The organism is Ruegeria sp. (genome assembly GCF_040830605.1).
Lineage (GTDB): Bacteria > Pseudomonadota > Alphaproteobacteria > Rhodobacterales > Rhodobacteraceae > Ruegeria.
Genome location: NZ_JBFOMD010000009.1, coordinates 338,999 through 394,049, shown reverse-complemented (window position 1 = coordinate 394,049; position 55,051 = coordinate 338,999). Strand labels below are relative to the sequence as shown.

The following is a 55,051-nucleotide window of genomic DNA, read 5'->3' as shown; positions in this document are numbered from 1 at the left end:
GTTTTGCGCGGGGATCGCTCTGTTGGCGACGGTCTTCTACCGCGCCAACCCGGTAACCGAGGCCGCTCGCAACTATGCTGGGGATGTCGCCACCGCCAGCGCCGGCATCTACGTCTCGCTCAGGACATTGAACGCGGTTCTGTCCGCCGCGCAGGAGGTCGAGGTCGGAGGCTCGCTGGTCGCCTCCGCTTCGGCTCAGCCATTCCGGTTTCTCGAACCGATTGACGACACCGTGGAGCGGATTGCGTCCGTCGTGTTCAACGTCATGATCGTGACCGGGGTGCTGTCGGTGGCGATGGGGCCTGTCAGCGCGGTCGGTGCCGGGATGGTGGCCGTAGCGTTATGCATATGGATGATGGATCGGGGGATCGGGCGGCACGATGTGGTCGTGGCGCTGTCCCGGCGTCTGGTGTGGTATGGCCTGTTTCTGGCCCTGGCGCTGCCGGCTGCGTTTCTGCTGTCCGGCGTTCTCGCTGACGGTCTGACCCGCGATGTCTGGGACGAAAACGCAGCGGTCATTGCCGAAATCAGCGCCGAGGCCGAAGGGGCGATGCCAGAAGGTGCCACTCCGGACGGTTGGTGGCAGAACCTGAGCGGTGCGATGGAAGAGGCGGAGCGGTATCAGGAAATCGTCAGGAACGTGTCGGACCGCGCGGATGACCTGCTGCGCAGCTATGTGGCCATCCTCGCGGTCTTCATCTTCAAGATTCTGGTGTTGCCCGCACTGCTGGTGGGCGCGTTCTTTGTCATCGCCCGATTCCTGTCGCGCGGGGGCAGGGCGCTTTAGCCGCCTTCTTTCATTCTCTGAAAGTCCCGGAGCGTGACCGCGCCGTCGCCGTCATGGTCCAGCTTGACGAACCAGGCCTCGGTTCCTTCGTGGAACTCGGCCTTGCTGACCAGACCATCTCTGTCCGCATCGTTGAACTCGCGCTTCAAGGCATTGGCCGGACCCTTGAACGATTTTGGCATGTCATTGGCTGCGATGTCGGCGGCGCGGGTCTCATCAAACAGGTCGTATTCCGCGACATCAAGGTGGTCGTTTTCGTCCGCGTCGAACATGTAGAACACGTCCATGCGCTTTTCGCGCGCCTCGTCCAGTGTCACGGTGCCATCCCCGTCTGCATCCCAGTTTTCGATGAAATGAGCACCGCCCTGTGCCATGGCCATCCCGGCCAACAGACAGAATGCGGGGAGCGCGATTGTTAGGCCCTTCATCTCGAAATCCTTCCTTTTCGGTTGGTGTCTGGTCTCAACGGCCGGCATCGCCCGGCCCGTCGGCGCCAAATCGCCGCAGGTCATGCGCTCGACAATTCGTCGAAGCATTCCAGTGCCTTGGCGGCGTACATCATCGACGGGCCGCCACCCATCTGGATGCACATGCCCAGCACATCCGCGACCTCATCCCGGTTAGCGCCTGCCTTGACCAGCGCCTCGGTGTGCAACGAGATGCAGGGCTCGCAGCGGATTCCGACCGAGATGCCGAGCGCGATGAATTCCTTGGTTTTGAAGTCCAGCACGCCGCCCTCTTTGACCGCCTTGCCCAGCGACCCAAAGGCCCGGGCCGTGTCCGGCATGGCCGTGTTTAGGTTGCGCAGACCCGCACGTGTGGCGGACAGTTTATCGTTCCAGGTCACGGATGAGGCCTCCTTACAAACATCTCGTTATTTGCATGTGTAAGGGGGTACCTATCCTGTGACTTTGATCTTGATCAGGTCGGGGGTTTTGCAGCGATCAGCGCGAGATTGTTCGCGGGCATCTCGATGACTTCGGCCATTTCCAGCCCGGCGGCCTGCATAAGCTCGATCATGTCGAAATCGTCCTTATAGCCGATCTCCGGATCCTGCATGGTGAGTGCGGCGTGAAAACGCTTGTCGCCCTCGCTGGTCAGTTCGCCGCTGCGCATGAAGGGGCCGTAAAGGACGAACCGTCCGCCGGGCGCCAGCGCTCGTGCAGTCTCGGTGATCAAGGTTTCGGTCTCGGGCAGGCTGATGAGGTGCAGCAAGTTGATCAGCACGATCAGGTCATAACCCGTGTGTTCGGTGCTCCAGCCGGGGTGGAGTGCGTCCAGAGTGTGGGTGGGAAGGATATTGGGGATACCTTGCGCATAAGCGTCGATACTGGTGATGCGCTCCGCCACCACTTCGGTCGGTTGCCAGAGCAGGCCGGGCAGACGGGCGGCAAAGGCGGCGACGTGCTGGCCGGTGCCGCTGGCCAGTTCCAGCGCCCGACCGTCCTGCGGGGCGACCTGAGCCAGCAGATCACAGAGAACGTCCGCATTTCGGCTGGCGGCGGGGGCGATCAGTTTGGTGCCGTCCCCCTGTTCGGCGACGCTGGCATTGGGGGGCAGGGCGCGCTTGCTCATCGGCGCAGCCTTTCGGGACGCAGGGCGGCGACCATGTCCGGCGCCAATTCCGGCGCGGTGCCGGTCACAAGATCCGCCACCAGTTGTCCGGCGGCAGGGGCGGTCTGAAACCCGTATCCACCCTGGCCTGCGACCCAGACAAAGGACGGCTGATCAGGGTCAGGACCCAGCACAAGCGTTTTGTCGGGGGCGAAACTGCGCAGCCCGGCCCAGTTGGTTTCGACACGTGTCACTGGCTCGGTCACATATTCCTCGTAGCGCGCCAGCCCCTCGGCCAGCACAATGTCGTCGGCATAGGCGTCATGCGGCTCGACCGGGTCGGCATCGGCGGGCGAGACCAGCAGCTTGCCCGCATCCGGTTTCGCATACCAGCTTTCGCCGACACCCAGCATCATCGGCCAGCCCGACACGTCGTGACTGCCCGGCGCGGGCAGGCGGGCCATCGACCGGCGGCACGGGGTGATGCCGATGGGTGCAATCCCGGCCATCTGCGCCACCTGATCCGCCCAGGCGCCTGCGGCGTTGACAAGGTTGCGGGCCTCGAACATCTCGCCCGCCTCGACCTGCCAGTGTTGCTCCTTGGTGATTCCTGTCACCCTCCGTTTTGTCAGAACCTGCCCGCCATTGGAGCGGATCGCGCGCGCGAAATCCTGCAGCATCCGGTCGGTGTCGATATCCTGTGCCTCCCCGTGATGCGCGGCAAAAGCCACGGTGTCGGGGTTCAGAATGGGCACGTGGGCGCAGGCCTTGTCCATGGTGATCTCGTGCATCCCCAGATCGCGAACGTCCGCTTCGAACGCAGCGCGCTGATCCAGGCCGCCGATCAGCAACAGGCCCCGGGGGCTGAGATAACCGCCATTGGCCGACCGGTGATACTCGGCACTAGCCTGGCTCAGCGCCACGGTGGGCGGCAGGCCGTAATTCTGTTCGAACAGCGCCGCCGAGCGGCCCGAGGCGTGATATCCTAGCGCATCCTCGGCCTCGAGCACGGTGACGGAGCCATGCGCCGACAGGCGCGCGCCAGCGCTCAATCCGGCGATGCCGCCGCCGATGATCAGAAAGTCGATCATGCGCGTTCTTCCAGCCGGTCGGTTGCAGGAGGCGGTGTGGGGCTGAGCGCTGCGATCCGGTTGTAGAGCTCTGGCGTCAGGTCATAATCCAGCGCCGCCAGTGACGGCGCGATCTGTTCGGCGCTGCGGCCTGAGATGATCGGCATGGGCTGGCAGGGATGGGCCGCAACCCAGGCCACCGCCAGCGTGGCGGGGGAGGTACCCAGCTCATCAGCCAGTTCCGCCAACGCCGCAGCGGTTCCGGCCATCCACTCCTGCCCATAGCGCGCGGCATACCGGCTGTCCTCGCTCAGCCGCCCGGCGCCGCCTTGAGCGTATTTGCCGGTCAGCAACCCGCCGCCCAGCGGAGAATAGGGCGCCACCGCGATGCCCTGATCGGCACACATCGGCAGGATCTCGACCTCGGCCTGACGCTTCACCAAGCTGTACATCGGCTGCAAAATGTCGATGCGCAGATCGAACCGGGCGGCAACCGCCCCCGCCTTCATCACCTGCCAGGCGGCAAAATTCGACAGGCCCATATAACGGATCTGCCCGGCCCGTTTCAGCTCGGCAAAACAGGCCATGGTCTCGGCCAGATCGGTCTCCGGATCGAACCGGTGGAGATAGAGGATATCAACCATCTCCAGCCCCAGCCGCCGCCGCGAGGCATCGAACTGCACCCGCATGTTCGCCGCCCCCGCACCGCCCTGATAGCCGACCTTGGTGGCGACCAGCACGCCGTCGCGCTCGGCACCGATCATCCCGCCCAGCAGCGTTTCGGACTTGCCGTCGGTATAGACATGCGCGGTATCGAAATGGGTAATGCTTGCCGCCCGGCAGGCATCGTACATGGCCCGGCTCTGCGCCGCATCGGCGCGGTCGCCGAACTGCATGGTGCCAAAGGCGAACGAACTGGCTGGCGTGCCGTCGGGGCTGGTCAATCTGCAAATCATGGGCGGAGAATTGCACGCCCCCGGCGCGGCGAAAAGAGCGAACAGAGGCCCACAGGAAACTTGCCCGCTCTGGCTTCGGCACGCATAGTGGCCCAAAGCCCGCAAAAGGGCCGAAGATGGAGCGAGAGATGGACACAGCCGCCTTACACCCGATGGCGACGGGGCACATACCCACATACGTGACAGCGGCGGACGGGTCCGATTATCTGTTCAACTTCATGGTGATATTCACCGTCGTCCTGATCGTGCTCCTGGGGGTCGGCTATTTCACATTGCACGCGTTGCCTGAGCGTATGGCGCACAAGTTGAACCATTCGCAGTTCCAATTCGTAGGCATTCTGGCCCTGCTGGCGCTGTTCACCCACAACAATATTTTCTGGGTCATAGCGATACTCGTGGCGGGGTTCCGCATTCCCGATTACCTCAGCCCGATCAGGTCCATGGCGACCTCGCTTTCTGCGCTTGCCGCGCAGGGAAATCAGGCCACGACAGAGCGGGAGGCAGTTGAACCGGAAGCCGTTCCACTCGAAGTGGAGGCTGAGGCAGAGACCGATGCAGACGCCGAAGCGAAGGGGCACTGAGCAATGCTGGAGACACTGATCTGCGCCCTCTTCACCATTCTGCCCGACTTCCTGTTCCGCCGTTATGTGCAGGGCAAGCGGATCGGGCATGAGATCACCTTTTTCACGATGTGGTATGAACTGCGCTGGGGGCTGACCACCTGTGCGATGGCCGCAATAACGGTGATTACGACCCTGTTCTATTTTCATCCCGCAACGGCTTCGGTGACATCCTATTTCCGCACGGTGACCATCCTGCCACAGGTTGGGGGACGGGTGGCAGAGGTCTATGTCGAGAATAACCAGCAGGTTCAGGCGGGCGATCCGATCTTCCGTCTGGACGGCTTCTCGCAGAAAGCCGCCGTCGAGACCGCCAAGGCCAACCTGGCCGAGGTTGATGCCTCGATGAAGGTTGCCGAAACCGATCTGGCGGCGGCCCGGGCCGGTGTCGTGCAGGCCGAGGCGTCGCTGACCCAGTCCAACGAGGATCTGGCCCGCAATCAGGAGCTGCGCGAGAAAGGCTCGAGCGCTGTGCGCCTGACCGAGATCGAACGTTTGGAAAATCTGGTGAAAGAACGGACCGGGCGTCTGGATGCCGCGCGCGCGAATGAGGCGGCGGTACAGCAGCAGATTGACGTCCTGATCCCGGCGCAGCATGCCAGCGCCGAGGCGCAGCTGGAGCAGGCCGAGGCGGAACTGGACAAGACACTGATCGTTGCGGGTGTCGAAGGGCGGATCGAACAGTTCTCGTTGCAGGTGGGCGATTATGTCAGCCCCTTGCTGCGCCCGGCTGGCATTCTGGTGCCCAGCTTCTCGGGACGGCAGCGGTTTCAGGCGGGTTTCAATCAGCTTTCGGCACAGGTCATCCGCCCCGGCATGGTTGCCGAGATCGGCTGCATGACCAAGCCGTTCACCGTGGTTCCCATGGTCGTCGTTGCGGTGCAGGATGTAATCCCGTCGGGGCAGATCCGCCCCTCGGATCAACTGCTTGAGCCGCAGAACAGCCCCCCGCCGGGTTCGATCCTGGTCTATCTCGAACCGCTCTACGACGGCATGGCCGATGCGCTGCCGCCGGGCAGCAACTGTCTGGCCAATGTCTACACCTCCAACCACCACCGGCTTGAGCATGAAGAGCTGGGCACGGGCCAGCGGATCTTTCTGCACGTGGTGGACACGATCGGCGTGGTTCATGCGGCGGGGCTGCGTCTGCGGCTGCTGCTGATGCCGGTCCAGACACTGGTGTTTACCGGGCACTGACCGGCGTGGCTGATCAATTCGTGATTGGCGGCCGACCCCCGGCTCGGGTTAGGTAGCGCCATGTTCGACGCCATGCTCCGCCCCATCATCGACCCGCCCCTGCAGGCGCAGGGCCGCCTGCTGGCCGGTTGGGGCATCAGCGCCAATCAGGTGACGCTGGCCGGGCTGGCCGCGGGTTTGACCTCTGCGTTGCTTATCGCGCTGGGGCTGACCGGCTGGGCGCTACTGCCACTGCTGTTCTCGCGTCTGGCCGACGGGCTGGATGGGGCAGTGGCACGGGTGACGCAGCCCAGCTCGTTCGGCGGATATCTGGACATCACTTGCGACTTTGCCTTTTACGGGGCGGTGCCGATGGCCTTTGTCTGGCTCGATCCGGCGGCGAACGGCGCAGCGGGGGCTTTCCTGCTGACTGCGTTTTATGTGAACGGCGCGAGCTTTTTGGGCTATGCCGTTCTCGCCGAGCGTCACGGGATGAAGTCGCGGCGCCATGGGGTCAAGACGCTCTATTTCACCGGCGGTCTGCTGGAAGGGGCCGAGACCATCGCGTTCTTCGTGGCGCTTTGCCTATGGCCCGCGTGGTTCTCGGTCCTGGCCTGGGTGTTCGGCGCGCTCTGCCTCGTGACCGCCGTTTCCCGCATTCTGCTGGCGATGCAGGTGTTCGGGCCGGAATAGGCGTTGTCGAGCCATCGTTGGTGCGACGCGCACAGGGTTTTCAACCACCCATAGTTTGTGCTGCGTGATCTGCCGACCAGATCGGGCATCTACAAAGAAAAAGACCCCGCCAGGGCGGGGTCTTTCAAAGTGAGCTTTTGGCAAGCTTACTGCGGGATGTCGCCTTCCAGCCCTTCGACGTAGAAGTTCATGCCCGCCAGCGTGCCGTCATCGGCGGTCTCACCCTCGCCGAGCCAATCGCTGCCGTCCTGCTTTTTCAGCGGGCCGGTGAAAGGGTGATAGCTGCCATCGGAGATCGACGCTTTCAGCGCCAGCGCCTCTTCTTTGACATCCGCCGGAACCGCGTCCGAAATCTCGCCGATTTCAACCATGCCCTGGGCGATACCGTCCCAGGTGTTCACGGTCTCCCAGTTGCCATCCATGACCGCCTGCGTACGGGCGACATAGTAGGGTGCCCAGTTGTCGATGATCGAGCTGACGCGCGGTTTGGGGGCATATTCGCTCATGTCCGAGGCCTGACCGAAGGTGATCACGTTGCCCGCTGCCTGCGCCGCGGCCTGAGGCGCGGTCGAGTCGGTGTGCTGCAGGATCACGTCGGCGCCCTGTTCGATCAGCACCTTGGCTGCATCAGCCTCTTTCGCCGGGTCGAACCAGGTGTAGGCCCAGACGATCTTGAACTGGACGTCCGGGTTGACCTTCTTGGCGTGGATATAGGCCGAGTTGATGCCCCGGATCACTTCGGGGATCGGGTACGAGCCGATATAGCCGATGACGTTCGACTCGGTCATCTTGCCCGCAATATGACCCTGCACCGCACGGCCTTCGTAGAAGCGGGCCGAATAGACCGAGACGTTGGGTGCGGTCTTGTAACCGGTGGCATGCTCGAACTTCACGTTCGGGAACTTCTTGGCCACGTTGATGGTCGGGTCCATGTAGCCGAACGAGGTGGTAAAGATCAGGTCCGCGCCCTCCAGCGCCATCTGGGTCATCACGCGCTCGGCATCCGGGCCTTCGGGCACGGATTCGACAAAGACGGTCTCGACCTTGTCGCCGAAATGCTCCTCGACGGCCTGACGGCCCTTGTCGTGTTCATAGGTCCAGCCGCCGTCGCCGACGGGGCCGACATAGACAAAACCGACCTTGGTCTTGTCCTGTGCCACGGCGCCGGTCGCCAGACCGATCGCCATTGCGGCCGTTGCCAGAAGTGAAGTGAATTTCATCAGGTTACTCCCCAGGTTGGTACAATTTTCCTCGTCTAGTGCGAGGCATGGAAGGTCCGGCCAAGCGAGGCAGGCGCGCTGCTCTTGTCAGCCGAAAGGATCACAAGCACAAGGATCGTGATGATGTAGGGCGACATTGCCAGATACTCGACGGGAATGGCAACGCCTGCCGCCTGCAGATTGAGCTGGACCACGGTCACTCCGCCGAAAAGATAGGCACCCAGCAGGGCACGCCACGGTTTCCAGCTGGCGAACACCACCAGCGCCAGGGCGATCCAGCCGACACCGGCGGTCATGCCCTCGGTCCACTGCGGCACGCGGATCAGGCTGATATAGGCCCCGCCCAGACCGGCACAGGCGCCGCCGAACAGGATCGCCATGATCCGGATGCGGATCACCTTGTAACCCAGCGCGTGGGCGGCATCGTGGTTTTCGCCGACCGCGCGCAAGACTAGACCCACGCGGGTGTATTTCAGCAGGGCCCACACGGCGGCGGTCAGCGCGATGCCGAGATAGAGGATCGGGTCATGGGAAAACAGAACCGGCCCGACCACCGGCAGATCGCTGATCACCGGAATATCCAGCTTGCCCATCTGCGGCGGCTTGATGCCCACATAGCTCTGCCCCATCAGGGCGCTGAGGCCCAGACCAAACAGCGTCAGCGCCAGACCGCTCGCCACCTGATTGGCCAGCGCCACTTGCGTCAGCAGCACGAAAAGCAGCGACAGCACAGCGCCACCGATGGCCGAGGCGATGAACCCCAGCCAGGGTGAGCCGGTCTCAACCGATATGGCAAAACCGCTGATGGCGCCCACGATCATCATGCCCTCGACGCCGAGGTTCAGGACCCCGGCCTTTTCCACCACCAACTCGCCAATGGCGGCCAGCAGGAGAGGGGTGGCAGCCACCATCAGCGAGGCTACCAGCAGAACTGGATTGATTGCGGATAGGTCCATTACACTGCCCCCAAAAATTTGACACCAACCAGCGAGCCGGCAATCGCGCCGACCCAAACACCGGAAAGAGCGGCTATCTCATTCGTCCGCTCGTTGTGTCGACTGAACAACAGAACGAACAGGAACCCGCCGAACGGCGCCGCCATGACTATCAGGACGGCAGCAACCCCCTCCCAACCAATTGTCACGAGGTTCAACAGCGCCGGGATGAACGCTAGCGGCGTGAACGAAAGCCCTGCCAGCACCAGAAAGGCGATGGCCGTGGATACTGTGAATCTGCGTATAAGCCGTTGCATCACGCCACCTCTCTACGGGCCACGCGAACGCGGTAGTTGGTCAGAAGGTCCAGCGCCAGCAGGAAGAACAGTAGCATCCCCTGAAACACCTGGATGGCGGCAGCAGGCAGGCCCAGGCTGCCCTGCGCGATCTCGCCGCCGATATAGGTCAGCGCCATCAGCCCTCCGGCCAGCAGGATGCCGACAGGATGCAGGCGGCCCAGAAAGGCCACGATGATTGCGGTAAAGCCATAGCCCACGTTGAAGTCGATCGAGATCTGGCCCGAGGGACCCGAGACCTCGAACAGCCCCGCCAGCCCGGCCAGAGCCCCTGACATACCAAGGCAGAACAGGATCAGCCGCGAGGGGTTGACGCCCGCGAACCGGGCCGCGCGCGGTGCCTCTCCGGTCAGCCGGATGTGAAAGCCCAGCATGTGGCGGTTGAGCAGCACATAGGCAAAGATCACGGCGACAAAGGCCGCGACCACACCCCAATGCATGCCCGAGCCGGTGAAAATCTCGGCGTTATGCGCGCTGGCATAGGATTGCAGGTTGCGCGAGCCCGGAAAGCCGAAGCCTTCGGGGTTCTTGAGCAGCCCCAGCGAGACCGAGGCCAGCATCTGCTCGGCCACATAGACCAGCATCAACGAGACCAGAATCTCGTTGGTGCCGAACCGCACCTTCAGAAAGGCCGGGATCATCGCCCAGATCCAGCCGCCAAGCGCCCCGGCGATGACCATCAGCGGAAAGATGTACCACGCCTCAAGCGGATAAAAGGCAAGGCCCGCCGCGGCGCCAAAGATGGCCCCCATGATGTACTGGCCCTCGGCCCCGATATTCCAGATCCCGGCGCGAAAACCCAGCGACAGCCCGATGGCGATCAGTACCAGCGGCGCGCCCTTCACCAAAAGCTGAGGGCGGTAGAAAAAGGCGAACTCGCCAAACAGAGGCTCCCAGAAAATCGTCCGGATCGCCTCGACCGGGTTCTTGCCGAGCGCCGCGAACAGCAGCCCTCCGAACAGCATCGTCGCCAGCACCGCCACCAGCGGCGTCGCCATCGACCACGCCTGTGACGGCTGTGGCCGTTTCTCCAACACAATCATCCGCTCACCCCCTCATCGCTTCTTCTTGCTTCAAATACGCATGGTGTGCCGGATCAAACATGCGCCACCTCCATGCCATGGGCGCCACCCATCATCAGACCGATCTCCTCAACGGTCAGACCCGCTGCAGGGCGGGGCGCGCTCAGGCGGCCCTCGTTCAGGGCCGCGAAACTGTCCGAAATCTCCATCAGCTCATCCAGATCCTGACTGATGCAGACCACGGCAGCGCCTTTGGCGGCCAGATCCAGAATGGCCTGCCGGATCGCCGCCGCTGCTGCCGCATCCACGCCCCAGGTCGGCTGGTTCACCACCAGCACATCGGGGTTCTGCAACACCTCGCGGCCAATCACGAATTTCTGCAGGTTGCCGCCCGAGAGCGACCGTGCCGCGTTATCCGGCCCCGGCGTGCGCACGTCGAAGGCTTCGATGATCTTCTCCGCAAAGCTCTGGGTTTCGGACCATTTCAGAAACCCACGGCTTTCAAGCCCTTCGCGCACCGAACCGGTTAGCAACGCATTCTCGGTCAAGCTCATATCCGGCGCCGCCGCATGGCCAAGCCGCTCTTCCGGCGCCGTCAGCAGCCCCAGCTTGCGCCGTGCCGTGGGACCCATCCGACCCACATGCTGCCCGCCCATCTTGACGGCATCCGCATCGGTTACGATCTCGCCCGAGAGCACGCCCAGCAATTCATCCTGCCCGTTGCCCGCAACCCCGCCGATGCCCAGCACCTCGCCCTTGCGGACGGTCAGGTGCAGGTTCTTCAGCGCGGTGCCGAATTCCGAGGGCGACGGCACCGACAGCCCGGTAATATCCAGCGCCACCTCACCGAATTCGCGGCCCGCGCGTTCTGGCGTTTGTAGCGTCGAACCGACCATCAGCTCGGCCATCTCCCGGGCCGAGGTCTCAGAGGGCACGCATTCGCCCACATTCTTGCCCAGACGCAGAATGGTGGCGTGGTCGCAAAGCGTGCGGATTTCCTCAAGCTTATGAGAAATATAGAGAATCGAGGTTCCCTCCGACCGCAGCTTTTGCAGGGTCTCGAAAAGGATCTCCACCTCCTGCGGCGTCAAAACACTGGTCGGCTCGTCCATGATCAGCAGCTTGGGATCCTGCAGCAGGCAGCGGATGATCTCGACCCGCTGCCGCTCGCCCGCCGACAGATCCCCCACCGTGCGGTAGGGATCGAGCGGCAGTCCGTAGGTCTCGGACACTTCGCGGATCCGCGCGGCCAGATCGGACATCGCCGGCGGGTTCTCCATCCCCAACGCGATATTCTCGGCCACGTTCAGCGCGTCGAACAGCGAGAAATGCTGAAACACCATCGCGATCCCGTCGGCGCGCGCGGCGCGTGGTTCGGGCGGCGCATAGGGCTGGCCGTTCAGCAGCATGGCGCCGCTGTCGGGCTTCACCAGCCCGTAGATCATCTTGACCAAGGTGGATTTTCCGGCGCCGTTCTCACCCAGCAGGGCATGCACCTCGCCCTCGCCGATATCGAAGGACACGGTGTCATTGGCCACGACGCCGGGATAGGCCTTGGTCAGGCCTTGCAAGCTCAACAATGGGGTGGTCACGCGCTCAGGTCCTTCTTTCGTGTCTCGGTCAGGGCAGGGCGCAAGAGCTGCGCGGCGACGCCCACGGCGATCATTTGCGGATGTTTGCCCAAGGACGGATCGCCGATCGGGCAGGTGATGCGGCCGATGCGCTCAGGCGTGTGCCCCAGCGCTTTCAGCCGCGACCGGAACCGCGCCCATTTGGTAGCCGAGCCAATCAGCCCCGCAAAGCGAAAATCGTGTCCCAGCAAGCGGTTGCACAATTCCAGGTCCAGAGTGTGCGAATAGGTCAACACCAGATGCTCGGCATCGCGGGGCGCATAAGGCATCAGTTCTACCGGTTTCGCCGCCGGAACGGCGGCGACGCCTGCCGGAATATCCGCCGGAAACCGCTCAGGGCTAGTATCGACCCAGGTGATGGCCAGATCGGGCAGGGGCGACAGCACATCGACCAGCGCCCGGCCCACATGGCCCGCACCCCAGATCCACAGGTTGCGCGCCGGTTTGTGCACCGGCTCGATCATCCAGCCGTCGATCAGCTGCGGCTCGGGCGGCACCCCTTGCCCGCGCGCCTGTGCCAGCAAACGCTTGACCGACAGGGGCATCTCTCCGCCCGCCGTGGGCCGGGCAATGATGTCACCCTCCAGCGCAGCCAGCGCCTCGGCATCGTAAACCTCGCTCAGCAGTGTCACCGCGCCGCCGCAGCACTGTCCCAAATCAGGGCCAAGCGCATGATGGCTGAGCTGACGTGGGGCGGTCTGTCCCCGTGCCGCCTCGGCCGCCTGATATTCCAGCGTGCCGCCGCCGACGGTGCCCGACTGCCCATCCCGCCACACCAGCATCGCGGCGCCGACCTCGCGCGGGGATGACCCCCGCAACGCGGCGATGACCACACGGGTGACTTGCCCATGGGTTTCGACCGCCTCCCTCAAAGCCTCCAGGTCAAATCCCATGGGTCACCCTCCCTTTACCCTGCGAATGCCGCGCCAGACCTCTTCCGCCGTGGCAGGCGCATTCAGCGCCGGATAGGCTGCGCCACAGGCCGCCACCGCATTCGATAGCGCCAGCCAGGCCGAGATTCCCAGCATGAAAGGCGGCTCGCCCACCGCTTTCGAGCGATAGATCGTGTTCTCGCGGTTCTCACCGTCCCAGAGCGTCACGTTGAACACATCCGGACGGTCCGAACAGGCCGGGATCTTGTAGGTCGAGGGCGCGTGCGTATGCAGACGTCCCTTGTCGTCCCAGACCAGCTCCTCGGTCGTCAGCCAGCCCGCGCCTTGCACATAGCCGCCCTCGACCTGGCCCACATCCAGCGCCGGGTTCAGCGAGGCGCCTGCGTCGTGCAAAATGTCGGTGCGCAAGATGCGGTTCTCGCCGGTCAGCGTGTCCACCGCCACCTCGGTCACCGAGGCGCCATAGGCGAAGTAATAGAACGGACGGCCATGACCCTTGATCCGGTCCCACTCGATCTTGGGGGTCTTGTAGAACCCGGTGGCCGACAGGCTGACCCGGCCCTGATAGACCAGCGCCGCCGCCTCGGCGAAGCTGTACCGCGCCTCGCCCACCTCGACATGGCCCTCCGCAAAGCGCACGGAACCCGCATCCGCCTGATGCCGCTCCGCCAGAAACGCCGCCATGCGGTCGCGGATCGTGTCGCAGGCCGCCTTGACTGCCATACCGTTCAGATCTGAGCCGGACGAGGCCGCCGTGGCCGAGGTATTGGGCACCTTGGCTGTATCGGTCGCCGTGATCTTGACCAAGTCCAGCGGAATGCCGAACCGGCTGGCCGCCACCTGCGCCACCTTCTGGAACAGGCCCTGACCCATCTCGGTGCCGCCATGGTTCAGATGCACCGAGCCGTCCTGATACACATGCACCAGCGCGCCCGCCTGATTGAGATGCGTCAGGGTAAACGAAATCCCGAACTTCACCGGCGAAAAGGCGATGCCCTTCTTGATCACCCGGTTCTCGGCGTTCCACCGCGCCACCGCCTCTTTCCGCGCCGCATAATCGCTCGTCGCCAACAGCGCCTCTGTCATCTCATGCAGTTCGAAATCCTCGACCTCCATGCCATAAGGCGTGGTGTTCTTCACTTTTTCCGAAATACTCCGGGGGGCTGGGGGGGCAGCGCCCCCCTGCGACGGTGCCGCATAGTAGTTCCGCTGCCGCAGCTCGGCCGGGTCCAACCCTAACTCATGTGCCGCATGATCCATCACCCGCTCGATCCCGACCATCCCCTGCGGCCCGCCGAACCCGCGATAGGCGGTGGCGGACTGGGTGTTGGTCTTCAGCCGATGGCTCTCGATCCGCGCATTGGGCAGCAGATAGGCATTGTCCGAATGCAGCATGGCGCGGTCAGCCACCGGCAGCGACAGGTCCTGTGCCCAACCGCAGATCGCGTGATGCAGGAAGGAAACGCCCTGAATGCGACCCTCCTCATCGAACCCGGCGCGATAGGCGATGCGGAAGGCGTGGCGCTTGCCGGTGATGACCATGTCATCGTCCCGGTCATAGCGCATCTTGCAGGCCTTGCCGGTCGCGCGCGCTGCAATGGCGCAAGAGACGGCCAGCGCGTTGCCCTGGCTCTCCTTGCCGCCAAAACCACCGCCCATCCGGCGGGTCTCGACGCGGACGGCATGCATGGGCACACCCAACGCCTCGGCCACCTTGTGCTGGATCTCGGTTGGATGCTGGGTCGAGCTGTGCACCAGCATGTCGCCCTCGTTTGGCACCGCCAGCGCGGCCTGACCTTCGAGGTAGAAATGCTCCTGCCCGCCCAGTTCGAACGATCCTTCGATCACGCGAGGTGCCGCTGAAATCGCCGCCTCGGCATCGCCTTTTTCATAGATGCGCGGCCCTTCCTCAAAGCGGGAATCTGCGGCCAGCGCCTCTTCGATGGTCAGAATCGGGGTCTCTTCCGCATACTCCACCTTGCCCAGCCGCGCCGCCTTGCGTGCTGCCAGATGGCTGGTGGCCACGACCAGAAAAACCGGCTGACCGATGTAGTTCACCGTGCCATCCGACAAAAGCGGCTCGTCATGGATCGAGGGCGAGACATCGTTGGTGAAAGGAAGATCCTCGGCGGTCATCACCATGACCACGCCCGGGGCTGCCTTTACGTCCGACAGGTCCATCGCCGTGATGCGGCCCTTGGCAATCGGGCTCAGACCAAAGGCCAGATGCAGCGCGCTCTTGGGTGTCGGGATATCGTCCACATAGCGCGCCGATCCGGTCACGTGCAGAGGGGCCGCGTCATGAGGCAGCGGTTTGGTCACGCTCATGCCGACACCTCCAGCACATTCACCGCCTCACCCTGATCTTCGGCGAAATAGCGTTCCAGCATCGCCTTGGCGGTCTCCAGCCGGTATTCCGCCGAGGCGCGCATGTCGGTGAGCGGAGTGAAATCCGCATCGAACGCGGGCAGGGCGGCCTGCACGGTCTCTGCGGTCCACGGCTTGCCCGCCAACGCCGCCTCGACCGCAGAGGCGCGTTTCGGGATACCGGCCATGCCGCCAAAGGCGATGCGGGCCTCGGACACCACGCCATCGCTGATCGTGATGTTGAAACAGCCGCAGACGGCCGAGATATCCTGATCGAACCGCTTGGAGAGCTTGTAGCATTTCAGCCGATCCACCTGGCGCGGAAAGCTGACCGCCTCGACGAACTCGCCGGGGTGGCGGTCCTGTTTGCCGTAGTCGACGAAGAAGTCTTCGAGGGGCAGGTCGCGGCGGGTGTCACCCTTGCGCAGATGCAGCGTTGCCCCCAACGCAATCAGGGCCGGAGGGTTGTCGCCGATGGGCGACCCGTTGGCGATATTGCCACCCACGGTGGCCGCGTGGCGGACCTGCACCGAGGCGTAACGGCGGATCATTTCGGCGTAGGACGGGTGGTGATCGCTGAGCGCCTCGCCCATCCGGTTCATGTCCACCATGGCGCCGAACCGCATCGTGTCTTCGGTGATGGCTATCTCTTTCAAGTCCCCGCAGCCGCTGAGGAAGATCACCGGGTCCAGATCACGCAATTGCTTGGTCACCCAAAGGCCGACATCGGTGGCGCCGGCCACCAGCGTGGCATCCGGGTGGGCGGCGTAGACCTCGGCCAGTTCGTCACTGTTGCGCGGGAGGAAGCGGCGGGAGGGGCGCTCTGCCCCCCGGTCTTCGACCGCCCCCCGGGATATTTCCGGCAAGAGGAAGGACTTGTCGGTTTCGATCCAGTCGGGGACCGGTGTGCCCTCAACTGCCTGTGCGGCGCGGATGATCGGGGCGTAGCCGGTGCAGCGGCAGAGATTGCCCGCCAGCTGGGTGTCGTGATCGGTGGCGCCGTTGGTGTGGCTTGCGACCATAGACATCACGAAACCGGGGGTGCAGAAGCCGCATTGCGAGCCGTGATGCTCTACCATCGCCTGTTGGACGGGATGCATTTGACCACCGGGACCACTGGCGCCTTCGACAGTGCGGACCGCTTTGCCATGGAGTTGCGGCAGGAACAGGATGCAGGCGTTCAGCGCCTTGGCGCCGTCCTCATCCGTCACCATGACCGTGCAGGCGCCGCAATCGCCCTCGTTGCAGCCTTCCTTGGTGCCGGTCAGCCCACGCTCTTCGCGCAGCCAGTCCAGCAGCGTGGCGGTGGGATCGACCCCCGCCAGGTCCACAGTCTCTCCGTTCAGAAGAAACGTGATGTCCATAGTGTGAAACCCGTCGCCTTACCCTGTTATGCCCCTGAACGTTCTCCCTCGATGCGACGTAGAAGAAGAAGCGGGCGTGTCTTCGTTCACAACGTTAGAAAGAGCGCGGGCGATCTGGCAAGAAAAACTGCCCTTGGGATGTGGGTTTTGGGCGGTTTTGGGTGCTTCTGGTCCTTGACTGATGTCAATTACAGTTATGTTTTCTCAGGATATTTTGTCACATCGCGTGTGGTGGGGTCAGAAGCTCCTTCAAGAATTCCAGAATAATCCGGTCCGATCTTTCGGGAAAATAAGCGCCCGGTTCCCGCTTTCTCAGCGCGGATCGCTGGGGTAGCTTCGGCGTCATGAGCAGTACTCCGCGATTCATCCATCTCCGCGTTCACACCGAATATTCCCTTCTCGAAGGCGCCGTGCGGTTGAAGAAGCTGCCGGATCTGTGCCGGAAGATGGAGATGCCCGCCGTTGCCGTCACCGACACCAACAACATGTTCTCGGCGCTTGAGTTCTCGGTCGGTGCGAGCGGGGCCGGTGTCCAGCCGATCATCGGGTGTCAGGTCGATCTGGCCTACGTGCAGGCGCAGCCCGGCGAGAAGCCGAAACCACCCGCGCCGCTGGTGCTGCTGGCACAAAATGAGGCCGGGTATGAAAACCTGATGCAGCTGAGCTCATGCCTCTATGTGGACAAGGGCGGGCAGCTGCCGCAGGTGTCGCTGGAGGAACTGGCGCAGCATTCGGCGGGGCTGATCTGTTTGACCGGAGGCCCCGACGGGCCGGTGGGTATGCTGTTGCAAGCGGGTCAGCGCCCGGCGGCCGAGGCGCTAGTGGACCGGCTGGCGGCGATGTTCTCGGACCGGCTTTATATCGAGCTGCAGCGCCATCCGGGCGAGGGTGGGCAGCCCGAAGCTGAGCGGCTGACCGAGCGCGGCCATGTCGAGATGGCCTATGCCAAGAACCTGCCACTGGTGGCAACAAATGACGTCTATTTCCCAACCTCGGACATGTATGAGGCGCATGATGCGCTGATCTGTATCTCCGAAGGCGCCTATGTGGACCAGCAGGAGGGGCGGCGGCGTCTGACCGCGCAGCACTACCTCAAATCGCCACAGGAGATGGCGACGCTGTTCGCCGATCTGCCCGAGGCCATCGAGAACACGGTCGAGATCGCCAAACGCTGCGCCTTCATGGCCTATCGCCGCGACCCGATCCTGCCGAAATTCGCCGATGACGAGGTCGAGGAATTGCGGCGGCAGGCCAATGAGGGCCTGCAGAAACGCTTGGCCGTGATCCCGCATGCGGTGACGCCCGAGGAATATCAGGAGCGGCTGGATTTCGAACTTGGCATCATCGAGGGCATGGGCTTTCCCGGCTACTTCCTGATCGTGGCCGATTTCATCAAATGGGCCAAGGATCACGACATTCCGGTGGGGCCGGGACGGGGGTCCGGTGCGGGCTCGCTGGTGGCTTATGCGCTGACGGTCACCGACCTCGATCCGCTGCGCTATTCGCTGCTGTTCGAACGCTTCCTGAACCCCGAACGGGTATCGATGCCCGACTTCGACATCGACTTCTGCATGGACCGCCGCGAAGAGGTGATCCGTTATGTGCAGGAGAAATATGGGCGCGACAAGGTCGGGCAGATCATCACCTTTGGAGCACTTCTGTCGAAGGCCGCCGTGCGCGATATCGGGCGCGTGCTGCAGATGCCCTACGGGCAGGTGGACCGGCTGTCCAAGATGATCCCGGTCGAGGGGGTCAAACCCGTTTCCATTGAAAAGGCGCTGAAGGACGAGCCGCGTCTACGTGAGGAAGCGCGCAGTGAAGAAGTGGTGGATCGTCTGCTCACGTACGGCCAACAGGTCGAAGGGCTGCTTCGGAACGCCTCGACCCACGCCGCCGGTGTCGTGATCGGTGACCGGCCTCTGGACGCGTTGGTGCCGCTTTATCAGGACCCGCGTTCGGACATGCCCGCGACCCAGTTCAACATGAAATGGGTCGAGCAGGCGGGGCTGGTGAAGTTCGACTTTCTGGGCCTCAAGACCCTGACCGTCATTCAGAATGCCGTCGACCTGATCCTCAAATCGGGCCGCGACCTGCATGTGGCCGCCGATGGCACGCAGCTATATGATCCGCCCGAGGGTGCGGTGAACGAGATCAACGCCATCCCGCTGGATGACGAGGCGACGTATAAGCTCTACTCGGCGGCGAAGACCGTCGCGGTCTTCCAGGTTGAATCCTCGGGCATGATGGATGCGCTCAAGCGCATGAAACCCACTTGTATCGAGGATATCGTGGCCCTTGTGGCGCTCTACCGTCCCGGCCCGATGGAGAACATCCCCACCTATTGCGAGGTCAAGAACGGCCAGCGCGAGATCACCTCGGTCCACCCCCTGATCGACCATATCCTGTCGGAAACCCAAGGCATCATCGTCTATCAGGAACAGGTGATGCAGATCGCGCAGGTGATGGCGGGCTACAGCCTTGGCGGCGCCGACCTGCTGCGCCGCGCGATGGGCAAGAAGATCAAGGAGGCGATGGACGCCGAACGTCCGAAATTCGAAAAGGGCGCGGCAGAGAACGGTGTGGACGCCAAGAAAGCCTCCGAAGTCTTTGACCTCCTGGAGAAATTCGCCAATTACGGATTCAACAAATCCCACGCGGCGGCCTATGCGGTGGTGTCCTACCAGACCGGCTGGCTCAAAGCGAACCACCCAGTCGAGTTCATGGCGGGTGTCATGAACTGCGATGTCCATCTGACCGACAAGCTGGCCGTTTACTTCGAAGAGGTGAAGAAGGGGCTGGACCTGCCCTACGTGCCACCCTGCGTGAACCGCTCGCAGGCAACCTTTGACGTGGTGGATGGCGAGTTGGTCTATGCACTGGGCGCGCTCAAGAATGTGGGCGTCGAGGCCATGAACCTCGTGGTCGAGGGGCGCGATGGCAAACCCTTCGTGAACCTCTTCGACCTTGCCCGCCGGGTGGATCTGAAGAAGGTCGGCAAACGGCCTCTGGAGATGATGGCCCGCGCGGGTGCCTTCGACCAGCTCGACGGCAACCGGCGACGGGTGTTCGAAAGCCTTGATGCGCTGGTGAACTATTCGGCGGCGATCCATGAACAGAAGAACTCGAACCAGGTGTCGCTGTTCGGTGAGGCGGGCGACGACCTGCCCGAACCGCGCCTGTCGCCGACACCCGACTGGCTGCCCGCCGAACGGCTGAGCGAGGAATTCAAGGCGATCGGGTTCTACCTGTCCGGCCATCCGCTGGACGACTACATGCCCGCGCTCAAGCGCAAGCAGGTGCTGACGCTGGACGAGGTGACGGACAAGGCGCGCCCGGGGCCTTTGATTGCCAAGATGGCCGGTGTCGTGGCCGGTCGGCAGGAGCGGAAATCGGCCCGTGGCAACCGCTTTGCCTTTGCGCAGCTCTCGGACCCGAGCGGAGCCTATGAGGTCACGCTGTTCTCGGAGACACTGGAGAAAAGCCGCGAGTTTCTGGAAACCGGTGCCCATGTAGTGCTGACCGCCGAAGCAACCATGGAGGCGGATCAGCTCAAGCTGCTGGGTCGCTCGGTCGGCCCCATCGACGCCGCCGTGGCCGAGGCCGGGGTGACAGGCCTGCGGATTTTCGTGGACGAGGCGCAGGCTTTGCCGACGGTGGCCAAGGTTCTCGAAGAAGCCGCCTCAGCCGCGCGCGGGGCCTCCAAGGGGCCGATCCAGCTCTGCCTGTTGGACCCGGGACTACCGGGGGATGTTGAGATGGAGCTGGGCCAGGATTTTCCTATCACGCCGCAGATCAAGGGGGCGATCAAATCCTTGGAAGGCGTGCTGTCGGTCGAGGAAATGTAGCTGAACGCACGTTTGGCCTGATGACGGTTTTCAGCCATTGTGAAACTTGCCGAACAGTACAACCATCTACTGGCTTCAGCCGGTCGGTAAAAGCGACCGCGTTCAGGCCATCCGATTCCAGAGCTCTTCACACATCCGACCCACGCGCGCTTCGATGGCTGCTGCTGCATCCACCGCGATATCCTCACGCCAGCGCCGGGCAACGATCTGAACACTGATCGGCTGCGGTCCCTTGGGCAGATTTGCCAGCCGCGCCGGAACACAAGCCGACGGAAGTCCGATGAAGTTCATCGCATAGGAGTAGACGGCACAGCCCAGCACCTCATGCACCCCGGGTGCCCCTTCCGTGTCGCGGTCGGGCTTGAAAAAGGGCTGCGGCAGGAAGGGTGTCAGCACCAGCGGGTAGTCCTCCAGAAACAGGGACCATCGCCGCGCATAGTGGCTGCGCTTGGCCATCATCTGCACTAGCTCGGTGTCCAGAAAGGGCGGGAACTCCTGAAAATAGACCTCGAAGATATCGCGGACGGTTTGGGAGCCGTAGGCGTCGATATCGCCCTTCATCAGCGTCCACACCTCGCCCATCAGGGCGCGATAGCCGGTGCGACCGCAGTCGAACACATCGGGCGGTTCGACCTCTTCGAAGTGATAACCGGCATCCTCCAGCGCTGCGCGGGCGGCGTCGAGCGCGGCCTCGACCTCGGGGTGCAGGTCGTAACCGAAGGTGTTCTTGGTGAAGGCGACCTTGATCGGGCCATCCACCGGCTCACCGCGCCAGGGCAGGGGGACATGGAAGGGGTCGCGCGGATCGGAGGCGATCATGGTGGGCATCGACAGATGCAGGTCCTCTGCGCTGCGGGTGATCAGCCCCTGCACCGACATGGATTGCGCCAGCATGCCACGCTCGACGGTCTGGCTGGGGTTCCAGGCGGGCACGCGGCCCAGCCCGGGCTTGACGGTCACCGCTCCGTTGGCGGCTGCGGGAAAGCGCAGACTGCCGCCGATGTCGTTGCCATGCGCCAGCGCCCCGATCCCGGCCATCACCGCAGCCCCGGCACCGCCCGAGGAACCGCCGGGCGAGATATGTTTGCCCCAAGGGTTGTGGGTGCGGCCATGCAGCGGATTGTCGGTGTCGGCCCGGAACGAAAACTCCGGCGTGTTGGTGCGTCCGATCACGACCGCGCCCGCCTTTTGCAGATTGGCCACGATGGGAGCGTCACCGGGGGCGATCAGATCCTTCAGCGCGGTAACGCCATTGGTCGTTGCGTGTCCCTTCTGGTCGACATTCACCTTGATGGTAACCGGCACCCCATGCAGCGGCCCGATTGGTGCACCGTCTCTGCGTGTCTTGTCCAGCGCCCGCGCTTGTTCCAGTGCCTCAGCGCTGCAATCGCCCACCACCGCGTTGAGTGCGGGGTTGACCGTCTGCATCCGTTGGATCGCTGCTGAAACGCTGTCTTCGGCGGAAATCTCGCCTGCCTTGATGCGTGCGGCGAGGTCGGTGGCGCTGAGGCGCCAGATCTCTGTGTCGGTCATGAAATATCTCCCGCCGGGCAGCCTACGCCGGGCGGGAGAGAAGGCAAGAGCCTTTGAGCGGGCCGAAGATCGGCGCCGCGTGCCCTGTCAGGCCTGTGCGTAACCGATGGTCTGCAGGGCCGACTTGATCTCATCCAGAATGACCGGGTCGTCGATGGTGGCAGGCATCTTGTAGTCCTTGCCGTCGGCGATCGAGACCATGGTGCCGCGCAGGATCTTGCCCGAGCGGGTTTTCGGCAGGCGGTCCACCACGACGGCCAGCTTGAAGGCGGCGACGGGGCCGATCTTTTCCCGCACCAGTTTGACCACTTCGCCTACGATATCCGAGTGATCGCGGTCCGCGCCGGCGTTGAGGCAGAGGAATCCCACAGGCATCTGTCCCTTGAGCTGGTCCGAGACGCCGATCACCGCGCATTCGGCCACGTCGGGGTGGGCGGCCAGAACCTCTTCCATCCCACCGGTCGACAGGCGGTGGCCCGCCACGTTGATGACGTCATCGGTGCGCGCCATGATGTAGAGGTATCCGTCCTCGTCGATCATCCCGGCATCGCCGGTCTCATAGTAGCCGGGGAACTGCTGCAGGTAAGATTTGCGGAACCGGTCCTCGGCATTCCACAGGGTCGGCAGGGTGCCCGGCGGCAGCGGCAGCTTTACCGCGATGGCGCCCAACTCGCCGGGTTGCATCGGGTGTCCGCCTTCATCAAGGATCTGCACGTCATAGCCCGGCATCGGCTTGGCGGGTGAGCCCAGCTTGACCGGCAATTGCTCGATCCCCAGCGGGTTGCCTGCGATGGCCCAGCCGGTTTCGGTTTGCCACCAGTGGTCGATCACCGGCACCTTCAGCGCGTCCTGTGCCCATTCGATGGTGTCGGGGTCCGCGCGCTCGCCAGCCAGATAGAGCGCCTGCAGGCAGGACAGGTCGTATTTCCCCAGCATCTCGCCTTTGGGGTCCTCGCGCTTGACGGCGCGGATGGCGGTGGGGGCGGTGAAGAAGCTTTTGACCTTGTGCTCGGAAATCACCCGCCAAAACGTGCCTGCATCCGGAGTGCCAACCGGCTTGCCCTCGAACACGATGGTGGTGTTGCCGTGGATCAGGGGCGCGTAGCAGATATACGAATGCCCTACGACCCAGCCCACATCCGAAGCGGCCCAGAACACATCGCCCGGATCGACATTGTAGATGTTCTTCATGGTCCAGTTCAGCGCCACCAGATGGCCCGCCGTGGGGCGCACCACGCCCTTGGGTGCGCCGGTAGTGCCGGAGGTATAGAGGATATAGGCCGGATCGTTGCCCGCCACCGGCACGCATTCCGCCGGTTCGACGCCGTATTGGAAGCCGTGCCAGTTGTAGTCGCGCCCCTCGACCAGCTTGGCCACTTCCTGTTCGCGCTGGAAGATGACGCAGAAATCGGGCTTGTGCGTGGCCATCTCGATGGCGCCGTCGAGGAGAGGTTTGTAGTGCACCACACGCCCCGGCTCGATCCCGCAGGAGGCAGCGATAATCGCTTTGGGTCGGGCATCGTCGATCCGAACCGCCAGTTCATTCGACGCAAAGCCGCCGAACACGACCGAATGCACCGCACCCAGACGGGCGCAGGCCAGCATCGCCTCGAGCGCTTCGGGGATCATCGGCATGTAGATGATGACCCGGTCGCCCTTCTCGACGCCCTTGGCCCGCAGTGCCCCGGCCAGGGTGGCCACTCGGTTGCGCAGCTCCATGTACGAGATCTCGCGCTTGGTGTGGGTGATGGGGCTGTCATAGATGATCGCGGCCTGTTCGCCCCGGCCATTCTCGACATGCCGGTCCACGGCATTCCAGCAGGTGTTTACCTTGGCATCCGAGAACCATTCGTAGAGCGGGGCGTTGTCGTCATAGAGCGCGCGGGTGGGGGCCTCGACCCAGTCGATCCCCTTGGCGGCTTCCATCCAGAATGCCTCGGGGTCGTTCTTCCAGCTCTCGTAAACATCCCTGTATGCCATGGCGTCCTCCTCACGTTCGGCTTGCAGAATGTGTTAGGCATCCGGATGCCACCGGGCAAGCAGCCGCTGCGACGTCGCGTCAGATTATCGCAATGAATTTGCAAGATAGGCGGATTTTCGTCTGCAAATTTTTGCAAACTACATATTTTCGCAATAATTGCAGTAAATGTATCTCGATTTTGCAAACTTGCTAATTTTTGAACTGCAAATGTGAGTGAATCGGTTGATTGCCGCTACGTCAATCGCAAGAGCGAAAATCGTATTTGTGACGCTGCGTTCACTTTGGCGTGATCTCTACAAAGTGACGCCCGATCCCCATCTCCGGTTCAGCAGGCGAGCAGGATATTTCTGCCGCCGATGCGCCCCACCCGGACGGTGTATTGAAAAGGGATTACCAAGATGAAGAAACTGATGTTTGTCGCCCTGCTCGGCCTTGCAGCCTGTGGCCAGTATCCGATGCAGAAACCGCTGGCGGTGGACGGCACGCGCAACGCAAATTTCGGCTTTGACGAGGTCGAGTGCCGAGCCCTGGCCGCAAATTACCATCCGGGCAAGCAGGGCGCGGATATTGCCTATGGCGCGGTCAGCGGTGCGGTCACCGGCTGGACCATCGGTGAGAGCGAGGATGTTGTCGCGGGGGCGTTGAGCGGCGCCATTATCGGGGCCGCAAAGGGGCAGTATAATGACGAGCTGATTCGGCGTCAGGTGATGGTCAACTGCATGCAGGGGCGGGGGCACCGAGTAATCGGCTGACCTGTCCGCAGGCGCCGCATGCGCTGGATCTGCCGGGGCCTACCCAGCAGATTTGGCGTAGCGCGGCAGGGTGTCCTGAATGTTGAGCCAGCTCAGATGATCGGCATGGAAGACATGCAGCCGCGGCGGTAGCTCGTTCGGGTCCTCCAGCGTCGCGGTATAGAGGTGGATGTTCACCTTATCTGCGGCTTTGCGGTACGCCATCTGCGTACCGCAGGTGCCGCAGAACAGACGTTCGACCCCTTCGGATGAGTTGTAGACGCTCGGCGCCTCTCCGGCCCAGTTGACCGACCCGTGCGGCAATCCGAAAAATGCGGTGATGGGTGCCGCGCAGTTCCGGCGGCAGTCGGCGCAGTGGCAATAACAACTCCACGCCACCTCACCATCGCTTTCCCAGCGCACCGCGCCGCAATGGCAATGCCCTTTCATGGTGACCTCCCGTGATGGGCGGCCGGAAATGCGACCGCCGGGATCAACCGTAATGCGCAACCGGCGTTCCGGCAATGGCGGCCATGTTCAACAGCCCCCGCGCGGTGATCGAGGGTGTCACGATATGCGCCTTGTTGCCCATGCCCATCAGGATCGGGCCAACCTCGATCCCGTCCGCCTTCATCTTGAGGATGTTGCGCACGCCGCTTGCCGCATCCGCATGGGCAAAGATCAGCACATTGGCCGCGCCCTCCAGCCGGGAGTTCGGGAAGATCCGTTGCCGCAGCTCCGGATCCAGTGCGGTGTCCAGGTTCATCTCGCCTTCATATGAGAAATCGCGCGTCTCGCTGTCGAGCAGCGCGAGCGCGTCTCGCAACCGCTTGCCCGAGCCTTCGTACTGATTGCCAAACTGCGACTGAGAGCAAAAGGCGATCTTGGGCTCGACGCCGAACCGACGCGCGTGACGAGCAGCGCCGATGGTGATTTCGGCCAGTTCTTCGGGCGTGGGCAGTTGCCGAACATGAGTGTCAGCGATGAACAGGGGGCCGTCTTCCAGGATCATCAGCGACATGGCGCCATGCGGGTGCAGATCGCCATTGCCCAGCACCTGTTCGACGTAGTTGAGGTGCCAGCGGAACTCACCAAATGTGCCGCAGATCATGCTGTCGGCCTCGCCGCGATGCACCATGATGGCTCCGATGGCGGTGGTGTTGGTGCGCATGATCGCCTTGGCCAGATCCGGGGTCACACCCCGGCGCTGCATGAGCTGGTGATACGAGGTCCAATAGTCGTAATAGCGCGGGTCGTTTTCCGGGTTCACGATCTGGAAATCCTGTCCGGGGCGCACCGACAGGCCCATCCGTTCGCAACGTGCCTCGATCACCTCTGGGCGGCCGATCAGGATCGGGGTTTCGGTGGTCTCCTCCAGAACGGCCTGGGCGGCGCGCAGTACCCTCTCATCCTCGCCCTCGGCATAGACGATCCGGCGCGAGGCGGCGGTGGCGGCCTCGAACACAGGGCGCATCAGCAGGGCCGACTTGAAGACGGTCTGGTTCAGCTTCTCTTTATAGGCTTCCATATCCTCGATGGGCCGTTTGGCCACGCCGCTTTCCATTGCGGCCCGGGCCACCGACGACGACACCACGCCCACCAAGCGCGGGTCGAAGGGTTTCGGGATCAGGTAATCCACGCCGAACGTCAGCTGCTCGCCCTTGTAAGCCGCCGCCGCCTCGGCGCTGGTGGTGGCGCGGGCAAGCTCTGCGATGCCGTCGACGCAGGCGATCTGCATCTCGTCATTGATCTCGGTCGCGCCGACGTCCAGCGCGCCCCGGAAGATGAAAGGGAAGCAGAGCACGTTGTTGACCTGATTGGGAAAATCGCTACGTCCGGTGGCGATGATCGCCTTCGGGGCCACCTCGCGCGCGACGTCGGGCAGGATCTCGGGCGTCGGATTGGCCAGCGCGAAGATGATGGGCCGGTCGGCCATTTTTGCGACCATCTCGGATTTCAGTACATTAGGGCCGGAAAGGCCAAGGAACAGGTCCGCCCCGTCGATGACCTCATCCAGCGTGCGCAGATCGCTGTTCTGCGCAAAGGCCGCCTTCTGCGGGTTCATGTCCTCGGTGCGGCCCTCATAGACCAGCCCGTGAATGTCACACAGCCAGATGTTCTCGCGCTTGACGCCCAGCTTGAGCAGCATGTTGAGGCAGGCTATGCCCGCGGCCCCGCCGCCGGTCGAGACGATCTTGATGTCCCCGAACGATTTGCCGGCCACATGCAGGGCGTTCTTGGCGGCGGCGCCGACCACAATGGCGGTGCCGTGCTGGTCATCGTGGAAGACCGGGATATTCATCCGCTCGCGGCAGAGCTTTTCGACGATGAAGCAGTCAGGCGCCTTTATGTCTTCCAGATTGATGGCGCCAAAAGTCGGACCCAGCGCACAGACGATGTCCGCCAGTTTCTCTGGGTCCTGCTCGTCTACCTCGATATCGAAACAGTCGATACCGGCGAATTTCTTGAACAGGACCGCCTTGCCCTCCATCACCGGTTTGCTGGCCAGCGCGCCGATATTACCCAGCCCCAGAACGGCGGTGCCGTTCGACACCACCGCCACCAGATTGCCCCGCGCGGTATAGCGTTCGGCGGTCGAGGCGTCCTGTTTGATCTCTATACAGGCCTCGGCCACGCCGGGAGAGTAGGCGCGCGACAGATCCCGCCCGTTCGCCATCGGCTTGGTCGCCTTGATCTCAAGCTTCCCGGGCTTGGGGAATTCATGATAATCGAGGGCGGCCTGGCGCTGGCTGGGGGTGTCGGACATGAAGGCGCTCCTTGAGAAATTTAGTTTAGTATTAAACTACTTTTGACGCCGGGGAAACAGGGGTTTTGGAGAATCTGTACCGCAGGCGGCTTCTTGCAAAACTGTCAGGCCCCGGTCACTGTCCGGGCCAGAGGAGACGAAGATGACCGACACCATTGCGGAAATACGCCTGCCGACCAGCGAGTTGCGCGACGATATCCCGTTTTTTACCAAGACGCTGAAGATGCGGATGGACATGATCTGTCCCGCCGACGACCCGCGCACGGCGGTGTTTTCCGGTCACGGGCTGCGGTTGCGGGTGGAAAAGGACGCGCCCGAGCCGCCGGGCACGATCCGCATCCTGACCGAGGATCCGGACGGGTTTGCAGATGGCCAGCGTTCGATGGTGGCGCCGAACGGCACCCGCATCGAGATCGAAGAGCGCAACCCGCCCATGGTAATGCCCGAGACGGTGCATTCCTTCGTCGTGCGCCGCCTCAAGGATCAGGCGCCATGGATCATCGGACGGGCCGGAATGCATTACCGCGATCTGGTGCCCTCGCGCCTTGGCGGGTCGATCATTGCCAGTCATATCCGCATTCCGGACGGCGGCCCGGTGCCGGATATGGTGCATTTCCACAAGGTGGGCTTTCAACTCATCTTCTGTATCTACGGCTGGGTAGACGTGGTCTACGAAGATCAGGGCGAAAGGATGCGCCTGACCGCGGGCGATTGCTTCATCCAGCCACCCGAGATCCGCCACCGAGTGCTCGAGGCAAGCGACAACGTACAGGTGATCGAGATCGGTGTGCCGGCCGAACACGTGACGGAGATTGATCATGAGATGACCCTGCCCACACCGCATTACCGCCCCGACCGCGAATGGCAGGGGCAGCGGTTCGTTTACAACAAGGCGGAAGGGGCCGAATGGATACCCTTCCGCCTGCCGGGCTATGTCTGCCGAGACACCACGATTGCCGAGAACACCAAGGGCGTCGCAGGCGTGCAGGTCGTGCGCCGGGGCGAGGGCGATCCGGTCTGGGCGAGTCATGACACCGATATCCACTTCACCTTCGTCATGAACGGCGAGGTGACGCTGGAGGGCGAAGACCGCGATTCCTACCGGTTGGAACAGGGCGATGCCTTTGTCATCCCGCCGGGGATGGAGACGCGGCTTGCCGATCCGTCGGACGATGTGGAATTGCTCGAGGTCACGTTGCCCGGCGTGTTCAACACCACCTTGGCTTGACGACGCGATCCGACTGTGACGGGGCAGGGATGCGAGGCTCTGCCTCGCGCTCCGGGATATTTGTGAACAGAAGAAGCAGGGCGCGCGTGCCATCCTTCTTCTGTTTGAAAATATCCCGGGGGAGTCGCGCAGAACGCGCGGCGGGGGCAGCGCCTCCTTTTCCTCTGGTGCAGACTTCACCTCGCGCCGGTCTTTCCTTTAGGGTATGCCATTCTGACCAGATGATCAAAAATCGGGGAATCGCCATGAGCCTGAAAGACGCCGCCCTTGCAGTTCGCGAAAACGCCCACGCGCCTTATTCCAACTTCAAGGTTGGGGCCGCGATCCGGTCAGCTTCGGGCGCGGTCCATGCAGGGTGCAACGTCGAGAACGCAGCTTATCCCGAAGGTACCTGTGCCGAGGCGGGCGCCATAGCGGCCATGGTTGCTGAGGGAGAGACAGAGCTGACCGAGGTCTACGTGGTGGCAAGTGGCGCGCATCCGGTGCCGCCCTGTGGCGGGTGCCGCCAGAAACTGGCCGAGTTCGGCAAGGCGGAGGTTGTTGTCACCATGGCCACCGTGGATGGCACCGAGATGCATACGACCATCGGCGATCTGCTGCCGGGGGCCTTTGGTGCTGCGCATATGGAGGAGCACTGAGCGCATGGATGCCCGTTCGATCATTGGCAGGCTGCGCCGCCGGGAAGTGCCTTCAAGCGAGGAACTGCACTGGTTCGCCCAAGGCCTTGCCGATGGCGGCGTGAGCGACGCGCAGGCCGGGGCCTTTGCAATGGCGGTTTGCATGGGCGGGTTGGACGCCGAGGCCCGCGCCGCGCTGACGCTGGCGATGCGCGACAGCGGCGATGTGCTGAGCTGGGATCTGGACGGCCCCGTGATCGACAAGCATTCGACCGGTGGCGTTGGCGATTGCGTGTCGCTGGTGCTGGCGCCCGCGCTGGCGGAATGCGGGGCTTATGTGCCGATGATCTCGGGGCGGGGGTTGGGCCATACGGGCGGCACGCTTGACAAGATGGAGGCGATTCCCGGCGTCACCACGCAGGTGGGGCAGGAGCGGCTGGCACAGATTGTGGGCGACGTGGGTGCGGCCATCGTGGGCGCCACGGCCACCATCGCGCCTGCCGACAAGCGACTTTATGCGATCCGGGACGTGACGGCGACGGTGGAAAGCCTCGATCTGATCACCGCCTCGATCCTGTCCAAGAAACTGGCTGCCAGCCCGGATGCGCTGGTGTTGGACGTCAAGGTCGGCAGCGGCGCCTTCATGAAAACCCCGGACGAGGCGCGGGCGCTCGCAAGCGCCCTGGCCGGGACCGCGAATGCCGCCGGGTGCCGGACCTCGGCCGTGATCACCGACATGAACCAGCCGCTTGCGCCGTCGCTGGGCAATGCGTTGGAAGTGGCCGAGGTGATGTGGGCGTTGACGTGCGGACAGGGCAGCCCTTTGGCCGAACTGTCAGCGGAACTGGGCGGCGTACTGCTGGTTGATGCCGGACTGGCAGATGATGCCGACGATGGCGCTGCCCGGATCGCCGAGATCATCCGCAATGGCCGTGCCGCCGAGCGGTTTGGTCGCATGATCGCATCCGTGGGCGGGCCTGTGAAGTTCGTCGAGAACTGGGCACGGTTTCTGCCCGAAGCGACTGTAGTTCAGGAAGTGCAGGCGCGCGAGGCCGGATATGTCACGTCTATCGACGGCGAGGCACTGGGCCTTGCGGTTGTGGCGCTGGGTGGCGGGCGTCAGGTTGAAAGCGATGTGATCGATCCGGGTGTCGGCCTGTCAGGCATGGTTCGGCTGGGCGACAGGGTCGGCAAGGGAGAACCGCTCGCCGTGATCCACGCCGCCCGCGAGGATGCGGCGCGGCAGGCTGAGGCTGCCGTGCGCGCGGCGATCACTCTGGCGGACAAGCCTACGGACCTGCCGCAATTGATACATGAAAGGATTGCCGCATGACCCGGGCCTTTCTGGTGGTGATGGACTCGGTGGGTATCGGCGGTGCGCCAGATGCGGACCGGTTCTTTAACGGGAAAACTCCCGATACAGGGGCCAACACGCTGGCCCATATCGCGCAGGCCTGCGTTGTGGGTCATGCTGAGGAGGGGCGCTCGGGCCCATTGCACCTGCCCAATCTGGCGGCGCTGGGACTGGGGGCGGCGGTGCGGCTGGCCTCGGGCGACGATGCGCCGGGGCTTGGGGCACCGGCCACCGGTCTTTGGGGCTGCGCGCGCGAGCACAGCCCGGGCAAGGACACGCCCTCGGGCCATTGGGAACTGGCGGGGCTGCCGGTGCCGTGGGACTGGCACTATTTCCCGGATACGGTGCCCGCTTTCCCCGGCAACCTCAGCCGCGCCGTGGCCGAGGCTGCCGGGACGGACGGTATCCTTGGCGACTGCCATGCCTCGGGAACGGTGATCATCGACTGCCACGGGGCGGAGCATATGCGCACCGGCAAGCCGATCTGCTACACCTCTGCCGACAGCGTGTTCCAGATCGCCGCGCATGAGGAGACGTTCGGCCTCGACCGCCTGCTGGATCTGTGCCGTGCAATCGCCCCGCGCCTGCACGAGATGAAGGTGGGTCGCGTTATCGCGCGCCCCTTCGTGGGCAGCCCCGATCAGGGCTTTACCCGCACCACCAACCGTAAGGATTTCGCCATCACTCCGCCCGCGCCGGTGCTGACCAACTGGGCGCAGGATGCTGGACGCCGGGTGCATGCGGTCGGCAAGATCGGCGACATCTTCTCGATGCAGGGGATCGACACGTTGTGCAAGGGTTCGGATGCCGAGCTGATGGGGCATCTGTCGGCGCTGGTGGACGACGCCGAAGAGGGCAGCCTGACCTTTGCCAATTTCGTCGAGTTCGACAGCCTCTATGGCCACCGCCGCGATATCAGCGGCTATGCCCGTGCGCTGGAATGGTTCGATGTCGAGATCGGCAAGGTCCTGCAAAAACTACGCCCCGGCGACCTGATGCTGCTGACCGCCGATCACGGCAATGACCCGAGTTGGACCGGCACCGACCACACGCGCGAGCAGGTGCCGGTTCTGATCGCCGGGCGCGGTGCGGGTGAAATCGGCGCCGTGAACTTCGCCGATGTTGCCGCCAGCATCGCCCAACATCTTGATATCCCGGCACAGGGACCGGGGAGGAGTTTTCTTTGACCTCCGCTGACTCCACAGTCGCCCACCTGCCAAAGGTTGAACTGCACCTGCATCACGAAGGCGCGGCCCCTCCGGCCTTTATCCGCCAGTTGGCGCATGAGAAACGCATCGACCTGAGCGGGATCTTCACGCCTGACGGCTCTTACGATTTCCGAGATTTTGCGCATTTCCTCAGTGTCTATGAGGCCGCCAGCCAGGTGCTGACCGGACCTGAAGAGTTCCGGCGCCTGACCTGGGCGATCCTCGAAGAAAGCGCCGCCAACGGTGTGGTCTATTCGGAAACCTTCCTCAGCCCCGATTTCTGCGGTGGCGGAGACGTGGCGGCCTGGCGCGACTATCGGGCCGCGATTCAGGATGCCGCCGACGAGGCCGAGGCCAAGCTGGGCATCACCCTGCGCGGCGTTGTCACCTGCGTGCGCCATTTCGGCCCGGAACAGGCTAAGGCCTCGGCCCGCTGCGCTGCTGAGACCGCTGGGAACTGGATCACCGGCTTCGGCATGGGCGGAAACGAAGGCATGCACCGTCAGGGCGATTTCGCCTGGGCCTTCGACTGCGCTCGCGAGGCTGGGCTGCAACTGACCACCCATGCGGGCGAGTTCGGCGGGCCCGAGAGCGTGCGTGATGCGGTGCGCGACCTGAAAGTCGAGCGGATCGGTCACGGTGTCCGCGCCATCGAGGACCCCGATCTTGTGCATGAACTGGCCGACCGGGGCATCACGCTTGAGGTCTGCCCGGGTTCGAACGTGGTTCTGGGTCTCTATCCCGATTTCAACGCCCACCCGATCGCCCGGCTGCGCGAGGCGGGCGTCAAAGTCACGGTCTCGACTGACGATCCGCCGTTTTTCCACACCACCATGCGGCGGGAATATGAGATGCTGAACAGGGCCTTCGGTTGGGGGCCCGAGGATTTCGCCGTGCTCAACGCCACCGCGCTTGAGGCGGCCTTTTGCGATGAAGATACCCGCGCGCGGGTCGAGAAAAGACTGGAGATAACATGAGCGAACACCTGACCATCGTCGATCACCCGCTGGTGCAGCACAAGCTGACGCTCATGCGGGACAAGGGCACGTCGACCGCCGTGTTCCGGCAGTTGCTGCGCGAGATCACCCAGTTGCTCGCCTATGAGATCACCCGCGAGATGCCGCTGACCACCCGCCACATCGAAACACCGATGGAAGAGATGGACGCGCCAATCCTGGCCGGCAAGAAACTGGCGTTGGTGTCGATCCTGCGCGCCGGAAACGGGATGCTGGACGGAGTGTTGGAACTTGTACCATCTGCCCGCGTTGGGTTTGTCGGATTGTACCGCGATGAAGAGACGTTGAAACCCGTGCAATACTACTTCAAGGCACCTGAGGGACTGAAGGACCGGCTGGTGATCGCGGTGGATCCGATGCTGGCCACCGGCAACAGCTCGGCTGCCGCCATCGACCTGCTCAAAGAGGCAGGCGCCACCGATATCCGGTTCCTCTGCCTGCTGGCCGCGCCCGAAGGCGTTGCGCGCATGAAAGAGGCGCATCCCGACGTGCCCATCGTCACTGCGTCGCTGGACCGAGAGTTGAACTCCAAGGGCTACATCATGCCCGGGCTGGGCGATGCCGGGGACCGGATGTTCGGAACAAAATAGAGCGAATTCACCGGACTGGCCGCTTTACTCATGTGCCGTCCTGGGGCAACGTTGAGGTTCCATTTTCGGGAGGGCGGCCATGAAAGTGATACGTTTGTTTGCAGCCGGGCTTATGGCGGCGCTGGTCGGTGCGGGCGGGCTGATGGCCGATACTCCGCTTACGTCGGATGGAACACCCCTGTCGCTCGACACTCGCGTGGTGCCGCGCCATGTCTACGAGCAGCGTAAGCGGGTGGGCCAGCCGGTTATCCCACGCGGTTACCGCAGCGTCTGGACCGATGGCCGCCTGAACCAGCACCGCGCCGAACACACGCTGCGCCCTGCGGTGGCGCCGCAGGGCTTTGTCGCCCCGCGCGGCTATCGGGCGGTGCGGCGCGCGGATGACAGGCTCAACCCGCGCCGGGGGCTGCGTTCGGCCTATGGCGATGCGCAGACCGAAATTGTTTGGCAGAGCACCACGCCGCGCAAACTGAATCCAGCGTCCTCGGGTGGCAGAATCGCAACCGTGCAGCGTGTGGGGCCGACCTATCTAGGCCAGCAGCGGCAGGGGACCAGCATCGACGTCTTCTCCGGCAATGTCTCGGGGGTTACCGGATATAACCGGTAGACAGCAGCCCGGCATTATCCGCCGCAGATATTCTGCAGCCGGACCCAATCGCGATCCGGCAGGACAGGTTCCAGCGTGCGGCCCGCCATTGGGTCGGCTTCGATCAGCCCCAGAACAGTTTCTCCGGTGATGTCACGGGCATAGGCGTAGGGCGTCGACGGGATCGCGGCCTGCCCGAAGAGCCCCAGCAGCACCTCATCAGAAACCTGCGGGCGTGGTTCGGTCAGCACCTGCTCGGTGTAGAGATCAAGGATATCCGGCGTCAGTTCTCCGGTCGTGAGCAACCGGAACGAGGCCTGCGGCCCCGCCCGGCCCAGCAGGTCTGCCAACGGGTCCACTGCCGCGGCCCGGGTCCGCTCGGCCAGAACATACCCGGCGGCGACGGCGGGGTCCTCGTGATCCTCGATCAGCGCGCGGTTCAGCAACACGATGCCGCCGGGCAGGATCAGGCTGTCGGCCACACTGGCGGGCAGAACCACCAGACGCCGCACGCCGGTACGCTGTGCGAGGCGGCCCAGCACCGCCTGCGCCTCGTCCGTGCTGCAGGCCCTCCCCGCGACCCGTTCGATCCGGTGCAGCACCATGCGACCGATGTCCTGACGTTTGATCGCGGGCACGACCGACACCGTGTGGCGCTGCAGCGCGCCCGGCAGCCAAAAGACCAGTGCGGCGATCACCACGGCCAGAACCCCCGCCACGCTCAGCCAGCGCAGCCGCCCAGGATGCGGGCGGGCCCGTTCGATGGCGCGTTGCAGGCGGTCGATCGCCTCGATCATGGTCTGTTCGGTGTCCGCGAGCTCCAGCGTTTCGCCCGGGTCGCCATCGGGACTGTAGATCGCCGGTGTCTCACCCGGGTTCTGCCGTTCCAGCGCCGCCAGCGACCAGTGGGTCAGCGCCCGGTCGTTGAAATCCGAGATCGTCAGGGTCGCCTCGCCGATCGAGATGACCACCTCGCGCCGCTGATCCTCGGGCGAGGCCCGCCACAGACCGGTGGCTTCGATCCGTTCGTATTCTTTCAGAGCCGTCATGGGATTGGGTTGTGCTCGTCCTCTTTTGGCCAAGCTTAGAGCGTTTTGCGTTTGATTTGAATCGAAATACGCGGCCAGTCCCTTCGGTCGATCGCGCATTTCGATGAAAACGCCTCAGGTAAAACGCAAGACGCTGTAACATGGCTCACGCGCGGCAAGTGGGTCGCACGGCTTCGGGGTGGGCAAATGCGGGGTCGCAAACTGGCATGCGGTGTCGCGGATCGCTCAGAGCCGGGGCAGGGCGGCTGATAGGGGAAGGGGATGCAGGCCTCCAGTTCCACATCCCCGGTCTCTGCCTCGATCCTGATGGTGGCGGCGATGGCAATCCTGGGGGTGATCGACAATGTCGTCGTCCTTCTGGCCGAGACCATCGGGCTGTGGCAGTTCCAACTCACCCGCACGTTGATGATGCTACCGCTGATCGGGGCCATGTCCCTGATCGGGTTGGGAGGTCTGAGGCCGCAGCGGTTGGGCGCGGTCATTCTGCGCAGCGCGTTGGTGGCAACCGCCCTGATGTTCTATTTCAGCGCGCTGGCGCTCATGCCCATCGCTCAAGCCTTGGCGGGGCTCTTTACCTCACCGATGTTCGTGCTGCTGATCTCGTCGCTTGGCATGGGGCAGAGGATCGGCATCTGGCGCATTCTGGCGGTTGTTGTGGGCTTTGTCGGCATTCTCTGCGTATTGCAACCGGATCCGCAGGATTTTGACTTCAACGTGCTGCTGCCGGTGGCGGGCGGGTTTTTCTACGCGCTGGGCGCCGTCACCACGCGGCACATGTGCGCGGGCGAAAGCACCGTGGTGCTGCTGGGCGCGCTGGTGATTGCGCTGGGACTGGCCGGATCAGCAGGGCTGATCGGGCTGGCGGCATTTCCGGTCGAGGCAGTTAACGGCCCCGCAGGCTTTGTCACCCGGGGTTGGGTCTGGCCAATGTCCGAGGCGATCCCCTGGGTGGTGGTGCAGGCTGTCGGCTCGTCGCTGGCGGTGTTCATGCTGATCAAGGCCTATCAACTGGGTGAGCCATCCTATGTATCCGTCTTCGAGTATTCGGTGATGATCTTCGGCCCGCTCTTCGCTTGGGCGGCGCTGGGGCAGCCGGTGGGGATGATGCAGGTCGTCGGTATCGCATTAATCGCGATGGCGGGCAGCGTGATTGCACTTCGCTCTGGCTAGGGGTTCAGCTTGCCCCCAAACGCAGCTAGCGTGGCGGCATGATCATCTCGACCGGCCGTTCCTATGTCTTTGTCCATATCCCCAAGACGGGCGGCACGTCTCTCGCGTTGGCGCTTGAGGCACGGGCGATGAAGGACGATATCCTGCTGGGCGACACGCCCAAGGCCAAACGGCGGCGCAAGCGGGTGAAGGATGCCCCAAGTCGGGGGCGCTTGTGGAAACATTCGACGCTGAGCGATATCGACGGGCTGATCACGCCAGACGTGCTACGCGGGTTGTTTGCCTTTACCCTCGTGCGCAACCCGTGGGACCGGGTCGTCAGCTACTACCATTGGCTGCGCGAGCAGCGGTTCGACCACATTGCGGTAACCCACGCCAAACGGCTCGAGTTCGAACCCTTTGTGATGCATCCGGACATTCTGACCTCGTTGCGCGCCAGCCCCGCGCGGTCCTACATGCAAAGAGCGGACGGGGTCGAACAATGCGCGGCCTATATCCGGATCGAACATTTTGCCGAAGATGCAGTGCCTCTATTCGCGCATCTGGGGTTTTCGGTCGAGATGCCCCATCTGAACAGGTCCGAGCGTGAAGCGGATTACCGGCGCTACTATTCGGATCGCGGGATGGAGGCGGTGGCGCAGGCCTGTGCCGAAGACATTAATAAATTCGTCTATCGCTTTGAATAATATGTAACTTTGTTTGTCTGGGTAAGAGCAATCGGCGCGCCCTTAGGACGCGCCGACGGTCAGTTCAATCTCAGGCCGCCTTGGCTTCGGGGTTGAAGCGGCCATAGAAGCTCTGGCCCTTCTCCGCCATCTCGCGCAGCAGCGGCGGGCAGGTAAACCGTTCACCATATTTCTCGGCCAGTTGATCGCAGCGCTCGGCAGCGTAAGGCGTGCCGATGATATCCAGCCAGCTCAGCGGGCCGCCCGACCACGGGGCAAAGCCCCAAGCGAGAATGGCGCCCACATCGCCTTCGCGGATGTCTTCCAGCACGCCTTCCTCCAGCGCGCGCACCGCCTCCAGAACCTGCGCGAACATCAGACGTTCCTGCACCTCGATCAGGTCGGGCTGATCCTCGGCATGCGGATATTTCTCCTGCAGGCCTTTCCAGTATTCGACGCGCTTGCCCTTGTCGTCATAGTCGAAGAAGCCGGCATTGGCCTTGCGGCCCAGACGGCCCTGTTCCTCCATCCAGAAGATCAGATCGTCAGCGGCACTTTCAGGATAGGCATCGCCCATCGCCGCCTTGGTCGCCCGTGCGATCTTGGCGCCGAGATCAATCGAAGTCTCATCGGTCAGTTGGATCGGTCCGACAGGGAAGCCCAGCTGACGTGCCGCGTTGTCGATCAGCACCGGCGAGACGCCCTCGGTGATCATCCGCGCGCCTTCGTTGACGTAGGGAATGATGCAGCGGTTGCAGTAGAAGAAGCGTGCATCGTTGACCACGATGGGCGTCTTGCGGATCTGGCGCACATAGTCCAGCGCCTTGGCAACTGCGCGGGGACCGGTTTCCTCGCCCTTGATGATCTCGACCAGGAACATCTTTTCGACGGGCGAGAAGAAGTGGATGCCGATGAACTGCTCGGGCCGTTGCGACGCCTTGGCCAGACCGGTGATCGGCAGGGTGGAGGTGTTGGAGGCAAAGATGCAGTCCTCGGGGATGATCGCCTCGACCTTCTGGGTCATGTCGGCCTTGACGGCGGGGTCCTCGAACACCGCTTCGATGATCAGGTCGCAGCCTTTGAGCTGTTCCAGATCCAGCGTCGCGGTGATCCGGCCCAGCATCGCCTCTTTCTTCTCGGCCGTGACCTTGCCGCGTTTGATCCCCTTGTCGAGATAGGCCTCGGTATAGGCTTTGCCCTTGTCGGCGGCTTCCTGGTCGCGGTCGATCAGGATCACCTCCATCCCGGCCTGTGCGCTAACCAGCGCGATACCGGCGCCCATCATGCCCGCACCCAGAACGCCGATCTTCTTGACCGACTGATCCGGCACGCCCGCCGGACGCACGGCGCCCTTCTCCAGCGCCTCCTTGTTCAGGAACAGCGAGCGGATCATGGCACCCGAGGACGGGTTCATCAGCACGGAGGTGAACCAGCGCGCCTCGATCTTCAGTGCGGTGTCGAAATCGACCAGGGCCCCTTCGTAAACCGCGCTCAGCAGAGCCTTGGCTGCCGGGAAGGCGCCTTGGGTCTTGCCGTTCACCATCGCCGAGGCACCGACGAAGTTCATGAAGCCCGCTGGGTGGTAAGGCGCGCCGCCGGGCATCTTGTAGCCCTTGGCATCCCACGGCTTGACCAGATCGGTGTCCTTGGCATTCAGCACCCATTCTTTCGCCGCAGCCACCGGATCGGCGGCAATCTCGTCGATGTAACCGGCACCCTTGGCCTTTTTCACGTCCAGCATCTTGCCTTCGAGCAGCAGGGGCGCGGCGGCAATCGCGCCCACCTTGCGGACCATCCGCGTGGTGCCCCCGGCGCCGGGGAAGATGCCGACCATGATCTCGGGCAGGCCGTATTTCGCTTTGGGGTTCTCGGCGGCAAAGATGCGGTGTGTTGAGAGAGGCAGTTCCATGCCAATGCCTGCGGCGGTGCCGGGCAGGGCGGCCGCGATCGGCTTGCCGCCCTTCTTGGTCTTGGGATCCATGCCCGCCAGCTCGATCTTGCGCAGCAGGGCGTGCATCTGCATCGTGCCTTCGAACAGGCCTTTGGCCGGGTCATCGCCCGCCTGCTCCTTCATCACGGCCAGTAGGTTCAGGTCCATGCCGCCGGCGAACGAGCCGTCCTTGCCCGAAGTGATGACCACCCCCTTGATCTCATCGTCGGCCAGCGCCTGATCGATGCAATCGTTGAGTTGCTGAAGCCCCTCAAAGGACATCACGTTCATTGTTTTCCCGGGCACATCCCAGGTGATGATGCCAACGCCATCGGCGTCTTTGGTCAGAGTAAACTCGGTCATCCGTCGTCTCCAATCTGTTCAGCCGTCAAGGGGCTGCCGTCTTTGCGGGTGAAGGAAAAGCCATCGGCATCGAACTTCACCATCATGTCTATGTCGCTGTAATAGCCGGTCTCGGTCGGGGTCCGTGTGCCCACCACCAGGAAGGTCGCGGGCGCATCGGTTTTGTTCACAAGGTGATGGCCATTAGCCTCACCTGCCGGGAAAGCGGCGCAATCGCCGGGCAGCATCTCATGCTCGCCGTCATCGTCGATCAGGGTGCACATGCCGCTGAGGACAATGGCAAACTCGTCCTGCTCCATATGGTAATGACGCAGCGCGGACATGCCCTGCGGTTCAAGCCGCACGATGTTGACCCCGTACTGGGTCAGCCCGCCCGCATCCCCGACACGCTGGACAAAGCGGCCATCGCCTGCCTTGGCCAGCTTGCCGGGATAACCCGAGCCGCCCTGAAACGGGATCTGAGAGAGATCCAGCTTGGGCATCAGACCCGCTCGATAATCGTGGCCGCACCCATTCCGGACGCAATGCAGAGAGTGGCGAGGCCAGTTTCCTTGTCCTGGCGCTCCAGTTCATCCAGCAGCGTGCCGATGATCATCGCGCCGGTCGCGCCCAGCGGGTGACCCATCGCGATCGAGCCGCCGTTGACGTTGACCAGTTCCGGGTCGACGTCGAATGCCTGCTGGAACCGCAGCACGACCGAGGCGAAGGCTTCGTTCACCTCGAACAGGTCCAGATCGCTGATCTTCATGCCATTGTCGGCCAGGATCTTCTCGGTCACCGGAACCGGGCCGGTCAGCATGATGGTCGGGTCTGTACCGATCTTGGCAGTCGCCTTGATGCGGGCGCGCGGTTTCAGGCCGTATTTCTCACCGAATTCCTTGTTGCCGATCAGAACCGCAGCGGCGCCATCCACGATGCCCGAGCTGTTGCCGGCGTGGTGGATGTGGTTCACGCGCTCAAGATGCGGGTATTTCAGCATTGCCACCTTGTCGAAGCCGGGCATCTGCTCGCCCATCATCTGGAAGGACGGGTTCAGCGCGCCAAGGCTCTGCATGTCGGTGCCGGGGCGCATGTATTCATCGCGGTCCAGAATGGTCAGGCCGTTCTGGTCTTTGACGGTGATGACCGACTTTTCGAACCGGTTGCCTGCCCATGCTTCTGCGGCGCGTTTCTGCGATTCTACTGCCAGCGCGTCTGCGTCATCACGGGAGAAACCATACTCGGTTGCGATGATGTCGGCCGAGATACCTTGCGGTACAAAGTAAGTGTCCATCGCCAATGAGGGGTCAACAGCAATCGCTGCGCCGTCGCTGCCCATGGCCACGCGGCCCATCATTTCGACGCCGCCGGCGATATAGGCTTCGCCCGCGCCGCCCTTGACCTGGTTTGCCGCCAGGTTCACGGCTTCCATGCCGGATGCGCAGAAGCGGTTGATTGCCAGACCGGGAATTGACTCGTCCAGATCCGAGGCCAGAACCGCCGAGCGTGCCAGGCAGCCACCCTGTTCCATCACCTGCGTGACGTTGCCCCAGATCACGTCCTCGACGGCGTGACCTTCCAGATTGTTGCGCTCTTTCATCGCGTTCAGGGTCTGGGCCGACAGGCGCACCGAGGTTACCTCGTGCAGGCTGCCATCCTTCCGGCCCTTACCGCGCGGGGTGCGCAAGGCGTCATAGATATAGGCTTCGGTCATTAGTCTTGTCCTTTCTTCAGGAAGGCGTTCAGCATCGATGCCAGCCGTCTGGCTTCGTCTTGCGTGAGTTTGGCGTAAGCGTCTGAGTCGCCACCGTGGCATTTGATCATGATTGGGGTATCTCTGTGATCCGTTTCAAAGACCGTCAGTCCGGGCTTGATGCGAACTTCGTCCAAGATGTCTGTTCTGAACATCATGAACTTATCAAACCAAGTTGCCATTGTCGGTTTTCCTCAAGCGCGATCCGACGGGTTGCCGGGCATCAGGTCATAGGGGTGTTTCCAGCCGGGCTGCTCGGACAGGCGGGTCAGCCAGGCGTCGATATGGGGCCAGTCGGCGCGGTCAAAGCCGAACGGTTCGGGGTAATAGAGGTAACCGCAGCAGCTGAGATCGGCGTTGGTCACGCCATCGCCGACGATCCAGTCGCGACCCTCAAGATGGGCATTCAGAACCTGGTAAGCCGCCTTCAGACGACCCTGGTTGAAGGCGATCACGTCTGGATTACGGTGCTCCTCGGGAAGGAAATTGATCAGGAACCGGGTCATTCCGGCCATCGAGCTGAGCTTGTGGTTGTCCCACAACACCCAGCGGAAAATGTCATAGTTCTCCTCGCGGCTCTTTCCGCCGAACTTGCCGGATTTCTCGGTCACATAGGCCTGAATGGCCCCGGATTGCGTGGTGCGGAAGTCGCCGTCGATCATGACCGGGGCTTCGCCCATCTCATTGACTTCAGCGCGGTATTCCGGCGTGCGGGTCTGGCCATTGAAGAAATCGACAAAGACCGGCTCCCAATCCAGCCCGGACAGTTCCAGCGCCAGCGCCGCCTTGTAGCAATTCCCGCTTTCTCCAAAACAATGAAGTTTGATGGTCATGCGATCACCCCTCCCAAGGCGCGTGTGGTTAGGTTGGAATTTCCGTATTTGAAACGAGAAGAAGAATGGAGGTTTCCCCTTTTTCGTAACGGGTTATTAACGTTACCAGTCTTTTCTTGTGCATGCGGTACAGGCTGCCGAGCCGATGGCCGTACGAGGAGAAGCCCCGCTGTCCCGGCTGAGCACCACCTAGTGAGATCAGATCCCGGATGGCGGTGTGGACGCGCGCCCGTGCTTTCTTCTCGTTCCAAATACGGCCGCCGGAGGCGGATAGAACAGTCGCCGCAGGCGCAACGTATCTTGACGCCCCATCGCTCACCTCTTGCGCGCCTCAAGCTCGGAATTGAACAGGCGCAGCCGGTGGGTCAGATTCTCCTCGTCGATGACGCTGTTGAAGTTCTCGAACAGAAAGGACAGCGCCTCGCCTTCGTCCAGACCGGCCTCGCGCGCAAACCCCTTGAGCTTGCGATACCCGTCCTCGGTCATGGCGACGGGAAAGCGGCGGGTCAGGCGAAAGCGTTTCGGCATATAGTGTCCTCCGGTGAACGGGTTCCGGGCAAAGGTGCCCGGAACCAAATTGAGTTCAGAAGTTTGCCGCGTCCAGTGCCATTACCGTGTCCGCGCCGGTTTGAATGCGAGCCAGATGCATACCCGTGGCGGGCAGTTGGCGCGCCATGTAGTAGCGGCCGGTATTGATCTTGGTCTCGTAGAACTCCTTGTCCGACGCATCGGCGTCCAGCGCGCCTTGTGCGGCCTTGGCCATCCGGGCCCACATCAGGCCCAGGCAGACATGGCCGAACATGTGCATGAAGTCATACGATCCCGACAGTGCATTGTTGGGATTCTTCATGCCTTCCTGCATGAAATACATCCCTGCCGCCTGCAGATCCTTCGACGCCGCCTTGAGCGGTTCGAGGAAGGCCTTGTCATAGGCCTCGTCCTGACCGCTGTTTTCCTTGCAGAAGGACTTGACCATTTCGAAGAACGCCATGACGTGCTTGCCACCATCCTGCGCCAGTTTGCGTCCCACCAGATCCAGCGCTTGCACGCCGTTGGCACCTTCGTAGATCATCGCGATGCGGGCGTCGCGGGTGTATTGCGACATGCCCCATTCCTCGATGTAGCCATGGCCGCCATAGACCTGCTGCGCCTGTACCGTCATGTCATAGCCCTGATCGGTCAGGAAGCCCTTGATGACCGGGGTCAGCAGCGAGATCAGCCCGTCAGCATCCTTGTCACCCGAGCGGTGTGCCTGGTCGATCATCGTGGCACCCCACAGGATGAACGCGCGCGCGCCTTCGGTGAAGCTTTTCTGGTCCATCAGGTTGCGGCGGATGTCCGGGTGCACGATCAGCGGATCGGCGGGGCCATCTGGGTTCTTGGGTCCGGTCACGTCGCGGCCCTGCAGGCGATCCTTGGCGTATTCCAGCGCGTTCTGATAGGCGGCTTCGGCCTGGCTGAGGCCTTGCATGCCGACGCCCAGGCGCGCTTCGTTCATCATGGTGAACATGGCGCGCATGCCCTTGTGCTCTTCCCCGATCAGGTAGCCGGTTGCGCCGTCATAGTTCATCACACAGGTCGAGTTGCCGTGGATGCCCATCTTTTCCTCGATCTTGCCGACCGATACACCGTTGCGTTCACCCAGCGAGCCGTCCTCTTTGACCAGGAATTTGGGCACGATGAACAGCGACACACCCTTGATCCCCTCGGGACCGCCCACGATCTTGCCCAGCACCAGATGAATGATGTTATCGGCCATGTCGTGATCGCCGGACGAGATAAAGATCTTCTGCCCGGTGATCTTGTAGGACCCATCCGCCTGCGGTTCGGCCTTGGTGCGCATCAGGCCCAGATCGGTGCCACAATGGGGTTCGGTCAGGTTCATGGTGCCGGTCCATTCACAGCTGACCATCTTGGGCAGATAAGTGTTCTTCTGCTCGTCGGTGCCATGCGCGAGGATCGCCGAGGCCGCGCCGTGGGTCAGGCCCTGATACATCACGAAGGCCTGGTTTGCGGCGGAGAACATCTCGCCCACGGCAGTACCCAGAACATACGGCATGTTCTGCCCGCCATATTCCTCGGGCATGTCCAGCCCTGTCCAGCCGCCTTCCTTCATCTGCTCGAACGCGTCCTTGAACCCTGTGGGCGTGTAGACGATGCCATTCTCCAGCCGGCAGCCTTCGGTGTCGCCCACCACGTTGAGCGGGTGCAGCACATTGGTCGCGACCTTTCCGGCCTCTTCCAGCACCGCGCCGGTGAACTCGGACTCCAACTCGTCATATCCGGGAATGCCGGCTTCCGAGATTTTCAGAACATCATGCAGGATGAACTGAGCATCCTTGGTCGGGGCGTTGTAGACGGGCATTGGGGTCTCCCTGATTATTCAAATGTCCGTGGGGGCAGGCGCCGGATGGATCACTCGGCCGCCTTCTTGTCTTCTTTCATCGAGTCGATGACCCGCTCGCCCCACCGAAGCTGCTCGCGCAGGTCCTCGATGGCCTGAGTCAGCTCGTCGCGGCGCGATTCCATGTCGGCCAAACGCTCGCACGCGATCTCGTAGGTGCGAGTAAGCTGGGTCAGTTGCTGGTCGCCTGCATGGTACAGGTCCAGAAGCTGGCGGATTTCCTCAAGGCTGAAGCCAAAGCGCTTGCCGCGCAGAATCAGCTTCAACCGCGCCCGGTCGCGCTTGGTAAAAAGCCGCTTTTGACCTTCGCGGATCGGAAACAGCAGTTCCTTGGACTCGTAAAAGCGCAGGGTGCGCGGAGTCACGTCATATGTTTCGCACATCTCGCGAATGGTCATCAAATCGTCGGTCATGTCTCAAACTCTCATCACTGGCGTCGTGGGCGTGAGGTGTTGGGTCACTGCCCGTTTTACAACACTTGATTGACGTTTACGTAACCCAGACGCTACGTCACAAAATGATTGACGTTAGATCAGGCCGCGTAAAGCCACTTTTTTGAAACAGTATTTTGACACGGCTGTCACCACAGAGGGCTTTGCCGGTCACAAAACCGCAATCGGCGTAAGATGCCGAACGAAAGTCGGCAAGGCGCTGGCAACCCAGCAGAAAAACACCCGATCACCCTGGGGGCACGAACGCTCGTCGCAGCGGGTTCAATGACCGGACGACCGCATTTCGGGGTTTTGATCCGATTTGTAGAGAGAGGGGGGGCTTATTTGATGCTGTTTGCAGTCTGGTCACGAAGGCGCTGGAGCTCGCCCATGGCTTCGTCCAGTTGCTCGCGCTGCTGCCGCAGCTCTTCCATTTGGCGATCCGCCATCTCGACGAAGGTCGCCATTTGCGCGGCGTTCCCTTCATCTTCGTAGATCAGCAGCCACTGACGGATTTCTTCCAGCGGAAATCCAAATTTGCGGCCGCGCATGATCAGCTTCATACGGGCACGTTCGCGGGCGCCGTAGTACCGTGACCGTCCATCCCGGTCCGGTTGCAGCAACTCGATATATTCGTAATAGCGCAGGGTGCGCGGTGTTACGTCGAATTCCGCGCACATCTCTTTGAATGACAAACGGCTGTCGGACATTCCTATTCTCCTTGCCCGCAACCTATGGTGTCGCGCGGCCAAGCGCAACAGCCGGGCTTGCCCTTTGCGCAGGCGGCGGCTCATAAAGGGGCGACCCAAGGACAGGACCCAAGCATATGGTCGACAAGATAAAACTGGCGCGCCAATTCATCGAGGCGATTCCCCATGCCAAGGCATTGGGGCTGGAGCTGACGCACATCGGCGCGGGTGAGGCGGAAATCTCGATGCCCTACAATACCGATCTGATCGGCGACCCGCGCACCGGTGTCATCCATGGCGGAGCTGTCTCGGCGATGCTGGACACCTGCTGCGGTGCTGCGGTGATGAGCCACCCGTCAGCGCCCGGAGGCACCGCCACCATCGACCTGCGCATCGACTACATGCGCGCGGCCACGCCGGGGCAGACCATCACCACCAAGGCGACCTGCTATCACATCACCCGCAACGTGGCCTTTGTCCGCGCTACCGCGATGGACGAAGACACCGACCGCCCGGTGGCAACAGCCGCAGGCGCCTTTACCGTGGAGGGCAAGTGATGCCGCGCCCCCGTCCCGAACCCATGCAGGTGGTCAAGCAGCGCCGCGATGCCGCGCTCAAGGCGCTGGTCGAAGGCGTGCCCTATATCCGCTTTCTCGACATCACTTTCGACCGGCGTGGCGATGAACTGACCGGCGTGTTGAATTTCGACGACAAGCTCATCGGAAACCCGTTCCTGCCGGCGATCCATGGGGGGGTGACGGCGGCCTTTCTTGAGGTCACGGCGATCATCACGCTGAGCTGGTCGCACCTGTTTCCGCAGATCGAAAGCGGCGAGGTGAACCCCGAGGATATCCTCAACGACGACCGGATGCGGTTTCCCAAGACCATCGATTTCACCGTCGATTACCTGCGCTCGGGCCTGCCGCGCGATGCTTATGCCCGCGCCTTCATCAGCCGGTCCGGGCGCCGTTACGCCTCGGTCCGGGTCGAGGCCTGGCAGGACAATCACGCCAAGCTGTTCGCGCAGGCCACCGGTCATTTCCTGATGCCGCAGCCTCGTGTGACCGAGAGCTGATCAGACATGTCCGACGCTTCGGCGCCCATTACCCACCGCAGGGTGCTGAAGATCGCGCTGCCGATTGTGCTGTCGAACGCCACCGTGCCGATTCTGGGGGCGGTGGATACCGGCGTCGTGGGCCAGATGGGGCAGGCGGCCCCCATCGGCGCCGTGGGCATCGGCGCGGTGATCCTGGCCACTGTCTACTGGATCTTCGGGTTCCTGCGCATGGGCACTACCGGGCTGGCCGCGCAGGCGCGCGGGGCCGGGGACATGGCGGAAACCGGAGCGCTGCTGATGCGGGGCCTGATCCTCGCCTTCCTCGCGGGCGGCGTTTTCATCGTCACGCAAGCGGCTTTGTTCTGGGGAGCTTTCGCCTTGGCTCCGGCCAGCGCCGAGGTCGAAAGCCTCGCCCGCGACTATCTGGAGATCCGCATTTGGGGCGCACCCGCCACCATCGCGCTTTATGCCGTCACCGGCTGGCTGATCGCGGTCGAGCGCACACGGGGCGTGTTCGTCCTGCAAATCTGGATGAACGGGCTCAACATCGTGCTGGATCTGTGGTTTGTGCTTGGGCTGGGCTGGGGTGTCGAGGGCGTGGCCACCGCCACTTTGATTGCCGAGTGGACGGGGCTGGCGCTGGGGCTGTGGCTCTGTCGCGATGCGTTTGCCGGGGAACAATGGCACGACTGGGCCCGCATTTTTGACCCCGCCCGCCTGCGCCGGATGCTGCAGGTGAATGCCGATATCATGGTGCGCTCGGTGCTGCTGACCTTGTCCTTCACCACCTTCCTGTTCATCGGCTCGGATCTGGGTGACGTGAACCTCGCCGCCAATCAGGTGCTGCTGCAGTTTCTGGAGATCACGGCCTTTGCGCTCGACGGGTTCGCCTTTTCGGCCGAGGCGCTGGTGGGTGGCGCCGTCGGCGCCAGGGACCGCCATCAGGTGCGCCGCGCGTCGGTCGTGGCCTCACAATGGGGCGTGGGTGGGGCGGTCCTGCTTGGCGCTATCTTCATGCTCGCCGGGCCCTTGCTTATCGACATCATGTCCACCTCGCCCGAAGTGCGTGTAGCCGGGCGCGAGTTCCTGTTCTGGGCCGCCATCGCGCCGGTTCTGGGCGTGGCCAGCTGGATGTTCGACGGCATCTATATCGGCGCCACCTGGACCCGCGACATGCGCTGGGCGATGATCCAGTCGGTCGCAGTTTACGTGCTGGCGCTGGTGGTGCTGGTGCCCGCATATGGCAATCACGGGCTTTGGGCGTCGCTGATGGTGCTCAACATCACACGCGGGCTGACGCTGGGCCTGCGCTACCCGCGCCTTGAGGCGCAGGTGGGTTAGAGCAGGTCCAGCAGCGCCTCGGTCGGTCGCCCGATCACGGCCTTGCCGTCGCTTAGGGCCAGCGGACGTTCGATTAGGATTGGGTGCTCGGCCATCGCGGCCAGCAGCACCTCGTCCGCATCCGATTTGCTCAGTTCCAACTCATTGAACAGCTTTTCGCCCGTCCGCATCATCTGGATCGCAGGGATGCCAGCCGCAGCTTGCGCCGCCCTCAGCTCCTCCAGCGATGGCGCGTCTTCAAGGTACTTGCGCACCGTCACCTCTGCCCCGCGCTCCTCCAGCAAGGCCAGACCCAAACGGGATTTGGAGCAGCGGGGGTTATGCCAATATTCGATCACAGCCAGTCCTCTCTTTTGCTGCCAACGGCCTGCGCGACGTTGTCGAACCCGTCGCGAGCCAGCAATTCATCCAGCCCGCGCGCGATCTCGCCCGCCAGTGACAGCCCGCCATAGACCATGGCCGTGTAGAATTGCACCGCCGAGGCGCCTGCGCAGATCTTGGTATAGGCCTGTTCCGCAGTGCTGATGCCGCCCACGCCGATCAGCGGGATCGCCCCCTGCGTCAACGCGCTGAGCCGGGCCAGAACGCGGGTGGATTTCTCAAAGAGAGGTGCACCGGACAGGCCACCGGCTTCGCCCATGTGCACGCTCGCCAAACCGTCACGCGACAGGGTGGTATTGGTGGCGATCACCGCATCTACGCCGGTTTCACGGGCGGCCGCGGCGATGTCCTCCAACTCGGCCTCGGTCAAATCCGGAGCGATCTTGAGGAAGACGGGCAGGGGGCGGGGCAGGGCGTCGCGGGTCTCGATCACGCCCGCCAGTAGCGCCGTCAGTGCCGCCTTGCCTTGCAAGTCTCGCAGTTTTTCGGTGTTGGGGGACGAGACATTGACGGTGGCGAAATCCAGATGCGCGGCGCAGTGGGCCAGCACCTTGGCGAAATCGCCGGGCCGGTCGTCACTGTCCTTGTTGGCGCCGAGGTTCAGGCCGATCACCGCGTCCTTTGGCCGGGCGGCCAGACGGGCGCCGATGGCCTCCATCCCCTCGTTGTTGAAGCCAAAGCGGTTGATTGCAGCCCTGTCCTCGGTCAGCCGGAACAGGCGCGGCTTCGGGTTGCCGGGCTGTGGGCGCGGGGTGGCGGCGCCGACCTCGATGAAGCCGAAGCCGGAACGGGACAGCGGCGCCAAAGCCTCGGCATTCTTGTCGAACCCGGCGGCAAGTCCCACCGGGTTGGGCAGGTCCAGCCCGGCCACACGCGTGCGCAAACGCGGCGAGGTCACCGGCCCGGGCGCCGGGGTCAGCCCCATCTTCAGCGCCCTGATCGACATCCCGTGCGCAGCTTCCGGGTCCATCCGGTGCAGGGCAGCAAGGCCCAGCTTCTCGATCATGTTCATCCGAATGTCCTTCCCCCTTCGGCGGGTGCACAGCGAATCAGGCGCGAAGTTTCGACGGCCGCTTGCCGGTGTATGACAGCTTGTTTGTAATCGGGATCTGTGACCATCTCGAGAAACGCATGCGTAGAAGGATAACGGGCGATGAACATCTCATCCCAGGCCTCATCCTCCGGCCCGATCAGCACCGTTTGAAACGCGCCGCGCCAGAGGATCGAGGCGCCCAGCCGCGCGATGATCGGCGCGGTCTCGGCGCCATAACGTTTGTAGGCCTCGGCCCCGCTCAGCCCGGCTCCTGCCAGAGCATGCTCCTTGGGATAGACGGCCAGATCGCGGAACTTCACCAGGTTCAGCATCTCGATAGGCTGGTCCCTGTCGAGCGATTTGAACGCCTCGAACTGGACGCGGTCCGGATCGACATGGCCGCTCATAACATCTCCGGCGGGAAGCGATGCGCCCCGTCTACCAGCGGCAGCGGCTTGGCCCAGACCACATCCGACATCCGGATGTTGCGGTAGAGATGCGGGAACAGGGCGCCGCCGCGCGACACCTCCCATCTCAGCGCCTCTCCCATCTCGTCGGCGTCACAAGCCAGCAAGGTCAGCCCTTCGGCCCCGGCGAAGTGCATGGCGGCGGTCTCGGCGGCCTGCTCGGCAGTCGAAAAATGCACGAACCCGTCGCTCACATCGATCGGCGCGCCCGGCGTTTCCCCTTGGGCCTGAAGGGCGGCCCATTCGTCCGCCCGGAAAATCTTGTAGATCAGCATGAGGGCGTGATGCCTTGGGGCCGGGGCGGAATCAAGCGCCAATTCCCGCTACGTCGCCGCAACTCACCCTTTGACTCCGCGCCGTCCCCGTCGCACCATCGCTGCAAAACGACAATAGGGAGTTTCTATCGATGTTGACCCGTTTTCTGACCACGGTGGCCACACTTGGCCTGACCGCCGGCATGGCCGCGGCCGATTACAAACTGACCATCCTGCACACCAACGATTTCCATTCGCGCTTTGAGCCCATCAGCAAGTATGACAGCGGCTGCGGCGCGGAGGACAATGCCGAGGGCAAATGCTTCGGTGGCTCGGCCCGTTTGGTGACTGCCATTGAAGAGGCACGTGGGCGAGCGGAAAACTCGATCCTGGTGGATGGCGGCGACCAGTTCCAGGGCTCGCTCTTCTACACCTATTACAAGGGCAAGGTTGCCGCCGAGATGATGAACAAGCTCGGCTATGACGGCATGACCGTGGGCAACCACGAGTTTGACGATGGGCCCGAAGTGCTGCGCGGTTTCATGGATGCAGTCGAATTCCCCGTGCTGATGTCCAACGCCGATGTCACCAAAGAGGAACTGCTGGCCGACACGCTGATGAAATCGGCGGTGATCGAAAAAGGCGGTGAAAAGATCGGCCTGATCGGTCTGACGCCTGAAGATACGCCGGATCTGGCGTCGCCCGGTCCCAATATCACTTTCAGCGACCCGGCAGCCGCTGTGCAGGCCGAAGTCGACAAGCTGACTGCCGAAGGTGTGAACAAGATCGTCGTGCTCAGTCATTCCGGCTATGGCGTCGATCAGCGCGTTGCCGCGGAGACCACTGGGGTCGACGTGATTGTCGGTGGGCACTCCAACACGTATCTCTCCAATACGTCCGACAAGGCCGTGGGCCCGTATCCGACCGTTGTCAACGGCGTCCAGATCGTTCAGGCCTATGCCTATGGCAAGTTCCTGGGTGAGCTGAACGTGACCTTCGACGATGACGGCAACGTGGTCGAGGCCGTCGGAGAACCGCTGGTCATGGACGGCACCGTGTCCGAGGATGAAGGCACCGTGGCCCGCATCAAGGAACTGGCCCAGCCGCTGGAAGAGATCCGCAACAAGGTGGTTGCCGATGCTGCCGCGCCGATCGAGGGCGACCGCGCCGTGTGCCGTGTGCAGGAATGCGAGATGGGCAATCTGGTGGCCGACGCCATGCTGGACCGGGTTGCCGATCAGGGCGTGACCATTGCCATTGCCAACTCGGGCGGTCTGCGCGCCTCGATCGACACCGGCGACGTGACCATGGGCGAGGTGCTGACCGTGTTGCCGTTCCAGAACACGCTCTCGACCTTCGAGATCAGCGGGCAAGGCGTCATCGACGCGCTGGAAAACGGCGTGAGCCAGGTGGAAGAGGTCAAGGGACGGTTCCCGCAGGTCTCGGGCCTGACCTTTACCTGGGATCCCGCGGTTGCCCCCAACGAGGGCCGCATTCAGGAGGTCATGGTGGCCAGCGAGGATGGCTTTGTGCCGATCGACCCGGCGCAGACCTATCTGGTGGTGACCAACAACTATGTCCGCAATGGCGGCGACGGCTACAAGATGTTCTCGGGCGACGACAAGAAAGCTTATGATTTCGGCCCCGATCTGGCGGATGTGACCGCCGAGTATCTGGCCGCGAACGCGCCGTATCAGCCTTATCTGGACGGGCGGATCAAGCAGAAATAAGGCTAGGTTTACGAACCTGCCCAAGGGGCCGCGCCATCCGGTGCGGCCCTTTTTCATTGCGAGGCGGGGATTGACTCGTAAGGTACATCCTTTTATTTAACTTAAATGTTAAAAAGAAGGATATCCAATGAAACTGCATGTCTTTCCCGCCTCACCCAACACCCGCAAAGTCCTGGTCGTGAATTCTCTGCTGGGCCTGGACCTGCCGGCCGAGATCGTCGACCTGCAAACCGGCGCGCAGCGCGCGCCCGAGTTTTTGGCGCTCAATCCCAATGGCAGGGTGCCGGTGCTGGAATATGATGACGGCTCCACGCTCTGGGAATCGAATGCGATCATCAACCGGCTTTGCGCCGAGGTGGACACCCCGCTCTGGCCGAAATCGAATGCGCGCTATGACATCATGCGCTGGCAGTTCTGGGAATCCTGCCACTGGACCCCGGCCTGCTCCAAGTTCATCTCGCGCTACATCTTCGGCAATGAGAGTGTCGATTTGGAAGAGGCCACCCAGACCTTCCACCAGTTCGCTGCCGTGCTGGATGGGCATCTGAAAGGCCGCGACTGGCTGTCAGGCGACGGGATGACCACCGCCGATATCTCGGTCGGCGCAATCCTGTGCTATCGCGAGCCCTGCCACTATCCGGTGGCAAATTACGCCAACATCCAGCGCTGGATCGCCGCGCTCGAGGCGCTCGATGCATGGCAGGCGGCGAATCCCGCGCCGCAAGCGGCCTGAGCTCTGGCGACGGGCGGGGCGGGCGGCTAAGCTCCGCCCCATGTGCGGACGTTTCACCATCACCCTGCCCAATGACGCCATGGGTCAGCATTTCGATGCGCGTGTGGCCAACACCGTGCCCTATGCGCCCAACTACAACATTTGCCCGACCAATCAGGTGCATGTGGTGAAATCGGGTGAGACCGGACGGCAGTTAGTGGCGATGCGCTGGGGCTTCCTGCCGCAGTGGTACAAGGCCGAAAACGGCGGCCCGCTGTTGATCAACGCCCGGTCCGAGACCATCGCAGACAAACCTGCCTTTCGCGAGGCCTGCCGCCAGCGCCGTTGCCTGCTGGTGGCAACCGGGTTCTACGAATGGACTAAAACGGCCGAGGGTGAACGCTTGCCGTGGTATATCCGGCGCCGCGACGGCGCGCCCATCGCCTTTGCCGGGGTGTGGCAGGATTGGGGGCAGGTCGAGAACCGGCAGAGCACCTGCGCCATCGTCACCACACCCGCGAACCGGACACTATCACAGATCCATCACCGCATGCCGTTGATTCTGGAGCCGAAGAATTGGGCGCTCTGGCTCGGCGAGCTGGGCAAGGGCGCTGCGCCTCTGATGCGGCCCGGGGCCGAGGATATCCTGCAATTCCACCGCGTTCCGGTGGCCGTTAACTCAAACCGGGCTAGCGGGCCGGAGCTGATCGAGCCATTACCGGTGCAGGCTGAGTAGCCACCGCTGGTGGTTCAGTTGCGATTCGGCGTCAGAGGCGCGCGGCTCAGGTCGTTCCCCGCCATGATGATCTTGTTCAGCAGCGCCAGAAACTGTTCTTGCTCAGCCTGATCCAGACCAATCAGCATATCCGGCTGAACCGCTTCGACGTGTGGCGTGGCTTGATCCAGCAGCGCTTCTCCCTGTGGGCTGAGGCGTAACGACCGGGCGCGGCGGTCGTTTTCGGACACAGTCCGCGTGACCAGACCGCGCGTTTCAAGCCTGTCGACAACCTTACCCAGCGTGGCCCGATCGTAACCAATCAGCCCCGCAACCGAGGCCTGATCGATGCCCGGATGCGTTCGGATCACGGTCAACGCAGAGAATTGAACCGGAGTCAGCCGGATCCCGGCACGCTCCATCCGGTCCAGGAACAACGCGACCGAGATTTGATTCAGCCGCCGGATCAGGTGACCCGGCATCAGGTGAAGGTCCATAGATACCATTCAGACAACCAATTATACACTCGTCGGTCCTTAACCTGTGTCATAGAATTGCTAAGAACGATAGGGATCGGATTCGCCTATCTTTCCCCCCTGACACGAGCGCGTTAGACCGGCACTATGCCACTGAAATTTTCGTCCCTCTCTGAACTCTATTCTCACGGCTTCGACACCGTCATCGACGTGCGCAGCCCGGCGGAATACGCCGAGGATCATCTGCCCGGCGCCATTAGCCTGCCGGTTCTCGGCAACGAGGAACGCGCCCGGGTCGGCACCATCTATGTGCGGCAGAGCCCGTTTCTGGCCCGCAAGCTGGGTGCGGCGCTGGTGTTCCGCAATGCGGCCAACCATGTGGAGCATCGTCTGAGCCATCACGAGGGCGGTTGGCGGCCTCTGGTCTATTGCTGGCGGGGCGGGCAGCGGTCGGGCTCGTTCACTTGGCTGCTGCAGCAGATCGGTTGGCGCGCCGAAGTGATCGAGGGTGGCTATCGCACCTACCGGCGGCTGGTGAACCGCTATCTATACGACGATCCGCTGCCGCACCGCCTGGTGGCGCTGGATGGCTATACCGGCACGGCCAAGACCAAACTTCTGGAAAGGCTGAGCGCGCGTGGCGTGCAGGTGGTGGATCTGGAGGGGCTGGCCAACCATCGCGGCTCGCTGCTGGGCGAGAGGCCGGGCGGGCAACCCAGCCAGAAAGCCTTCGAATCGCGGTTGGCCGGGGTGCTCTGCGGGCTAAATCCGGCGCGGCCCGTGGCGGTCGAGGCGGAATCGTCCAAGATCGGAGACCGCATCCTGCCGCCCAGCCTGTGGAGCGCCCTGCGCGCCGCGCCGCGGATTGAGGTGTCGGCCTCGCTTGAGGCGCGCACCGCCTATCTGGTTGAGGCCTATGACGATATCCTTTCCGACGCCGACCGATTGCGCGCCCGGCTCGACCCGCTGCGCCATCATCGCGGGCATGAGGTGGTCGACGGCTGGTTCGAACGGATCGAGGCGGGCGACAAGCCCGGGCTGACGCGGATGCTGATGGAGCAGCATTACGACCCTGCCTACCTGAAATCGCGCAAGGCGCACGGCGCCGAGGTGATCGCGCAGGTCGAGATGCAGACGCTGGATGCCGCCGGGCTCGATACGGCGGCGGCGGGGATCGAAGAGATCGTCGCTCAGCTTTGAAGCGTCAGGCCGGGTGTGCCGGTCAGGTGGCCGATGATCACGGCGGGATAGCCCGCGTCCTGCAACTCGGCCAGCAGGCGTTCGGCATCGGACGCGGACACTGCGGCCAGCAAGCCGCCTGCCGTTTGCGGATCGTAGAGAAGATCGGCCTTGCCACCTGTCGGCAACTCCGGCGCCAGCGACCGGTTGTTGGCATAGATGGTCGAGCGGATGCCCTGTTCCGACAGGTCCAGCGCGCCCTCCATCACGGGCACCGCGTCCAGATCCAGCACCGCTCCGCAGCCCGAGGCCTCGGCCAGCCCCTGCAAATGCCCGGCCA

Annotated in this window: 55 protein-coding genes (2 of these 55 cut by a window edge); 22 read left to right on the top strand and 33 right to left on the bottom strand. The window is 63.1% G+C overall.

The window, feature by feature from the left end; translation table 11 throughout:
- Positions 1–787 carry the 3' portion of a hypothetical protein gene (locus AB3N21_RS15810; protein ID WP_367936113.1) on the top strand. 14 nt of this gene lie to the left of the window's left edge, so the window shows 787 of its 801 coding nt (coding positions 15–801); the start codon falls outside the window, past its left edge; its stop codon occupies positions 785–787.
- On the opposite strand, the gene AB3N21_RS15805 is transcribed toward AB3N21_RS15810, so the two are convergent.
- The 5 genes from AB3N21_RS15805 to AB3N21_RS15785 form a co-directional block, all read right to left on the bottom strand.
- Positions 784–1,215 carry an EF-hand domain-containing protein gene (locus AB3N21_RS15805; RefSeq protein WP_367936112.1) on the bottom strand — a complete coding sequence of 144 codons (432 nt, stop codon included), beginning with the start codon at positions 1,213–1,215 and terminating at the stop codon, positions 784–786. The genes AB3N21_RS15810 and AB3N21_RS15805 overlap by 4 nt on opposite strands.
- 80 nt (positions 1,216–1,295) lie before the next feature.
- Positions 1,296–1,634, bottom strand: a complete 339-nt coding sequence (locus tag AB3N21_RS15800) for a carboxymuconolactone decarboxylase family protein (RefSeq protein ID WP_367936111.1) — start codon at positions 1,632–1,634, stop codon at positions 1,296–1,298.
- A 74-nt stretch (positions 1,635–1,708) separates the two neighbouring features.
- Positions 1,709–2,362: a DUF938 domain-containing protein gene (locus AB3N21_RS15795; RefSeq protein WP_367936110.1), complete on the bottom strand. Its 654-nt coding sequence runs from the start codon at positions 2,360–2,362 to the stop codon at positions 1,709–1,711.
- Positions 2,359–3,432: an NAD(P)/FAD-dependent oxidoreductase gene (locus AB3N21_RS15790; protein ID WP_367936109.1), complete on the bottom strand. Its 1,074-nt coding sequence runs from the start codon at positions 3,430–3,432 to the stop codon at positions 2,359–2,361. Before AB3N21_RS15790 ends, AB3N21_RS15795 begins: the two co-directional genes overlap by 4 nt.
- A complete protein-coding gene (locus tag AB3N21_RS15785; RefSeq protein WP_367936108.1) occupies positions 3,429–4,367 on the bottom strand; it encodes an aldo/keto reductase in 939 nt (312 codons plus the stop codon). The genes AB3N21_RS15790 and AB3N21_RS15785 overlap by 4 nt, the downstream gene beginning before the upstream one ends.
- Positions 4,368–4,495: 128 nt before the next feature.
- Here AB3N21_RS15785 and AB3N21_RS15780 point away from each other — a divergent pair, with 128 nt between their 5' ends.
- From AB3N21_RS15780 to AB3N21_RS15770, 3 genes are read left to right on the top strand one after another with little or no spacing between them, the layout of a single operon-like run.
- Positions 4,496–4,948: a hypothetical protein gene (locus AB3N21_RS15780; RefSeq protein WP_367936107.1), complete on the top strand. Its 453-nt coding sequence runs from the start codon at positions 4,496–4,498 to the stop codon at positions 4,946–4,948.
- Between the two features lie 3 nt (positions 4,949–4,951).
- On the top strand, positions 4,952–6,184 hold the full coding sequence (locus AB3N21_RS15775) for an HlyD family secretion protein (RefSeq protein WP_367936106.1): 1,233 nt from the start codon (positions 4,952–4,954) through the stop codon (positions 6,182–6,184).
- Between the two features lie 60 nt (positions 6,185–6,244).
- Positions 6,245–6,856: a CDP-alcohol phosphatidyltransferase family protein gene (locus AB3N21_RS15770; protein ID WP_367936105.1), complete on the top strand. Its 612-nt coding sequence runs from the start codon at positions 6,245–6,247 to the stop codon at positions 6,854–6,856.
- Positions 6,857–7,002: 146 nt separating this feature from the next.
- On the opposite strand, the gene AB3N21_RS15765 is transcribed toward AB3N21_RS15770, so the two are convergent.
- Genes AB3N21_RS15765 through xdhA form a run of 8 tightly spaced genes read right to left on the bottom strand, consistent with a single transcriptional unit; the run spans position 7,003 to position 16,644 of the window.
- Positions 7,003–8,076 carry a BMP family ABC transporter substrate-binding protein gene (locus tag AB3N21_RS15765; protein ID WP_367936104.1) on the bottom strand — a complete coding sequence of 358 codons (1,074 nt, stop codon included), beginning with the start codon at positions 8,074–8,076 and terminating at the stop codon, positions 7,003–7,005.
- A 35-nt stretch (positions 8,077–8,111) separates the two neighbouring features.
- Positions 8,112–9,032, bottom strand: coding sequence for an ABC transporter permease (locus tag AB3N21_RS15760; RefSeq protein WP_171174785.1), 921 nt, complete (start codon positions 9,030–9,032; stop codon positions 8,112–8,114).
- Positions 9,032–9,328 (bottom strand): hypothetical protein, encoded by a 297-nt coding sequence (locus AB3N21_RS15755; protein WP_367936103.1) that lies wholly within the window; start codon positions 9,326–9,328, stop codon positions 9,032–9,034. Before AB3N21_RS15755 ends, AB3N21_RS15760 begins: the two co-directional genes overlap by 1 nt.
- Entirely contained in the window at positions 9,328–10,410 is a 1,083-nt protein-coding gene (locus AB3N21_RS15750; RefSeq protein ID WP_367936102.1) for an ABC transporter permease, read from the bottom strand. Before AB3N21_RS15750 ends, AB3N21_RS15755 begins: the two co-directional genes overlap by 1 nt.
- 53 nt (positions 10,411–10,463) lie before the next feature.
- Entirely contained in the window at positions 10,464–11,981 is a 1,518-nt protein-coding gene (locus AB3N21_RS15745; RefSeq protein WP_367936101.1) for an ABC transporter ATP-binding protein, read from the bottom strand.
- On the bottom strand, positions 11,978–12,913 hold the full coding sequence (gene xdhC / locus AB3N21_RS15740; RefSeq protein WP_367936100.1) for a xanthine dehydrogenase accessory protein XdhC: 936 nt from the start codon (positions 12,911–12,913) through the stop codon (positions 11,978–11,980). Before xdhC ends, AB3N21_RS15745 begins: the two co-directional genes overlap by 4 nt.
- 3 nt (positions 12,914–12,916) lie before the next feature.
- Entirely contained in the window at positions 12,917–15,241 is a 2,325-nt protein-coding gene (gene xdhB, locus AB3N21_RS15735) for a xanthine dehydrogenase molybdopterin binding subunit (RefSeq protein WP_367936099.1), read from the bottom strand.
- Complete coding sequence (gene xdhA / locus AB3N21_RS15730; RefSeq protein WP_367936098.1) at positions 15,238–16,644, bottom strand: xanthine dehydrogenase small subunit; 1,407 nt, start codon at positions 16,642–16,644, stop codon at positions 15,238–15,240. Before xdhA ends, xdhB begins: the two co-directional genes overlap by 4 nt.
- A 344-nt stretch (positions 16,645–16,988) precedes the next feature.
- On the opposite strand from xdhA, the gene dnaE reads away from it, so the two are divergent.
- Complete coding sequence (gene dnaE, locus AB3N21_RS15725; protein ID WP_367936097.1) at positions 16,989–20,489, top strand: DNA polymerase III subunit alpha; 3,501 nt, start codon at positions 16,989–16,991, stop codon at positions 20,487–20,489.
- Positions 20,490–20,591: 102 nt separating this feature from the next.
- On the opposite strand, the gene AB3N21_RS15720 is transcribed toward dnaE, so the two are convergent.
- Complete coding sequence (locus tag AB3N21_RS15720) at positions 20,592–22,022, bottom strand: amidase family protein (protein ID WP_367936096.1); 1,431 nt, start codon at positions 22,020–22,022, stop codon at positions 20,592–20,594.
- An 87-nt stretch (positions 22,023–22,109) separates the two neighbouring features.
- Positions 22,110–24,002, bottom strand: a complete 1,893-nt coding sequence (prpE, locus tag AB3N21_RS15715; RefSeq protein ID WP_367936095.1) for a propionate-CoA ligase PrpE — start codon at positions 24,000–24,002, stop codon at positions 22,110–22,112.
- A gap of 399 nt (positions 24,003–24,401) precedes the next feature.
- On the opposite strand from prpE, the gene AB3N21_RS15710 reads away from it, so the two are divergent.
- Positions 24,402–24,755, top strand: a complete 354-nt coding sequence (locus AB3N21_RS15710; RefSeq protein ID WP_171174765.1) for a glycine zipper domain-containing protein — start codon at positions 24,402–24,404, stop codon at positions 24,753–24,755.
- Between the two features lie 39 nt (positions 24,756–24,794).
- Here the strand turns inward: AB3N21_RS15710 and AB3N21_RS15705 are convergent, their stop codons facing one another.
- Both AB3N21_RS15705 and AB3N21_RS15700 read right to left on the bottom strand, forming a co-directional pair.
- Positions 24,795–25,184 carry a GFA family protein gene (locus AB3N21_RS15705; protein ID WP_367936094.1) on the bottom strand — a complete coding sequence of 130 codons (390 nt, stop codon included), beginning with the start codon at positions 25,182–25,184 and terminating at the stop codon, positions 24,795–24,797.
- A gap of 43 nt (positions 25,185–25,227) precedes the next feature.
- The gene (locus tag AB3N21_RS15700) at positions 25,228–27,501 is read right to left on the bottom strand and encodes an NADP-dependent malic enzyme (protein WP_367936093.1); all 2,274 of its coding nucleotides are present in this window, start codon (positions 27,499–27,501) and stop codon (positions 25,228–25,230) included.
- A 142-nt stretch (positions 27,502–27,643) separates the two neighbouring features.
- Here AB3N21_RS15700 and AB3N21_RS15695 point away from each other — a divergent pair, with 142 nt between their 5' ends.
- From AB3N21_RS15695 to AB3N21_RS15665, 7 genes are all read left to right on the top strand, one after another.
- Positions 27,644–28,729, top strand: a complete 1,086-nt coding sequence (locus AB3N21_RS15695; protein ID WP_367936092.1) for a cupin domain-containing protein — start codon at positions 27,644–27,646, stop codon at positions 28,727–28,729.
- 221 nt (positions 28,730–28,950) lie between these two features.
- Positions 28,951–29,367, top strand: a complete 417-nt coding sequence (locus AB3N21_RS15690; protein ID WP_367936091.1) for a cytidine deaminase — start codon at positions 28,951–28,953, stop codon at positions 29,365–29,367.
- A gap of 4 nt (positions 29,368–29,371) precedes the next feature.
- Entirely contained in the window at positions 29,372–30,679 is a 1,308-nt protein-coding gene (locus AB3N21_RS15685) for a thymidine phosphorylase (RefSeq protein WP_367936090.1), read from the top strand.
- The gene (locus AB3N21_RS15680) at positions 30,676–31,887 is read left to right on the top strand and encodes a phosphopentomutase (RefSeq protein WP_367936089.1); all 1,212 of its coding nucleotides are present in this window, start codon (positions 30,676–30,678) and stop codon (positions 31,885–31,887) included. Before AB3N21_RS15685 ends, AB3N21_RS15680 begins: the two co-directional genes overlap by 4 nt.
- Positions 31,884–32,885, top strand: a complete 1,002-nt coding sequence (locus AB3N21_RS15675) for an adenosine deaminase (RefSeq protein WP_367936088.1) — start codon at positions 31,884–31,886, stop codon at positions 32,883–32,885. Before AB3N21_RS15680 ends, AB3N21_RS15675 begins: the two co-directional genes overlap by 4 nt.
- The gene (upp, locus tag AB3N21_RS15670; protein ID WP_367936087.1) at positions 32,882–33,514 is read left to right on the top strand and encodes a uracil phosphoribosyltransferase; all 633 of its coding nucleotides are present in this window, start codon (positions 32,882–32,884) and stop codon (positions 33,512–33,514) included. The genes AB3N21_RS15675 and upp overlap by 4 nt, the downstream gene beginning before the upstream one ends.
- Positions 33,515–33,593: 79 nt before the next feature.
- Positions 33,594–34,121 (top strand): hypothetical protein, encoded by a 528-nt coding sequence (locus AB3N21_RS15665; protein WP_367936086.1) that lies wholly within the window; start codon positions 33,594–33,596, stop codon positions 34,119–34,121.
- Between the two features lie 14 nt (positions 34,122–34,135).
- Here AB3N21_RS15665 and AB3N21_RS15660 read toward each other — a convergent pair whose 3' ends face one another.
- A complete protein-coding gene (locus AB3N21_RS15660) occupies positions 34,136–35,149 on the bottom strand; it encodes a hypothetical protein (protein WP_367936085.1) in 1,014 nt (337 codons plus the stop codon).
- Positions 35,150–35,410: 261 nt separating this feature from the next.
- On the opposite strand from AB3N21_RS15660, the gene AB3N21_RS15655 reads away from it, so the two are divergent.
- Together AB3N21_RS15655 and AB3N21_RS15650 are read left to right on the top strand one after the other, a co-directional pair.
- Positions 35,411–36,319 carry a DMT family transporter gene (locus AB3N21_RS15655; RefSeq protein WP_367936084.1) on the top strand — a complete coding sequence of 303 codons (909 nt, stop codon included), beginning with the start codon at positions 35,411–35,413 and terminating at the stop codon, positions 36,317–36,319.
- 38 nt (positions 36,320–36,357) lie between these two features.
- A complete protein-coding gene (locus tag AB3N21_RS15650; protein WP_367936083.1) occupies positions 36,358–37,005 on the top strand; it encodes a sulfotransferase family 2 domain-containing protein in 648 nt (215 codons plus the stop codon).
- 70 nt (positions 37,006–37,075) lie between these two features.
- Here the strand turns inward: AB3N21_RS15650 and AB3N21_RS15645 are convergent, their stop codons facing one another.
- The 9 genes from AB3N21_RS15645 to AB3N21_RS15605 form a co-directional block, all read right to left on the bottom strand.
- Positions 37,076–39,277, bottom strand: a complete 2,202-nt coding sequence (locus AB3N21_RS15645; RefSeq protein WP_367936082.1) for a 3-hydroxyacyl-CoA dehydrogenase NAD-binding domain-containing protein — start codon at positions 39,275–39,277, stop codon at positions 37,076–37,078.
- On the bottom strand, positions 39,274–39,759 hold the full coding sequence (locus AB3N21_RS15640) for a cupin domain-containing protein (RefSeq protein ID WP_367936081.1): 486 nt from the start codon (positions 39,757–39,759) through the stop codon (positions 39,274–39,276). Before AB3N21_RS15640 ends, AB3N21_RS15645 begins: the two co-directional genes overlap by 4 nt.
- Positions 39,759–40,970: an acetyl-CoA C-acetyltransferase gene (locus AB3N21_RS15635; RefSeq protein WP_367936080.1), complete on the bottom strand. Its 1,212-nt coding sequence runs from the start codon at positions 40,968–40,970 to the stop codon at positions 39,759–39,761. The genes AB3N21_RS15640 and AB3N21_RS15635 overlap by 1 nt, the downstream gene beginning before the upstream one ends.
- On the bottom strand, positions 40,970–41,191 hold the full coding sequence (locus AB3N21_RS15630; RefSeq protein ID WP_367936079.1) for a hypothetical protein: 222 nt from the start codon (positions 41,189–41,191) through the stop codon (positions 40,970–40,972). The genes AB3N21_RS15635 and AB3N21_RS15630 overlap by 1 nt, the downstream gene beginning before the upstream one ends.
- A 12-nt stretch (positions 41,192–41,203) precedes the next feature.
- The gene (locus tag AB3N21_RS15625; RefSeq protein WP_367936078.1) at positions 41,204–41,842 is read right to left on the bottom strand and encodes a glutathione S-transferase family protein; all 639 of its coding nucleotides are present in this window, start codon (positions 41,840–41,842) and stop codon (positions 41,204–41,206) included.
- Positions 41,843–42,157: 315 nt separating this feature from the next.
- Positions 42,158–42,370 carry a hypothetical protein gene (locus AB3N21_RS15620; RefSeq protein WP_367936077.1) on the bottom strand — a complete coding sequence of 71 codons (213 nt, stop codon included), beginning with the start codon at positions 42,368–42,370 and terminating at the stop codon, positions 42,158–42,160.
- A 55-nt stretch (positions 42,371–42,425) separates the two neighbouring features.
- Positions 42,426–44,207, bottom strand: coding sequence for an acyl-CoA dehydrogenase C-terminal domain-containing protein (locus tag AB3N21_RS15615; RefSeq protein ID WP_367936076.1), 1,782 nt, complete (start codon positions 44,205–44,207; stop codon positions 42,426–42,428).
- A gap of 50 nt (positions 44,208–44,257) precedes the next feature.
- On the bottom strand, positions 44,258–44,659 hold the full coding sequence (locus AB3N21_RS15610) for a MerR family DNA-binding transcriptional regulator (RefSeq protein WP_171174728.1): 402 nt from the start codon (positions 44,657–44,659) through the stop codon (positions 44,258–44,260).
- 359 nt (positions 44,660–45,018) lie between these two features.
- Positions 45,019–45,387, bottom strand: coding sequence for a MerR family DNA-binding transcriptional regulator (locus tag AB3N21_RS15605; RefSeq protein WP_367936075.1), 369 nt, complete (start codon positions 45,385–45,387; stop codon positions 45,019–45,021).
- 116 nt (positions 45,388–45,503) lie between these two features.
- On the opposite strand from AB3N21_RS15605, the gene AB3N21_RS15600 reads away from it, so the two are divergent.
- Genes AB3N21_RS15600 through AB3N21_RS15590 form a run of 3 tightly spaced genes read left to right on the top strand, consistent with a single transcriptional unit; the run spans position 45,504 to position 47,764 of the window.
- Entirely contained in the window at positions 45,504–45,923 is a 420-nt protein-coding gene (locus AB3N21_RS15600; RefSeq protein WP_367936074.1) for a PaaI family thioesterase, read from the top strand.
- Positions 45,923–46,441: a PaaI family thioesterase gene (locus AB3N21_RS15595; RefSeq protein ID WP_367936073.1), complete on the top strand. Its 519-nt coding sequence runs from the start codon at positions 45,923–45,925 to the stop codon at positions 46,439–46,441. The genes AB3N21_RS15600 and AB3N21_RS15595 overlap by 1 nt, the downstream gene beginning before the upstream one ends.
- 6 nt (positions 46,442–46,447) lie before the next feature.
- The gene (locus tag AB3N21_RS15590) at positions 46,448–47,764 is read left to right on the top strand and encodes an MATE family efflux transporter (RefSeq protein ID WP_367936072.1); all 1,317 of its coding nucleotides are present in this window, start codon (positions 46,448–46,450) and stop codon (positions 47,762–47,764) included.
- Here AB3N21_RS15590 and arsC read toward each other — a convergent pair.
- From arsC to AB3N21_RS15570, 4 genes are read right to left on the bottom strand one after another with little or no spacing between them, the layout of a single operon-like run.
- Entirely contained in the window at positions 47,761–48,102 is a 342-nt protein-coding gene (gene arsC / locus AB3N21_RS15585) for an arsenate reductase (glutaredoxin) (RefSeq protein ID WP_367936071.1), read from the bottom strand. The genes AB3N21_RS15590 and arsC overlap by 4 nt on opposite strands.
- On the bottom strand, positions 48,099–49,157 hold the full coding sequence (locus AB3N21_RS15580) for a quinone-dependent dihydroorotate dehydrogenase (protein WP_367936070.1): 1,059 nt from the start codon (positions 49,155–49,157) through the stop codon (positions 48,099–48,101). Before AB3N21_RS15580 ends, arsC begins: the two co-directional genes overlap by 4 nt.
- A complete protein-coding gene (locus AB3N21_RS15575) occupies positions 49,154–49,585 on the bottom strand; it encodes a DUF1330 domain-containing protein (protein ID WP_367936069.1) in 432 nt (143 codons plus the stop codon). Before AB3N21_RS15575 ends, AB3N21_RS15580 begins: the two co-directional genes overlap by 4 nt.
- Entirely contained in the window at positions 49,582–49,920 is a 339-nt protein-coding gene (locus tag AB3N21_RS15570) for a DUF952 domain-containing protein (protein WP_367936068.1), read from the bottom strand. Before AB3N21_RS15570 ends, AB3N21_RS15575 begins: the two co-directional genes overlap by 4 nt.
- Before the next feature lie 131 nt (positions 49,921–50,051).
- Between AB3N21_RS15570 and AB3N21_RS15565 the strand changes: the two genes are divergently transcribed.
- From AB3N21_RS15565 to AB3N21_RS15555, 3 genes are all read left to right on the top strand, one after another.
- Positions 50,052–51,629 carry a bifunctional UDP-sugar hydrolase/5'-nucleotidase gene (locus tag AB3N21_RS15565; protein ID WP_367936067.1) on the top strand — a complete coding sequence of 526 codons (1,578 nt, stop codon included), beginning with the start codon at positions 50,052–50,054 and terminating at the stop codon, positions 51,627–51,629.
- 127 nt (positions 51,630–51,756) lie between these two features.
- Positions 51,757–52,362: a glutathione S-transferase family protein gene (locus tag AB3N21_RS15560; protein ID WP_367936066.1), complete on the top strand. Its 606-nt coding sequence runs from the start codon at positions 51,757–51,759 to the stop codon at positions 52,360–52,362.
- Positions 52,363–52,402: 40 nt separating this feature from the next.
- Positions 52,403–53,077 (top strand): SOS response-associated peptidase, encoded by a 675-nt coding sequence (locus AB3N21_RS15555; protein ID WP_367936065.1) that lies wholly within the window; start codon positions 52,403–52,405, stop codon positions 53,075–53,077.
- A 14-nt stretch (positions 53,078–53,091) separates the two neighbouring features.
- Here AB3N21_RS15555 and AB3N21_RS15550 read toward each other — a convergent pair whose 3' ends face one another.
- Positions 53,092–53,553, bottom strand: coding sequence for a MarR family winged helix-turn-helix transcriptional regulator (locus tag AB3N21_RS15550; protein ID WP_367936064.1), 462 nt, complete (start codon positions 53,551–53,553; stop codon positions 53,092–53,094).
- A gap of 126 nt (positions 53,554–53,679) precedes the next feature.
- Here AB3N21_RS15550 and mnmH point away from each other — a divergent pair, with 126 nt between their 5' ends.
- Positions 53,680–54,732, top strand: a complete 1,053-nt coding sequence (gene mnmH / locus AB3N21_RS15545) for a tRNA 2-selenouridine(34) synthase MnmH (RefSeq protein WP_367936063.1) — start codon at positions 53,680–53,682, stop codon at positions 54,730–54,732.
- On the opposite strand, the gene selD is transcribed toward mnmH, so the two are convergent.
- A protein-coding gene (gene selD, locus AB3N21_RS15540) for a selenide, water dikinase SelD (protein ID WP_367936062.1) crosses the window boundary here: on the bottom strand, positions 54,723–55,051 show its 3' end. The gene runs 1,831 nt beyond the window's last position; the window shows 329 of its 2,160 coding nt (coding positions 1,832–2,160); its start codon lies off the right edge, out of view; the stop codon is at positions 54,723–54,725. The two genes, mnmH and selD, sit on opposite strands and share 10 nt — an antisense overlap.

Excerpts from the sequence above, each read along its gene's own strand:
- xdhA (WP_367936098.1), bottom strand. The coding sequence starts at position 16,644 with ATGGACATCACGTTTCTTCTGAACGGAGAGACTGTGGACCTGGCGGGG.
- AB3N21_RS15600 (WP_367936074.1), top strand. The coding sequence starts at position 45,504 with ATGGTCGACAAGATAAAACTGGCGCGCCAATTCATCGAGGCGATTCCC.
- AB3N21_RS15565 (WP_367936067.1), top strand. The coding sequence starts at position 50,052 with ATGTTGACCCGTTTTCTGACCACGGTGGCCACACTTGGCCTGACCGCC.
- mnmH (WP_367936063.1), top strand. The coding sequence starts at position 53,680 with ATGCCACTGAAATTTTCGTCCCTCTCTGAACTCTATTCTCACGGCTTC.
- AB3N21_RS15575 (WP_367936069.1), bottom strand. The coding sequence starts at position 49,585 with ATGAGCGGCCATGTCGATCCGGACCGCGTCCAGTTCGAGGCGTTCAAA.
- AB3N21_RS15555 (WP_367936065.1), top strand. The coding sequence starts at position 52,403 with ATGTGCGGACGTTTCACCATCACCCTGCCCAATGACGCCATGGGTCAG.
- AB3N21_RS15680 (WP_367936089.1), top strand. The coding sequence starts at position 30,676 with ATGACCCGGGCCTTTCTGGTGGTGATGGACTCGGTGGGTATCGGCGGT.
- AB3N21_RS15665 (WP_367936086.1), top strand. The coding sequence starts at position 33,594 with ATGAAAGTGATACGTTTGTTTGCAGCCGGGCTTATGGCGGCGCTGGTC.
- AB3N21_RS15595 (WP_367936073.1), top strand. The coding sequence starts at position 45,923 with ATGCCGCGCCCCCGTCCCGAACCCATGCAGGTGGTCAAGCAGCGCCGC.
- AB3N21_RS15765 (WP_367936104.1), bottom strand. The coding sequence starts at position 8,076 with ATGAAATTCACTTCACTTCTGGCAACGGCCGCAATGGCGATCGGTCTG.
- prpE (WP_367936095.1), bottom strand. The coding sequence starts at position 24,002 with ATGGCATACAGGGATGTTTACGAGAGCTGGAAGAACGACCCCGAGGCA.
- dnaE (WP_367936097.1), top strand. The coding sequence starts at position 16,989 with ATGAGCAGTACTCCGCGATTCATCCATCTCCGCGTTCACACCGAATAT.
- AB3N21_RS15625 (WP_367936078.1), bottom strand. The coding sequence starts at position 41,842 with ATGACCATCAAACTTCATTGTTTTGGAGAAAGCGGGAATTGCTACAAG.
- AB3N21_RS15710 (WP_171174765.1), top strand. The coding sequence starts at position 24,402 with ATGAAGAAACTGATGTTTGTCGCCCTGCTCGGCCTTGCAGCCTGTGGC.
- AB3N21_RS15705 (WP_367936094.1), bottom strand. The coding sequence starts at position 25,184 with ATGAAAGGGCATTGCCATTGCGGCGCGGTGCGCTGGGAAAGCGATGGT.
- xdhC (WP_367936100.1), bottom strand. The coding sequence starts at position 12,913 with ATGGGATTTGACCTGGAGGCTTTGAGGGAGGCGGTCGAAACCCATGGG.
- AB3N21_RS15645 (WP_367936082.1), bottom strand. The coding sequence starts at position 39,277 with ATGACCGAGTTTACTCTGACCAAAGACGCCGATGGCGTTGGCATCATC.
- AB3N21_RS15805 (WP_367936112.1), bottom strand. The coding sequence starts at position 1,215 with ATGAAGGGCCTAACAATCGCGCTCCCCGCATTCTGTCTGTTGGCCGGG.
- AB3N21_RS15720 (WP_367936096.1), bottom strand. The coding sequence starts at position 22,022 with ATGACCGACACAGAGATCTGGCGCCTCAGCGCCACCGACCTCGCCGCA.
- AB3N21_RS15640 (WP_367936081.1), bottom strand. The coding sequence starts at position 39,759 with ATGCCCAAGCTGGATCTCTCTCAGATCCCGTTTCAGGGCGGCTCGGGT.
- AB3N21_RS15650 (WP_367936083.1), top strand. The coding sequence starts at position 36,358 with ATGATCATCTCGACCGGCCGTTCCTATGTCTTTGTCCATATCCCCAAG.
- AB3N21_RS15685 (WP_367936090.1), top strand. The coding sequence starts at position 29,372 with ATGGATGCCCGTTCGATCATTGGCAGGCTGCGCCGCCGGGAAGTGCCT.
- AB3N21_RS15580 (WP_367936070.1), bottom strand. The coding sequence starts at position 49,157 with ATGAACATGATCGAGAAGCTGGGCCTTGCTGCCCTGCACCGGATGGAC.
- AB3N21_RS15570 (WP_367936068.1), bottom strand. The coding sequence starts at position 49,920 with ATGCTGATCTACAAGATTTTCCGGGCGGACGAATGGGCCGCCCTTCAG.
- AB3N21_RS15760 (WP_171174785.1), bottom strand. The coding sequence starts at position 9,032 with ATGGACCTATCCGCAATCAATCCAGTTCTGCTGGTAGCCTCGCTGATG.
- AB3N21_RS15790 (WP_367936109.1), bottom strand. The coding sequence starts at position 3,432 with ATGATCGACTTTCTGATCATCGGCGGCGGCATCGCCGGATTGAGCGCT.
- AB3N21_RS15630 (WP_367936079.1), bottom strand. The coding sequence starts at position 41,191 with ATGGCAACTTGGTTTGATAAGTTCATGATGTTCAGAACAGACATCTTG.
- AB3N21_RS15610 (WP_171174728.1), bottom strand. The coding sequence starts at position 44,659 with ATGACCGACGATTTGATGACCATTCGCGAGATGTGCGAAACATATGAC.
- xdhB (WP_367936099.1), bottom strand. The coding sequence starts at position 15,241 with ATGAGCGTGACCAAACCGCTGCCTCATGACGCGGCCCCTCTGCACGTG.
- AB3N21_RS15660 (WP_367936085.1), bottom strand. The coding sequence starts at position 35,149 with ATGACGGCTCTGAAAGAATACGAACGGATCGAAGCCACCGGTCTGTGG.
- AB3N21_RS15695 (WP_367936092.1), top strand. The coding sequence starts at position 27,644 with ATGACCGACACCATTGCGGAAATACGCCTGCCGACCAGCGAGTTGCGC.
- upp (WP_367936087.1), top strand. The coding sequence starts at position 32,882 with ATGAGCGAACACCTGACCATCGTCGATCACCCGCTGGTGCAGCACAAG.
- AB3N21_RS15605 (WP_367936075.1), bottom strand. The coding sequence starts at position 45,387 with ATGTCCGACAGCCGTTTGTCATTCAAAGAGATGTGCGCGGAATTCGAC.
- AB3N21_RS15615 (WP_367936076.1), bottom strand. The coding sequence starts at position 44,207 with ATGCCCGTCTACAACGCCCCGACCAAGGATGCTCAGTTCATCCTGCAT.
- AB3N21_RS15590 (WP_367936072.1), top strand. The coding sequence starts at position 46,448 with ATGTCCGACGCTTCGGCGCCCATTACCCACCGCAGGGTGCTGAAGATC.
- AB3N21_RS15755 (WP_367936103.1), bottom strand. The coding sequence starts at position 9,328 with ATGCAACGGCTTATACGCAGATTCACAGTATCCACGGCCATCGCCTTT.
- AB3N21_RS15620 (WP_367936077.1), bottom strand. The coding sequence starts at position 42,370 with ATGCCGAAACGCTTTCGCCTGACCCGCCGCTTTCCCGTCGCCATGACC.
- AB3N21_RS15690 (WP_367936091.1), top strand. The coding sequence starts at position 28,951 with ATGATCAAAAATCGGGGAATCGCCATGAGCCTGAAAGACGCCGCCCTT.
- AB3N21_RS15550 (WP_367936064.1), bottom strand. The coding sequence starts at position 53,553 with ATGGACCTTCACCTGATGCCGGGTCACCTGATCCGGCGGCTGAATCAA.
- AB3N21_RS15700 (WP_367936093.1), bottom strand. The coding sequence starts at position 27,501 with ATGTCCGACACCCCCAGCCAGCGCCAGGCCGCCCTCGATTATCATGAA.
- AB3N21_RS15750 (WP_367936102.1), bottom strand. The coding sequence starts at position 10,410 with ATGATTGTGTTGGAGAAACGGCCACAGCCGTCACAGGCGTGGTCGATG.
- AB3N21_RS15560 (WP_367936066.1), top strand. The coding sequence starts at position 51,757 with ATGAAACTGCATGTCTTTCCCGCCTCACCCAACACCCGCAAAGTCCTG.
- AB3N21_RS15635 (WP_367936080.1), bottom strand. The coding sequence starts at position 40,970 with ATGACCGAAGCCTATATCTATGACGCCTTGCGCACCCCGCGCGGTAAG.
- AB3N21_RS15775 (WP_367936106.1), top strand. The coding sequence starts at position 4,952 with ATGCTGGAGACACTGATCTGCGCCCTCTTCACCATTCTGCCCGACTTC.
- AB3N21_RS15780 (WP_367936107.1), top strand. The coding sequence starts at position 4,496 with ATGGACACAGCCGCCTTACACCCGATGGCGACGGGGCACATACCCACA.
- AB3N21_RS15655 (WP_367936084.1), top strand. The coding sequence starts at position 35,411 with ATGCAGGCCTCCAGTTCCACATCCCCGGTCTCTGCCTCGATCCTGATG.
- AB3N21_RS15795 (WP_367936110.1), bottom strand. The coding sequence starts at position 2,362 with ATGAGCAAGCGCGCCCTGCCCCCCAATGCCAGCGTCGCCGAACAGGGG.
- AB3N21_RS15785 (WP_367936108.1), bottom strand. The coding sequence starts at position 4,367 with ATGATTTGCAGATTGACCAGCCCCGACGGCACGCCAGCCAGTTCGTTC.
- AB3N21_RS15770 (WP_367936105.1), top strand. The coding sequence starts at position 6,245 with ATGTTCGACGCCATGCTCCGCCCCATCATCGACCCGCCCCTGCAGGCG.